Raw genomic sequence first — 57,671 nt, 5'->3', positions numbered from 1 at the left:
CACCCCACTCTTCATTCATTTGCATGACACCGCCAGCAGCTTGTTCACCGTTAGAAAAAACCGTATAGGGCCCCATCGACATGTCTTCCGTTTGTGCAGTCCAGCCGAATAACTCACTGTAAAATTTTTCCGCCGCTGCAGCATCGGTTGTGGCCAGTTCATTCCAGCATAAAGTGCCCGGCTCATTAACTATCTCGGCGCCTGCGTTGTTTAACGGTTGCCATAATGCGAAGTTTGCACCCTGTGGGTCTTGCACAAACGCCATTCGACCAGCCTCACCAACCTCGTGTGGGCCAAGCGATACTGAGCCACCTAATGACGTTAATTTCTTAAGCGATACATCAAGGTCCGTCACAGAAACGTAACAAATCCAGTGCGGTGGTATGCTGCGTTCACGTTGCTCAGCCGTCAACGGATACATTGCTCCAACCGTCTTTTCATCTAACTGCCAAAATGTGTAACTGCCCTGTTCAGTTGGCATATCAATCGCCTGCCATCCCATAAGATCACCATAAAACTTTTTAGCGGCATTGGCATCTGTTGTCGCAAGTTCTGGCCAGCAAAAGGTGCCAGGCTTGTATTCTGTACGTTGTCCCATAATCGTTCCCTCTTTTGGTTGGTGGAGTCATTTAATTATGAAACAAATGGTCGAATAAGCAATTCTAACGACCAACTAGGTAATAACTCCTCAGTCTTAGCTTACATAGAATAATTTAAAAATAACTATATATGCCAAAACTGTCTCAACTTAAAAATACTTAACAAAACTTAAAGACATTACAGAAATATCATCCTTAAATCGTTCATATTCTACTTGAAAAGCTTGACCATACTCGCCGACAGGCCAGCGCCCTCCAATACCCCACATAAAAAAATTGTCGTTTTCTGTGGGGATGAAATTAGAGGTTGCATGCATACCGGCCCAACCTGCCTTTATATTTAATGAACCGTATTGTTTAACGCGTAAGCGATAGCCAACGGCCAGAGATGACATGTCGTATCGAATATTACCGGTATTTTGTAATGATGGGTTTACACTTTCTAACTTGGCATTTCCGAGTCTTGAATAATTCAATTCGCTGAACCAGTCGTGTCCCAGATCGAGACCCAAGGTTAATTTTGACGCAGTAGATGAATCGTCTGTTATTTGCCAGTTAGTATTTTCAGTTAACGGATTGAATTTCGATGCGCCAATTCCCATCCCTATATACCAGCACATATTTTTTGATTCTTTTCCGGAAATACATGCATTGTTTTCGGAGGCATTAAGCTTAAACGAAAATAGACTCGTTGCGATTAACGCCAAAATTAATCGCGCTTTCACTGAATTCCTTAATGTTGCCAACATCATTAACATGAATAGTAGGATGAAACTAGAACTACCACTGCTAGACGTTGGCTCTACTTTAATTTCAGCCTGAATACGATCATCAATGCCATCATTATTAAAGTCGCCGTCTTCATTAGCATCTAAAATACCATCACCGTCGGTGTCGAGATCACGGAACGCTAACACACCGTCGCCATCAATATCGTCGTTGTTAAACACACTGTCATCCATACCATCTCCGTTGGCATCTACACCGCTAGTTTGATCAACATCAATTGCATCATCGAGACCATCGCCATCGGTATCCTGACCCGATAACACCACATTAATTTGTTCACGCAAATCACTGATGCCATCGTTATCACTGTCAGTATCAAGATAATCGGGCTGACCATCGCCGTCGGTATCAACCACGGAAAAAGCATCACTTATACCATCTCCATTGGCATCGTTACCGCCCGCAAAATCAACGTCGTAACGATCGTCTATACCATCACTATCAGCATCTTGACCAAGCGGTGCAGGACGATTCGCCTCGAACTGGTCTGTTAATCCATCACCATCGCTATCACGATCATTTGCGTTGATTAAACCGTCTTGATCATTATCAAGAGTACCTTCGACAACATCGGCAATACCGTCACCGTCATCATCACGATCGGTACTGCTGGCTATACCATCGCCATCGCGATCAGGTGCGTTACCAAATTGATTCTGTTCTTCATCCACTGAATCAACCAAGCCATCGCCGTCGGTGTCGGTCGCATTATCAATTTGACCATCGCCATCGATATCGAGCGATGCGCCACCGCCGGATAAAATATCGAAAGTGCCATCGTCGTCACTGTCACGATCCAGATAGTCAGGGATACCATCGTTATCAGTTGATTGTGGAGTATCGGTGGCTACATCAGCTTCGTCTAATAAGGCGTTTTGATCCGTATCATTAAACCCAGCTTCGGTAACGTCTGACAGGCCATCATTATCTGAATCGAGGTCAAACATATCAGGCGATTGATCGTTGTCGGAATTCTGTAAACTCACGTTGTCGTCAATGCCATCAAGGTTTGCATCAGTACCGCTGGTTATATCAACATCGAAAGCATCGACAATTTGATCACCGTCACTGTCAGTATCACTTACCAACGATTCAGCGCGATCGGTAATACCATCTTGGTCGGAGTCATTATCACGATAATCCTCTACGCCATCACCATCAAAGTCGGATGTCATCTCCATTAACAAACGGGAAAGATCAACATTTTGCCTTAAAGCTAATCCCAACTCGTTTTCTAATGCATCGGGAACCAAGTCATTGTCGGAATCCCGATCATACGCATCGGCAATACCGTCACTGTCAGTATCCACCAGAGCGGCATCATCAATACCATCACCATTTGAATCAGTGCCTCCTGTTTGATCCACATCAAAGGCATCATCTATGCCGTCACCGTCAGTATCCAAACCGCTAGCATTGGATTCGTTAAAATCGGGAATACCATCATTGTCGCTGTCCGTATCAAAGACATCGGCTTCACCATCACCATCAGTATCTATATTGGCATTACCATCCATCACATCGGGTATACCATCGCCGTCTTCATCCGGACTGGAATCCAAGTAATCAGGTATGGCATCACCATCAGAGTCACTAGTCCCTTCTTCACTATCAGGAATACCATCTCCGTCACTGTCTTCATCCAAGTAATCAGGAATACCATCGCCATCAGTATCGCCTGTCCCTTCTACAAGATCAGGAATACCATCTCCATCGGAATCCAGATCAGCTATGCTCTCTGTTGCATCACTGATTAAGGTTTCCTCTGTACCACCACCATCGGTATAACTCACAACCACACGGATGGTCTGGCCAACATCATCGTCACCCAGTAAATAACTTGACCCGGTTGCGCCAGAAATATTCGAACTCGAACGTTGCCACTGATATGAAAAGGCTCCTAAACCATCTTCATCAACAATGGATGATGTTTCAGCGGTTAATGTTTCGTTTCGTACTGGTGTACCGTTAATTATTACTTCACCTGTTGGCAAATCGTTTACTCCATTAACGGTAATGGTGAAACTTTGATCAACATCGACGGTGCCATCGTTTACACGAAGCGTCACATTATGATTGCCCACTTCATCGTTCGTTGGCGTTCCGGTTAATACGCCAGTACCCGCGTTAAAGCTTAACCAGCTCGGTAACGTTGGCGCACTTAACGTTAAGGTATCGCCACTATCGTCATCCGTTGCCGTGAAGGTGTAACTGTAAGCAGCGTCTTCTGTTGCAGCGGTGATTGCCGTGCTCGTCACCACCGGAGCATCATTAATATTACTCACGGTAATGGTGAAGCTTTGATCAACATCGACGGTGCCATCGTTTACACGAAGCGTCACATTATGATTGCCCACTTCATCATTCGTTGGCGTTCCGGTTAATGCGCCAGTGCCCGCGTTAAAGCTTAACCAGCTCGGTAACGTTGGCGCACTTAACGTTAAGGTATCGCCACTATCGTCATCCGTTACCGTGAAGGTGTAACTGTAAGCAGCGTCTTCTGTTGTAGCCGTGATTGCCGTGCTCGTCACCACCGGAGCATCATTAATATTGCTCACGGTAATGGTGAAGCTTTGATCAACATCGACGGTGCCATCGTTTACACGAAGCGTCACATTATGATTACCCACTTCATCATTCGTTGGCGTTCCGGTTAATGCGCCAGTGCCCGCGTTAAAACTTAACCAGCTCGGTAACGTTGGCGCACTAAAAGTGAGCGGATCACTGTCGGCATCGGTTGCTGTTAATGTATAACTGTAGCCAGAGTCTTCCGTTGCAGTCGTAATGGCTGTACTAGTAATGGAAGGCGCAGTATTAACCACACCCGTTATCTGATTGCTGTTGACGGAGGTCAACCCACCGGAACTAGCTTGCAGATTAAAGTTTTCATTGGAGCCACCACTGGCGGTATAAGTAATTTGTAATCCAGTAAAAGTTGAAACACCGGAGCTTGGTGTAATCGAAACGGTTGCGCCATTACCATCGGTATCGCCTGTGCCACTCATGGTTGCGGTTCCGGCACCGTTAACTTCGGCCAACGAAATGTCGGTACTGTACCCGGTATCAACAACACCATTAGCATCTTGTGCAGACACTACTGGTACAGTTGTGAAATTTGTTGCTTCGCCACTATTAACACTTAAAGGCGCGGGTTGCGTTTGGTAAACCAGTGTTGTTGCGACTACATCCGACGTTACGGCATTTGAATCGACCGTTGATAAGTTGGAACCCACACCGTCCTGGTCGTTCGCGGTCAGGGTAAAACTTTGCTGATCCGCAGTCGCGGTGTATATCACATTCGTAAAGGTCGCCACACCCGAAGAGGCAGAAACGCTGCCATTGGATAAAGAGCCCGAGCTGGCTTCGGTTACTGTAATGGTTTCGGTAAAGTCGGTATCGGTATTACCAAACGCATCTTGTGCGGTAACCGCTGGTTGTGTCGTTAATGTATTACCCGATACTGAGCCTGCAGGCTGTGTGATAAAGGCTAAAATAGAAGCTGTGACATCAATGGTAGATCCCGTACCATTAGTCACTGCTGAAGTCACCCCCATCTGTGTTCCGGAGCTGCCAACAGTTAGATCCGAGTCTCCATCAACGGAAAAAACAAACGTCTGATCTTCCGTCAACCCTGTATTGTCATTGTAATAGCCACTGAGTGTATAGATCTCACTGGCAGCATCCGCGATAGAAATCGACAAACCGGTGAAGGTAATAGTGTCGCTTCCAGCGTTATAGGTTCCTGTAACATTACTGACATCCGGCCCGTTTAGCTGCCAGTTGACCTTGTTACGGGTAACGTCTGACGTGGTGCCAGAAACATTTACTACCACCTGCGATACCGTCATAGCCATTCCATCTGCGGTGCCTCCATCCGATAAAGTAAAGTCGAACACATTCACCGCTTCGCCGATAGTATCCACTGTCGTCGCCAGGCCAACCGGCTCTATTACTCCAGCAGCACTTATCAAACTACCATCATTGTCTTGCACCTGTGCGGTCAACTGATTACTGTTGACCGTAGACAGACCACCCGAGCTGGCCTGCAGGTTAAAGTTTTCCGACGATCCACCAGAGGCAGTATAAGTGATCTGCATGTTACTGAATGTGGACACTCCCGAACTGGGCGTAATGGACACCGTCGCACCATTACCATCGGTGTCACCCGTTCCACTCATGGTTGCCGAACCCGCTCCATTCACCTCGACTAACGTAATGTCGGTGCTGTAGCCAGTATCAACTACCCCGATAGCATCTCGTGCAGAAACAACCGGCACCGTTGTAAAGTTAGTTGCAATACCGCTGTTAACAGATAAAGGAGCTGGCTGTGTATCAAACAGCAGTAAGGTAGCCACCACATCGGAAGTAACTGAATTAGCGTCAGTTGTTGATAAATCAGATCCCACACCGTCTTGATCATTTGCGGTTAAGATAAAACTTTGTTGGTCTGCGGTTGCGGTGTAGGTCACATTGGTAAACGTGGCAACTCCCGAAACAGCACTCTGTGTTGCGTTTGTTAGTGTACCGGCGCTGGACTCAGTTAATGCAATCGTTTCAGTAAAGTCAACATCCGTATTACCAAACGCATCTTGTGCCGTCACCACTGGCTGTGTGGTTAATGCACCGCCTGATACCGATCCTGCCGGTTGTGTTGTAAACGCTAATGCAGATGCAGTAACATCGAGTGTTCCGCCACTACCATTAGTTATGGCAGACGTACTTCCCATTTGTGTACCAGCACCACCCACTGTTAAGTCGGTATCGCCATCCACACTTAGAATAAACGTATTGTCTTCAGTAACATTGGTGTTGTCGTTATAATAAGCATTGATGGTATACGTTTCACTGCCACCATCAGCAATGGAAATACTCAATCCAGAAAAGGTAATGGTGTCGGCTCCGGCGTTATAAACTCCCGTCACATTCGACACATCATTTCCATTCAGTCGCCAGGTGATATTGTCGCGTTGCGTGTCGGTTGTTGTTCCACTCACATTAACGACCACCTCACTGACTGTCATGGCCAATCCGTCAGATGTTCCACCATCACTTAACGTAAAATCGAAAATATCAACCGCTTCGCCGACCGTATCGACCGTTGTATCTAAACCTACGGGTTCAGTTACACCACCGGCAGCCGTTAATGAGCCGTCACTGTCGGGCGTATCATCAACCGAAATTGTCCTTGTATCGTTGGCGCTATCGGTATTGGTGTCCGTCGCTGTAAAAGTAACGGTACGATCAGAAGTTCCCGGTGTGCTTGATGTATTGTTGTAATGAATCGCGCGTAAGGTTTGTTGCACCAATGCGTTGGTTGCATCGGAATCAAACGTAATGGTTAACGCCGTACCATTGGTCACGGTTCCTTCACTGGCGCTCAGTGTTCCTATGACGGTTCCACCGTTTAATAAATTCGTTCCTGATGTATTGATCAAACCAACAACATTATCCGGGATTGAAAGTTGATCGGCCGCTTCGTTATTTGCTGTTATTTGCGCAACCAGTGTTCCACCATTCCAGTCGGCATCACCGTCAGCATCGCTTAAAGTTGCAGCACTATCAATTTGAGTTACACCATCGCCTTCGGTAAATGCCAGTGTAGAATTATCGATACTGATGGCAGGAGTGGTGTTGGTATTAAAACTCATATTCAGGTTATCAACACCCCAAAAAGTCGGCGTACTTGGCGTAATGTAGAGTTTTGTGATGCCATCGAATCCGGTTAAATCAACCGTCTCTCCGCTGTAAGTTGCTAAAGATGATGAGGTAACGGAATCCCCAACATCGGATGTAATTGTGAAGTCTGCGCCGTTTACATTGCCATTTTTAATGTAAATGGACGAAGCATCAAAGGTCTCACCACCTGAAAAGTCTAAAGTTAATAAAGATTCAGGACTACTGAAGAATCCGGCATAAACATAATTACTGCCGTTCGTTATATACGTACTAACATCAGCACCATCTGCAACAATGGTATACCCCCCATTGGTATAACTTGCATCAGTGCCCGCGGCTCCATCATAAGCACCTGAAGTGGCGGCGCTAATTTCAAATCGAATTTCCCCAGGAATCGGGAGAATTGACGTGAAATCTTTTAACGCTAAATCGCTGAAAGGTTTATCGGTTTCAATATTCCCTTTAACAATTTCCAAGTCCCAGTCGCCGTTTTTATCGCTAGCTCCTGTTTTGTTATTGGAAGCAGCAACGTCGACATTTGCTTTATTTGCAATCAATTCTAATAAATGATCACCGGATGAGTTTGCCGCTAAATCACAACCATAAATTAAAACATCACCTTTATCTTTTAGCGCGTGGTCAATAGAAGCTAAAGCTTGAACATCTTGCTTCAACTTATCTTCTGTTATAGCTTGCTTTCCTAAATAAATAACGCCTTTTTTTGCATGAGACACCAGGTGCAATGCATCAAGATTTTGATAATTAGCAAGAGCGTTGGATAGTTGATTTAAGCTGTTTTTAGTAAACTTAATTTCAACCACATCCACACCAGGGCGACTCATATTATAAAAAACATGCTTGTCTTCGATTGAGGCATCAATAATCACTAGTTCTCTGGTTGGGTGTAATGTTTTTAGCTCAATTTCCTGATAAGTTAATGACTGACTATTTAAATTAGTACTCTCATTTTTGTTAAGCTTAATTAACTTTACATCGTCGACATGGCTTAAATTCATTCTCTTTTGTGTATCAGAATTAATATTGTCAGGAATATCTAAATTACTTGCAGACAAATCCTTTAAAGCCAACAATTGTTTATTCGTTTTAGCCTTCTTTGATTGACGATTACCCAATGGTTGTACAGGGCGATCAAGAAAAACATCAACATTACCTGATCGATAAAGTGATGCAGAGGATGAGCGACCATAATAAGATCCTGTCGGCGACGAAGATAACCCCATACTCACGCCCAAGCTTAAAGGAAGCATAGCAACGGCAATCTGATGAACGCTTTCTCGATTCATAACTTCATCCTAATTTATAATTAATTCAATAAAAATCTAAGATTCTTTCGGCGAAATAATACTGGCATTAGTCCCTGTACTATCTTTCCAAAATGCCATTTCACTGTATTTGGCAAACAAATCCGGCGGTAAAATGGTTCGGCGTGGTGAAAACTCAACTTTTCGTCTTACCGTATGCAAACCTTTGACTCCCAACTTTTCATCAAAGTCGGCTTCCTGATAGTCAACATTTTCAAAATCGTGATCGACCGGAGATTCATCAATAAACTCATACAACAATCGAAGTGTTTTTTCAGGATGCTGCGTGAGTAAGTCGTAGTCCAGTAACAGTAATCGATGAGAATGCTCGCCGTAATAGGCTTCTTTTAGCGCAGTCCAAGCACTTCCAACAACACCTGCAGCATTGATTAGCGCTTCACATCGCGAATAAACCGTCTGCCGAGATTGCGGACTGTACATGCGACTGTAATCAAAGGGGTTTTTTCGGTAAATACGTTCAAAACTATCCATTATCCAAGCAGGATTCCTAACACAACAAATAATCTTAAAGTTTTCGAATAACTCTGAGAGCTGGTGCAAGCGAGCATTCCAGATTCGATTGGTATCAAAGATTACATCATAATCGGTTTTGTCGTAGTAATAGGATTGAAAAAGCGAGTGACATACATGTTTACGCTTTTTATCGTCAAAAAAGGTGAAAAACTCTCCTCCCGCACCCATTTGTTCAAGACATCCATTCATTAAAGATGCAACCGGGCTGGACATTGCCGCATAAAAACGATTATTTTGCTTTAACAATCCTGAGAGTAATGTCGAACCAGAACGTGGCAGCCCCGAAATAAAGTGAAACTTATTAAGCATAATTTATAAACTATTTTATAGGGTTTCTAGTAAATTAGAACATATAACATCAAGGCTCACAGCAACGAGGTGAGCCAAGTAGTAATTACCATCACTATCATTTCTCAACTAAATTTTTATAAGTTATAGCATTCTCTATAAGTTGAGTGTTTTATAAACAATCATCCAAATGGATAATAATAAAAATTGATACAGTAAATTCCTTCTATCAAGTTAGACTCAAAAAGCATATACCGCAAGAAATTAAATACATATAGTTTTATTTTAACTAAAAAATACACTTTAATTTATATCGGTATTGCTCTCCCTCCTGTTATGACTAGTAACTATTCTCCCCACTAAGTTTGTCGTCAAAAAAGTAAAGATCCTATCACTAGCCCCAGTTGTTCATCAATCACTCATTAAAGAAACCTCCAGACTGGACATCGCTGCATACAATTGAGAGTTTTCCTGTGTATGAGCAATAACCAAAGTTAACCCCAATCAAAATAACCTGAAATGAAGTAATACTGTCTATTCATTCAATGTCGCCCTTACTCACTGAATACTCTTACCTAAAATGAGTCGAAGCCTATGCTTCAGCACTTTTTTCAACTGCGAGAAGGAAACAGTCCTTGAAGCGCAATACAAAAATTAATGCCCATCAAAGGCTGTCGATTTTCATGCGCAAGACTTTGCCCGGCGTTAGCAAGACTTTGTGGCGATAAGTTAGCATTTAATGACATTTGATCCGACGTGTAAGAAATAATTTCTGCTGCCGAATCGACATCTTGCCCCATAAAATGAGCCTCACTTGGTTGGCCTGAATTTCCTCCTTCAGCAACACCATTTAAAATATGATCGTGCTGCGGTAACTGAGCTTCAGTCAGCGTGACTTCTTTTTGGCCACTGCGTTCACCCAATCGCCTTGGTGTTAACCCCGGACCATTGCCTGGGTTCATGGGCACGCGATCCGATAGATTAGGAAGCGCCATGGTTGTTCTTCCATCACCGCCATAAATGGTGCCTATCAACGCAAACAGTGCTGTGTTTTCTGAAATAGGTAATAACTGGCCATTACAAAAGGCCCAGGAACGTGGCGCAAAGTTACATGCCCACATACGAATTTCTGCAATAAACGGTTCTGACATTATTGGCTCCTTATTGTCGTTGCGGGAAAGCACCAACCATACAAATGATAAAGTTAACGCACAAAAACGGCATGATGTTGTTGTGCGACTGACTATCCCCTGAAAAAGCAATGGTTTGGCTGTTTAATTGTTGAAAATTTGCGGGATCCGAGGGACTCCCTGCATAGGGTTGATCGCCATCGGATTGCGACGCCATCACATCATTTGCCGGATTACTGGAGTCTGCATCATCACGACTGGCCACATACGCATGATTATGGCTCGGCATTTGATTTGTGCTCAATGTTTCTCTTTCGAAACCCAGCCGCTGTCCTAAAAAGCGCGGCGTTAAACCATTACCTCGTCCCTGATGAATCGGAATACGTCCACGAAAATCAGGCAAGCCAAAAGATGTACGACCATCGCCACCATAAGTTGTACCTAACAATGCAAACAAGGCATTGTTCTGAGATATTGCTATCATTTGTCCACTGCAATTCGCCCAAGAACGCGGAGTAAAATTACCCGCAAACATGCGTATTTCGCCGATATATGGATCACTCATTGATTCAGTCCTCCTGAGTTAATTGCGAGACGGAAATAAACCCGTTACGGCAATGCAAAAATTCACAACCAACGAAGGTTGCATATTATTGTGAGGCAAATTACCTCCAGCATTCGATACACTTTGCGAATTCAGCGGCACCAGGTTATTAGGCGATCCATAAACATCTTTTGGCCCCCGACGAGCTGGACGTCCTTCAGTCTGATAACCAGCTGCAAGCACTCGTCCCGAAAAATCATTGGCGTTTGCGTCTTCTGTCGAACCTCGTAACGTATGAGTATGGACCGGCATTTCAGCAACATTTAACGTGACGGATTCTGTACCGGCTCTTTCACCCAGTTGAATTTCCCCTTCTTCTGAGTGCATCGGCGATCGACCGCGCAAATCGGGTAAACCAAAGGAGGAGCGACCATCACCACCAAACGTTGTTCCTAGAAGCGAAAATAACGCCTCATTCTGACTGATTTGCATTAACTGACCATCACACTCCTGCCAACCTCGTGGAGGCCAACCGAATCCCCACATTCGTATTTCACTTAAAAAAGGTTCAGCCATAACAGTTTCCTCTTTACAATTTATGTGAGTCACCCCACAATCTATTTTTTTACTTTCCAATCCAATTTCTATGACAATAAAAAACTGGACTCAAAAAGTTTCTTTACGAAAATTTTCAACCGATGATATTCCCTTTATGCGTTCTCTCTATGCATCGACCCGAGAGAGCGAGTTGGCAATGACCAACTTTACATCGGAAGAAAAAAAACAATTTATTACGCAACAGTTCAACGCTCAGCTGTCGCATTACACACAGTATTATTGCAGCGATGCCTTTTATATAATTGAATACCAGGGTAAGTCCGTTGGCCGGCTGTTTGTCGATTACTGGAAAAACGAAATTCGAGTGGTTGATATTGCTTTGATGCCCGACTACCGAAATCTCGAGCTGGGATCCTATTACTTCACGCAATTGTTTGAAGAAGCGCGCCAAAGTAACCGAACTGTGACAATTCATGTGGAACATAACAACCCGGCCAAGCAACTTTACGAACGACTTGGATTTAAGTTGAAAACCCAAACAAATGATATTTATTTGCTGATGGAGTGGTGTCCGTAATATTGTCATAATCGGCTCTATAGTATCGACGCTGAGGCTTGTTTTTTTACGCTCTCGTGCGATAACCGTTTCGTATTCTGTTTCAGAGTTGGGTGACAAAAAAAGCTCGCGCTCACCGAATTCTGAGTGTTTAAGAATGTAGGTTCCCTGAGGAATAAAGAATTCTTTCCCCCCCCTGATAAATAACAGAAAAAGCTTCCCATTCCTCGCCATCTATTTTCCCTTTATTGACGTCTGAGAGCTTTAAAGAAACGGCATTGCCCTGACTATCTTCGACAACAACCTCTTGACCAATAATTTCACATAAAGCTTCATAATTATAGTTATCCATCGTTTGAACTTCTCCAAAATCAACTCAGATTAGACTGACCTACTACGGCTTAATTTTTCACTAACCATATTCCAGAAAATACTGATGTAACAAACTCCTTTTTACAAGCTAGACTCAAAACTCACATCCCGCAAGAAATTAAAACGACATAATCCGAACGATTACAAATAAAACTCAATCACCAATAAAATCGCAATAATTTTAAAACGATGAATGCATCTCAGTATTCTAATAATGGAAATGGAACAGAGAAAGTCATTACAGTTAGGTACAATGACTCTTTTAATGACGACCTGTATTTATGCGAGCAATAATTGTAGAGAAAGATCGTTTTTTGTTCATCATCGCAATTGCTTGGCTTACAACAATTTTATTTGGTATTGGTCCTGGGTGTTCTTGATAAAGACCCATATTTCTCTGCACTGTCGTTCTTCATCATCATGACTGCAGCAATGTTCGTCACAATAGAACGCTTAATTTCGATGAGCGTAATTCATGGGCATAGCTGTATTACCGCTCTACTAGAAGCTTATGATGATAATTATCAGTAGAGTGGTCAATACATACCGGAATAATATGATCAATTAAAAATAGCCAAGATGATCATTTTCACCAGTTCCCGTACCTGTAGGCACTGCATCAAAATGATTGGTGTGCCGGCATAAATTGATCACTTCAACCGGTTTACCCTGATCGGCTTACTGGGAAAAATGGTCAAAGTGAAGATCTCTGATCTTCACTTTGATCCCATTATTGAAAAGATAAACGCCGCCTGTAAGCTGTTACTTCCCAATCTAAGGTCGTAAAAAAGCATTTTTTTAGCGGTTACAAACAAAAAAACGCAACCAAACGGCTGCGCTTTGGGTCACTGCTTCTCTACTATAAATTAAGGCCAAACAATTTAAACTATAAACAATTGACTCGACCCCTTTGGCCAACTCGGACACCATCCGTTTCAATGAACTCCGGCGACTGATGCCGGGTGTTACACAGAGAATGCTAACCAAGCAACTCCGGGAATTAGAGGCTGATCAGTTGATAGTAAGGAAGGTATACCCAGAAGTGCCGCCACGAATGGAATATTCAATGGCTGATTACGGCTTGACGCTAGCTCCAATTATTACGGCTCTGCAAAAGTGGGGAACCGAGCATTTGAGAAAGGTGAAGCAAGAGGTGTAACGCCAGCCATAAGTGGCCGAAAAAGTTTATGACTGTCCTTATTTGTTTAGCGCTTGTTATAAGTTGCGATGTTTGTAAATAGCACATTACTAGATACCCACCTTAAACACACTAAATTATTATTTGTTAAAAATATTTGATAATGCCCTGAGGGCGAAACCATATAAGCCCAAACATTGACTTCAGTGCCTTGCTGAATGGTTCGGCAATGTGAAGGAGTAATGCCAGATAAAAAATTAGCGCTATCACTTGCAGTAAAAACCTTAACCTCATTTGGTTTGCCAAGCTTTGATATAATCGCCGTTTTACTCCCGCCGTTTTCCCCAAGTAACTTTATGTTCTGGTGCCACCCCTGGTCTCTCTCGTTGTTCGCGTAAGAAATACTTGAAAAAAACATCATTGAGCAGAAAATCATTCTATTCATGTCGACTCATAACTCCACCATAACCAGTGCGAGCTACGAACGTTCGGCGCCGAAGACGCGAAGTCATTGACCTTGTTACATGTTTGTCTTGGCACGCTCACCGACCCAATTGAATAAATGTTGATTGGTTGTTACTACACCATGCAGTTTACCTTGGACTAATTTTGCATGATGGATTGGCTCCCATGCAAGTTCGCTTTTTGTGCCTAAGCCACCGCAAAACTCAAAAACAATTTCATTACTATTATTGACACTCATTGCCGATCCAGAACATGTGTAATTGTGCTGGTCTGTAAATTGAAACTTATAAGTTCCGTTTATTATAGAAACTTCCAACTTTGTAGGATATTTAACGTGCTGCCACCAAGGAAATTGATCTTTCCCGCTAGAGGCAACTTTTATTTCCCAGACGCCTTCTAGCGTTTCAGAAAACACTGATACAGGAAGCAATAAACTGATAATAACTAGAAGTTTATTCATATTTAGTACATGTAACGCCGCGCACAGGGGCGGCTTACTTTATGCACGTTTTGCGCGAAAATGGGAGCGCAGCGACCAGCGCAAGACGTGCGTAAAGTAAGCCGTCCCTTTGCTGCGCTTTGTTAGTGCTTTGTGTGCATAAAGAACTCAAGTTGGTCCTCACCAAAAACCGAAAACCCAAGTTTTTTGTATAGATTAAGCGCTCTATTTTCTTTTAAAACTGTCAACTCGAGGTACTTTGGCTTGGAATACTCTAAAACCTGCTCAAGAACTTTTCCCCCCAATCCTTTGGATTGATAATCGGGGTGAATTTGAAGCTGCATAATCTCAATCTTTTCGTCAAATTCTCGATATTTTAATGTTCCGATAACTTCATCATGGTGGACAATTAAATACGAACATTCGTAATTTTCATCCAATCTTCTCTCGTGTTCTAGCTCGGAAAGAAATTGTCCCGATTTTTCAAGATGCTCAACCATTGTCAGCTTTCTAAGCTCTAGCAAGTAATTTCTATCTTCAATTGTCGCTTTCTGGAACTTGAATTGCATATGGGCCTTATAGTGCACTAACAGTATATTATATTCACGAAAGCTTAAATAAACCGCTTTCAACTTTAATTAATAAGCCTACAGACCTTTAACAGTAAGCGCTAGAGCAAAAGTTACTTTTTCCAACTGTGCTGTATAGATCGCTCTATAGCGTATAAGTCCATTATACGCGCCAGTGTATTGTCAATAAATTCAATATATTTGCGACTTACCTACAAACATATATCCGCAAAATAGTTACTAACCCGCATAAGCGCTTATTAATAAAGCTATCCCCATCAAACCAACAAGCGTAAATAATTTCCCATAGCTTCCTTTTGTTTCTCATTTGCCACGTTCATGCCCCAGCGAATTATTTTTGCGGCTTCTTGGCGTTTATTGAGCTTTTCCGTGAGCATTTTTGCAAAGGTAAAGCAGGCATCGGCCAGGCCATCGTAGTCAATATGGTGCTTTTTAAGATGATTGAGTAATTGCAATGCCGGCTTTGCGTCTTCTTTACGATTAAGAGCTTTAATCAATTGATGCGCTACTTTAGGATCTTTTGGGCAATAGTCGACTTGGTGCTGCAGTGTATTCAAATAATGAATGCGCATTAAATTGCTTGATCGGGATTCAGACAGTTTCTTCAAGTGTTTTTCGCACAACTTAACCATGTAACTAATATTGCCTTGAAGGGCAAAAAGCTTATACAAAAGTTCGTACACCTGGTTATCGCTGTCGTCCTGTTTTAGCGCATCAATTAGCGATGCTTCAGCTTCTTCGTAGCGACCTTCCTGAATAAAAATTTCAGCTTCCGTCAGCCCACTGCTTTTAACGGCTTTTGCAGTGTCATCCATAACCTCACTGGTGTGTTTACCGTGGGCTCGAATATTTTTGTATAAGTTTTGACGGTGGACAGAAAAGTCCAATTCAAAATGATATTGGTAAATGACATAGCCAAACATATGGTACATGGCAAACGACAAGTACAAAGAGAAAAATTGCGACAAAGGTACAGCAACAGACTGGTCGATATAACCGGCTAAAAACGACATACCAAACGACATTGAAAGGCCGAACATTATGATTAAACCAAACAAGATCCAGTAGCCGCCACCTATGGCCGACATCACATATAAAATTCGCGCGGGATTAAGTGCACTCCACATGCTTTTGTCCATGCACAAAATTATATTCATAGCCGGATAAGCCAAAAAGAAAAATACTGCCACGCCAACTGATAAAATCATGGACACACTGGCTAACTTGTAGATAACTATAACCAATACAATCATCATGGCGAGCAGTTTTAGAAACATCCAGCCGTTATCGGTGGACATCATTTTCTTCCAGTTGGGGGAATCCAGATTTCCGTAAGCGGTGTACTCCATAATGGAAAAAAATACTTTGGTAATAAATCCAGTGGCAATCAACCAGAATGGAATAGCCATAAGTGAAATATTATCTGGATTAAAAAAGTAAGCAAACAGCAAAGAAAAAGCGGTGGCCACAATCAATAATGGCGGTGCAAAAGGGTAAGCAAAAAAATGGCCGAGCTTAAACCAGAAAGGTGTAATGCTTTCGCTGATCCCCATGGGGGTTAAATATCGTCGACACAGCGAACATTTTGGTGTGCTGCTGCGGGCATCTTCCGGTACACAATCAATACAGAAGGCAACATCGCAGCCATTGCAGTGCCAGGAGGCTTTTGTGTCGGGGTGGTATTTACAATCCATTACCAAGTTCCTAAATCATTCTTTTTAGCTACAATAAGCCTTAACTACAATTTGTCGACGGCCTATCGCAACGAGTATCCAATGGAGGTATTAGCCGATGGTTTTAACCTTTCGATTTAACCCTTTACTTTAACCAATAGATTTCGCCGCAAGTGCAGTTAGCGCATCACCTTCCACTCTCTGCACTGTCCATCCATCCATACCAATGGCACCCATCGCCCGATAAAAATCAATGGCGGGAGTATTCCAGTCAAGTACTGACCATTCAAAACGACCACAGTTTTCTTCGAGGGCGGTTTTTGCCAGATGAACCAATAACGCCTTACCAATTTTTTTATTGCGATATTCTGGCAGCACAAACAGATCTTCTAAATAGATACCCGGCTTTGCGAGAAACGTTGAGTAATTATAGAAGTACAATGAAAATCCAGCGGGCTTGCCGTCATACTCGGCAATAAATACGTGCGCCACCGGACGCTCACCAAATAAAGTATCGCGCAGTGACTGTTCGGTAGCGACCACTTCATGTGCCAGCTTTTCATAATCGGCTAGAGCTTTAATAAAGATTAATATGGTTGAGCAATCCTTCTCTGTTGCCTTACGAATTGAAATAGACATATGATCCTCCTTTATTATTAATGGGCATTGCGATTATGCATAATGATCAGTCGGCAAAATAGCTCGCCAAAAACGCTTCAAAACTTAATGAGTCTTGCTGCTCAATAGCTTGCTTTTTCTCGTGTGACTGTTCAGCCTCCTGACGAAAGAGATGATGAACCTCGTCATTTAAAGGGCGCTTTGAAAAGGTGTTAAGGTATTGTTCCGACAGCTCATACGCATAGGGGAAAAAACCATCCTGACGTTTTTCAATAGCAGCAACAATTTGTCCTGACAATGTTTGCTCGGGATGATCGATTAAAGATCTTTGCTGCTCAACCGTGGTTGAAAAGTCACTGGTTTGATAAGCCTGATCGAGTAATGTTGCAGCAACCGAAAAGCCACTGAATAAATCTTGCGCCATGGCCTTAAGCGATATTAATTTATTTTCTTTTAAAAGATGAAGTTGTGGATCACGCCCTTCTTTAACAACCCGGGTAAAGTTTTCTTTGGTTTCGGCTTCTTCCCGCTCTGTAATGCAGGGAGAGTCCTGCATTAAACTGTGCAGCATAAACGCATCAAGAAAATTCAGCTGCGCTTGTGTCACGCCAATAGAGCTGAGAGGGTTTAAATCCAGTGCGCGTACTTCTATGTATTCCACGCCTCGTTGACGTAATGCTTTGGTGGGCCGTTCGCCCGATTGTGAGGTACGCTTCGGTCGAACATTGCTGTAAAACTCATTTTCTATTTGCAACACATTGGCATTCAGTTGCTTGTAATTACCATCGACCTTTACCCCCACCGATTTATAATAGGGATCTTCTGTGCGGATCGCGCTTTCCAGATCTTTTATGTATTGATCGAGCGAGTTGGTTGACACTTTAAGTCGCGACTGAACATTATTTTGGTAACCTAAATCACTCATTCGTAATGACGTTGCGTATTGACCATAGCGGGTACCCGGCACCAAGGTTTTTAATTGTGTTGGCCGTCCATTTAAAAAGCTTTCACACAATGCCGGCGATGCACCAAATAAATAAGGAATGATCCAGCTGTTGCGTTGAAAATTACGCAGCATTCCCATGTAGCGTTCGGATTTAAAATCTTGAAGCGACTGGTCACTGTTTTCAAATTGTTTAAGCGCTTGCCATAAAGAATCAGGCAACGAGAAATTATAATGCACACCGGCAATGGTCTGCATAAAGCGACCGTATCGATGACCCAGACCTTCCCGATAAATGGTTTTCATTCGGCCAGAGTTTGAATTGCCGAAATAAGCCAATGGGATATCCAGTTCATTGCCCATCACACAGGGCATACTGGTAGCCCACAACAGCTCATTGTCCAGATTTTGATAGACAAAATGATGAATGTCGGTTAACCACTCCAGAGGCTTATGCAACTGATCCGTAGGCGGTGTAATAAATTCAAGCAACGCCTCGGAATAATCGGTGGTGATGTATTGATTGGTCAGCGTAGCACCCAAAGAGTTTGGATGAGGTGTTTGCGCTATGTGGCCATCGGGCGAAATTCGTAAACTTTCTTTTTCCAGTCCACGCAGTATGCCGTTTAAATATTGAGCCGCATTCTCGTTCCAAAACTGTTGCTCTTTCTCGGACGAATAGGTAATGGTCATTAAACAAACTGTATTAAATTAGGGTGCGCTCACTATGCCATAGTCACTCTATTGTTGCCAGTAGAGCAATGTTATAACAGCCGTGTCAGGCAAGGCGATGCAGGGCTTTAGACGACCAGTTTACATGGTGTAACACTTTAAACCACTGCAGCATTCTGCTAATAACCATTAGTCGCCATGAGATGTTTAATAAACCAAAAAAGCAGAAGACAATGCTTCTGCTTTTTTGGTCGCTAGCTTAAAATCGATATGGTTTGTAACCCGAAACGTTTTAATCGTTAAGTCTTTAACTGATAACTCTGTAATCGATAACTCTTTTAAACGACAAATCTGTTACGGCATTTTTTAAACCAACGGATTATGAATTAACTAACCTACCCACACTCGCGCATTACGGAACATACGAACCCAGGGGCCATCTTCATTCCAGTCATCCGGACACCAGCTGTTTTGTACGCTGCGTTGCACCCGCTCAGGATGTGGCATCATAATCGTGACACGACCATCCGTATTGGTGAGCGCAGTAATACCATTTGGCGAACCATTTGGGTTGGCCGGGTATTCTGTGGTTTCTTGTCCGTAGTTATCAATAAAGCGAGCCGCCACCAGCCCCGATTGATTCGCTTCGGTAGCATGCTGTTCCGATTTAAACTCGGCACGCCCTTCGCCATGAGACACCGCTATCGGCAAATGAGAACCTTCCATACCTTTTAAGAAAATAGACGGCGTTTTTTCAACTTTAACCAATGAGAAGCGCGCCTCAAACTGTTCCGATTGATTGCGCACAAAATGAGGCCAGTGCTCCGTACCGGGTATCAACTCTTTTAAATTCGACAGCATCTGGCAACCATTACAGATCCCAAGAGTGAATGAATCGTCCCGTTTAAAGAAGGCTTCAAATTGCTGACGGGCAACCGGATTAAATAAAATTGATTTGGCCCAACCTTCACCAGCGCCCAATACATCACCGTAAGAAAAACCACCGCAGGCAACCAACCCTTTAAAACCATCAAGGGTGACGCGACCCGACAATATGTCGCTCATATGAACATCAATGGCGTTAAAGCCGGCTTTTAAAAACGCGGCGGCCATTTCCAGATGGCTGTTAACGCCCTGCTCACGCAGAATGGCAACCTTGGGCGCTTCATTGCCAGCAAGGTTTTTGGTGATATCGTCATTAATATCAAAGGTTAACTTGGGCGTTAATCCCGGATTATTGACGTCTTGCTTTGCCGCAAACTCCTGCTCGGCGCATTCAGGATTATCCCGGCGCTTTTGCATTTGATAAGTGGTGCTTGACCAGATTTTTCGTAACTCGACCAACGGGCGCGACAACCATGTGGATTCGCCGTGCTTAATGTCGACGTGTTTCGATGAGTTAAGCGTACCCAGTCGATGCACGCAATCGGTTAAATTAAACTGCTCAAACACAGCATCCACTTGAGATAAAGCATCAACCGACACCTGGATCACTGCACCTAATTCTTCATTGAATAATACCGGTAACGCATCTTCCGCCAGTGATGACACATCAAGGCTTAAACCGGTATTACCAGCAAACGCCATTTCTACCAGCGTGGTTAATAATCCACCGTCGCTGCGATCGTGATAGGCATGGATCAATTGCGACTGATTTAATTGTTGAATCGCGTCAAAAAAGTTCTTCAGTTGTGAAGCCGAATCCACATCGGCGGTTTCGTCACCAAGCTGATTGAATACCTGCGCCAGTGCACTGGCTCCTAACCGGTTTTTGCCTTTGCCCAGATCAATCAAAATCAGTTGGGTGTCGCCTTTATCGGTTCTTAATTGCGGCGTCAGGCTTTGTCGAATATCGGTGACCGGTGCAAAGCCGGTGATCACCAGTGACATTGGCGCCGTCACTGACTTTTGTTCACCATCCTGCTGCCACACGGTTCGCATCGACATGGAGTCTTTGCCCACCGGAATGGTAATGCCCAGCTCCGGACAAAGTTCCATGCCCACAGCTTTAACGGCTTCATACAGTCCGGCGTCTTCGCCTTCGAATCCTGCCGCACACATCCAGTTTGCGGATAGACGAATATCGGAAATTTTATTGATTTTTGCAGACGCCATATTGGTAATGGTTTCGCCCACGGCCAGTCGCGCCGATGCGGCATAATTTAACAAAGCAGCCGGAGTGCGCTCCCCCATGGCCATGGCTTCACCAGTAGTTGCCTGTAAGGTAGAAGCTGTCACCGCGCAATCCGCAACGGGCACCTGCCAGGGACCAACCATTTGATCACGGTTAACCAGTCCGCCAACGGTTCGATCGCCAATGGTGATTAAAAATGTTTTGTCAGCCACCGCCGGTAACGACAACACGCGATCCACCGCTTCATTGATGCTGTCCGTAATATCGACTGGCTTTTTGACCGTATCGGCAGAGGTAACATCGCGGTGCATTTTTGGCGCTTTACCAAACAATACATCCATGGGTAAATCAATTGGCTGATTATCAAACTCTTCATCGTTTAAAGTTAAGTGCAGCTGCTCTGTGGCTTCACCAACAATGGCGAACGGGCAACGTTCGCGCTCACAAATAGCGGTAAAGCTATCGACACTTTCTGGTGCAATGGCTAACACATAACGTTCCTGCGCTTCGTTACACCAGATTTCCACCGGGCTCATACCGGGTTCATCGTTGGGAACCCGTCGAAGTTCGAATTGTCCGCCCATTTCACCGTCGTGCACTAACTCTGGAATGGCGTTGGATAAGCCCCCGGCGCCAACATCGTGAATGAATTCAATCGGGTTTTTATCCATCGACCAGCAGGTATCGATCACTTCCTGACAGCGTCGTTCAATTTCCGGGTTATCGCGCTGAACCGATGCAAAATCGAGATCTTCCTGACTGGTACCCGAAGCCATGGAGGATGCTGCGCCACCGCCCAGACCGATCAGCATGGCCGGGCCACCTAATACGACTACTTTGTAGCCGTCTTTAATTTCATTTTTCTCAACGTGATGGACACGAATATTCCCCATACCGCCGGCAATCATTATCGGCTTATGGTAACCCCGTACTTCTTCTCCAAAGCTGAACTGATGGGCCTGCTCGTAAGTTCTAAAATATCCACAAATATTCGGTCGACCAAATTCATTATTAAATGCCGCGCCACCCAGAGGCCCCTCGGTCATGATGTCCAGTGCCGACACAATACGACCAGGCTTGCCATAATCGACTTCCCAGGGCTGCTCGAACCCTGGGATTCTCAGATTTGAAACCGTAAAACCCGTTAAACCGGCTTTTGGTTTGCCACCAATACCGGTAGCGCCTTCATCTCGAATTTCACCGCCCGATCCTGTGGCTGCTCCCGGATAAGGTGAGATGGCGGTTGGATGATTGTGCGTTTCAACTTTCATCAGAATATGCACAGGCTCATGGTGATATTGATATTCATGACTGACCGCGTCTGGCCAAAGCCGGGGTTGTTCAAACCCTTCAATAACTGCCGCATTGTCTCGATAAGCAGACAGTACGCCTTCGTGACCCACTTCGTAGGTGTTCTTGATCATTTTAAATAACGACCGATCCTGATCTTCGCCATCGATGGTCCAGGAAGCATTAAAGATTTTGTGACGACAGTGTTCCGAGTTGGCCTGTGCGAACATCATCAGCTCGACATCGGTTGGATTGCGTTTTAATTCGGTAAAACGATCCACCAGATAATCAATTTCGTCGTCAGCCAACGCCAAACCCAAATCAGAATTCGCGCTAACCAATGCGTCACGGCCGCCCTGTAAAATATCAACCCGTGATAAGGGTTTGGGAGATTCGTGTTTGAATAAAATATCGGCGGCATCAAAATCGTTCAGCACCGCTTCAATCATCCGATCATGAATGAGCGCCTGTGCTTTGGCTTGCTGTTGTTCTGCAAGCGCATTGCCCGATGCATCGGTCAGATAGAATGCAATGCCGCGTTCAATACGAGAGATACTGTTTAAGCCACAATTGTGGGCGATGTCGGTTGCCTTGGAAGACCAGGGAGAAATAGTCCCCGGCCGTGGCACCACCACCATTAAACTACCCGCAGGTTCGTGCGCGGCAATGGTAGGCCCATAAGTCAGCAATCGCTTCAAAGTGTTCAGGTTTTCATCATTAAGTTCATCGTTAAGATCGACGAAGTGCACGAATTCGGCGTATACACTGCCAACATCGAGGCCCTGATTACGGCAGTTAGACAAAATTTTAGCGATACGAAACTCAGAAAAAGCGGGGGCTCCACGCAAAACCAACATGCGATCTACTCTCTTGTGAACTTTAGTCGTTAGCCGCCCTGAAAATGGGGGCCAAAAAGGAGCGCCAATTCTACTCGAAAACCCTTGATTTGATAAGTTTTTCAATGCAAAAGCAGCAGAAAATTATCCCCTGTTCAGGCACCGTTCATCGGGATTTGACTATTTTTCACACATTAAAAACTTGCGCTATGACTGCTTAACACCGATAATTTACCCAATGGACGCAACAATATCTCACACAAGGATATTTGTGGAATGAGCAGAAATATTGAGCATTTAACGAATTTTGGTGGACGTTTGAAGAAATTAACCTCACATTTAGCACTTTTAGTCTTGGTATTACCCTCGCTCTTATGGCTGTCCGGGTGCCAGGAACCTCAGCTTTCCAAGCTCGAGCAAATCAAACGGTCCGGTATTTTACGCATCGCCACCCGAAATAGCCCAACCACCTATTATGTGCGCAAGGATGGTCCGGCGGGTATTGAGTATGAATTAGCCACCGCTTTTGCCGATCATCTGGGCGTGACTCCGGTATTTGTCGCTCAAGATAATATTGGTCAGATCTTTAATGCCATAGACGCAGGATCAGCCGATATTGCTGCCGCCGGTTTAAGTGCTACCCATGTTCGAAAACAGAACTACTTATTTGGCCCGCCCTATCAGGAAGTGTCCGCGAAACTCATCTTTAAACAGGGCAACGACTGGCCACGTCATTTTGGTCAGCTGGACGGCGACTTAAAAGTCATCGCGAATTCCAGCCATTCCAGAATGCTACTGGATGTAAAGCAGGACTTCCCCCAGCTTAGCTGGAGCGAAACCGACGAACATTCACCCGAAGAATTATTGGATATGGTGCTGGATGGCACCATTGATTACACCATTGTTGATTCCGTAGAGCTTAACCTTAACCGCCGATTTAAAACCGAGCTGGCCATTGCATTTACGGTTGGAGAGCCTCAACAACTGGCCTGGGCGCTGCCCAAAGATGGCGATTACTCGGTGTTGTCTGAAGTGGTGAGCTTTTTTGGTGGGCTGCAACAGTCGGGAAAAATTGCCCAGCTGGTCGATCAATACTACGGTCACGTGGACGATTTCGATTACGTGGGCGCTCGTACGTTTATGAAAGCGGCGCAAACGGATCTGGAGCAATATCGTGAGCTGTTTCAGGCCTCTGCCCCCGAAGGCATCGATTGGCGCTTACTAGCTGCCATGGGTTATCAGGAATCACACTGGGACCCAAAAGCAAAGTCACACACAGGTGTACGCGGCCTTATGATGTTAACGCTGGATACCGCACGTCAACTGGGAATTAAAAGCCGTCTCGATCCCGAGCAAAGTATTGCCGGAGGTGCTGAATATTTTCAGGTCATGCATCAACGCATTCCCGAGCGCATTGCTGAACCCGATCGCACCTGGATGGCGCTTGCCGCTTACAATGTGGGCTGGGGTCATCTGGAAGATGCCCGTATCATCACCGAGCGACTGGGCGGTGATCCCGATAAGTGGGTCGACGTTAAAGAGCATTTACCGCTGCTCAAACAAAAGAAGTATTATAAACAAACCAAGTATGGCTACGCCCGTGGCGATGAGCCAGTAGACTACGTCACCAATATCCGTCGTTATTACGATGTTCTAGTATGGCTCGACGAAGATAAACCCGAATATATTGATCTGCTCGACGCAGGTGAAATGGTGGCCGATAATCAGACTAGCCGGAAACAGAAACATGATGACGACAGCAACAACATTATAGAGTCTGAATCATCAGCAACCGTTGATTAACAAAGGTGATAAAGATAAATCAAAGAGAGCTTCGGCTCTCTTTTTTTATGCCTGTGAATAGCGATACAATGCAACACATCAAACCATTCACTTTCAAGGCATAGCTATATGGGTAACCGACTTTCAAAACTGGTGACAAAAACGGGCGACGATGGCACCACAGGCATCGGCCAAAACCGCCGGGTAGAAAAAGATTCCGCTCGAATTGAAGCCATAGGTACGGTTGATGAACTTAACTCATCGATTGGTATGATCATCGCCCACCCTGTCGATAAATCACTGGCTGAAAAACTCGAAGCCATTCAACATATATTATTTAATCTGGGCGGAGAACTCGCCATGCCAGAATACCAACTGGTAAAAGACGACGATTTATCACAAATTGAACAGTGGCTCGAACAGTTGAACGACACTCTGCCACCACTGAAAGAGTTTATTCTGCCAAAAGGCGATATGCCAACCGCCTGTTGCCATATGGCACGCACCATTTGTCGTCGTGCAGAGCGACGCATTGTGACCTTGGCACGAAATGAAGAAATCAATAAGTTAGGACAAACCTACCTTAATCGATTATCGGACTTTTTATTTGTGTGTTGCCGTATTTTGGGTCGAAATGCACAAGTAGAAGAAAAAATGTGGCAATCGGAACGCAATCAATAATAGTTGTGTTAAGAAAGCATTAGAGCGTGTTTATCTTTCGTTCTTTGATAAACACGCTCTAGTTAAAGCCAAAAGCTCCGGCCTGCCAAAATATTACGGTGCTGTTTGGCTTTAAATGTTGATCCATGCCCATTTAATTGCCCCCTAATCGAATAACTTTCGTTCAATAATCTTTAATTATTTTAGATTTACTATTGACGCACATGCGACACTTGTCGCATAGTTACGACATCACATAAATTATAAGTCATGTCATGAAAAATCGGACCAAACCTTCTGCCAGTGAACTGGTGATCTTAAAAGCATTGTGGAAACTCGCACCACAAAGTGCCCGTGAAATTCATAACGCCGTGGAAGAAAAACTAGAATGGTCGTATTCATCCACACGCAAAACTCTTGAACGAATGAACGAGAAACATTTGTTATCGGTGAGTGAAGTACATGGGATACGCGTATTTCACCCAGCAGTGAATAAAGTAAAAACTTTGGCAAGATACATTAAAGATTTTACTCAGAGTGTGCTTGAAGTTGATGGCCAGATCCCCGTGAGTATGTTTGCCGATAGCAAATTGCTAAACGAAGATGAGTTAGCACAGCTCGAAAAAACATTACAGCAGAAGGATGAATCCTGATGGCTCTCTTTAATGCGCAACCTTTACCCGAGCAACTGCTGCTTGCCGAACAACTGTTACTTGGCTGTATTTATTGCGTCCTTGTAAGCGGGCTGTTGTATTGCGGAGTCACTCTGTTAAGTCGGTTTTCCGAGCGTTTGGCCCGCTGGCGTGGTCTCTGGCTTATGCTGCTAACTTGCGGATTGTTACCAGTAGTGTATGGGTTTATCCCCCTGTCATTGTCGAACCTGTCTCCAGTGGTAATTCTGGATAACTTGGGGCACATCACATTGATCCCGCCCAGTGAAGGTTTGAAGATAACCGAAACACAACACCATTCCCTTCTCACATACGCACAAATAGTGGTTGGATGCGGCCTACTGCTATTGCTTATCAGTATGCTAATGCTCGTTAAAAATATTCTGCAATGGCTAGCAGTTAAACGTTTAATTCTACAGGCGATCCCTGTCGATTATTATTTAAATCAGGCAACGCATACCACAGAGCATCACCGCCGTTGCCTTGGTAAGTTGCAAAGGTTATTGACAATTAATAAACATCAATCGAAAAACAACAGAACGAAAAAATTATTGCCACTCATCATTAAAGTGAGCTATAAAGCACCCTCACCCTTTGTCACCGGTTTATTCAAACCCACTTTAATATTAACGCCAGAATCATTTAGTGCGTTAAGCGCAACGCAATTTAACCTGATGTTACGCCATGAGTTAACGCACCTGAAACGTCACGATCCTACCGTTTTAATGCTGGCGCAATGCCTGAAGAGTATCTTCTGGTTTAATCCATTTATTAAACATTTCGTCCTTCAACTTAACTGGGCTATCGAGCTCAGTTGCGATGCCCTCGTTTTACAACGACGGTCAAATTTGCGGAGGATCTACGCACTCGCAATGCTAACGATCCTCCGCAGATCGGCAACCCAACCCTTCGACAAGTCGGTTGCCGCCTTCTCATCAACACCACAAAGGAGTTTTACCATGAGAATTAAATTAATAATGAATCCAAATGACAATGGAATCAAGCGTTCCATTAAAAACCTGGGACTAATTGGCGCATCGATGGGGATTATCAGCAGCAGTTTTGCTTTTCAACCCACCTTGTCGCCCAGCACAGATGATGGTGCAATTAAATCAACTATTATGCTCAACCCTGTCGTCACCGCACGAGTATCGTCAAATTTTGGCGCCAACAATAAAGTTCATAAATTTCATAAAGGAATCGATCTGGCTGATAAAAGAGGCGCACCAGTAGTTGCCAGCGCTTCTGGTACAGTGGTGATTTCTACAGATCTACTTCAAGGTAAAAAGAATTACGGGAAAATTATTGTCGTTGATCATGGCAATGGCCTGCAAAGTTTATATTCACATCTTGATCAACGGAGCGTTGCTGAAGGAGAGCACGTTAAAGCAGGCCAACAAATTGGTCAGGTAGGCGCCACCGGAAAAACCACTGGTCCCCACCTTCACTTTGAATTACGAAAAGATAATCAACCGATTAACCCGAATGATTATATAGCCTTTCCGTAAACGTAATTCATTTATAATGTCTGAGGATTCGTTTATCCAATTTAAATTTCATTAAATCGGACCTGGGTGTGACTGTAGTTTTTAAACTTAAATGCATTCCCACTCAGGTTACTTCTCAATAAAGTGGTGTCACACATTAAGAGCACTATCAGTTAGCTTATAGTGTCGATTGATTTATAGAGTCATTAAGCGAAATACCATCTGGCTAAAAGCGCATTAAAAATCAGCTTTTAACAAAACACTTACCTGTTCAGACTGATAATCCTGAGACTCAAGGTTGGATTGATTACCCAGAAGCTCAAGCTTTGTCATCAAGGAAACCTTTTTCATTAAACCAAGTTCAACTTCAATCTCAGCTACATTTCGCCTGTCCTGTCGAGGCTCATCGATAATGGAAGAATCGTTGCGGTAATCTTTAACAGTGCGTCTGACACCTACTTTCCACTGTCCTTTCTGACTGAACAGCTGAAATTTCTTTGAGTACTTTAATGCCAGTTGATAGCTGTCATAATCAAACTCATCTGCACTGGCATTTTCAAACTTATCGGCATACCCAAGATGAATAAATTGCTGCGCGTTATCAAAAAACAAAAAGAAACCAGCATTAAACTCATTCACCTCTGCGTTACGATCGATCTGTTGCTCAAATCGTTTATCTGCATTGTTTTTTGCCAGCCGAATAAAATATCGATTACTAATTAGTTTAGAAACATATAAACCTTGTTGCGTCAGAGTCAAAAAAGGCTCATCGGATAAGTCGGCGTTAACATCAATGGCATTTATTCCTAGCGTTAACCAGTCAAACTGATAACTGCCGTCCAGATTTAATATACCCAGCGTTTGATCAAACTCATCAAAGTCCTGATATGCTTTACTCGAATACTGATAGTCAGCGGTTAACAAAAGTTTTTCGACTGGCTTAAGCTCTCCTTTAAGAGCGCCCTGATAATATAACGCCGAGTCACCTTTATCGGTATTCCTATCAATTTCTTCGATGCTTAGGTGACTGTCATAAATGGTGCCGACTTCAAGATCAAACGATATGTCATAGTCAAGTGAGTGCGCTTGCTTCACTGCATTATTCTCTGCATTACCTTCTGCAATATCTTCTGCATTGCCCTCTGCAACAGAAGTCGCGGAAATTATTGCCGTTAATACCAATAAGCTTAATGTTTTAATGGGATGACTGCGAAACATAATGATGACTCCTTGCTGAAAAAGCAGCCGGAGTTACCGACTGCTTTTTTGGACTTAGGTGCATAACGATTATGAGAGTAACTTTTATGAAAATAACTTTTATTAGAGTAACGTTAATGCACCGTGATGACTCCATACGTTTAACAACAACGTACGATTAACAACGGACTGGTTAGATATCCAGATCCAGACTTTCTTTAACCGCATTGTTGACAGAGTTTTGTACTTCAGACTCAACAGCAGCTTTCACTTCATCATTAATCGCTGCCGTTACTTCTTTAGTCACCTGACCATTTACCTGTGAAGTAATGGCAGACGTTTGAGCGGCCTGAATGGAACTGATGACATTGTTCGCAACTTCAGTATTAATCGCCTCTGCACTCACTGCTTCATTATCTACACCTGTCTGTAATTCACTGGTTAACTTTGTGGCGGTATTCACTGTTCCAGATACATTTCCAGTGATATTAGATGCCAGGTCTGACGTTTCTTGCTCTGGCGCTTCGTCTTCTGGCATTTCGGGCAGTTCTTCACCGGCCGATTCACCTTCAGCACTCACACTTAGTTGCGAAACCGTTTGTGCAGTAGCATCGGCCATAGCATTTATGTCAGCCGAAGCAGAGTCGCTTAACTCTTCAGCAGAAGCACTAATGTCAGACTCCGTATCAACTACGGCTTGCTCAGCATCATTCATCAACGAATCTGTTGACGTTTTCGCATCACTGGCAGCAGATACTGTTGTGTCCGTTGCAACCTCAGCCATTGCATTGGCCGTTGCCGAGACTGAGTCACCAGCTTCTACGCCAGACTCTGTCACAGCGTCTAATTGACTGCTCAACTGACCCGTCGCAGAGGCTGCAACCTGCTGCACATTATCTTCGGATGGTTGTTGCGGTGAGGGCTCTTGTGGCATGGGATCTTGTGGATCGTCGCCTTCATCATCACCAGAGCTCGGTGACTGAAGCCCTATTGAAAGACCAGCGTTCGATTCAGATTGGGTAGACGATTCCGCTTGAGCTGATTGCTCATCAGAACCAGCCGAACCTTCAGCATTTTGATTAGATTCAGTGGACTGTTCAGCATTGAACTCCGCTTCGGCGTGCTCGGTTTTTACCGATTTTTTAGCGGTCACTTCTGCAGATGCCGACGTTTTTGCACTGGCTTTTGCATCAAAATTTCCGGCAATGGCCACACTTGAAGCCACAGTTGTTAATGTTGCGATCAATACATTTTTTGATAGGTTATTCATGATTCATACCTCACTTTGGTTTGTTTAGCGTTCATTGAGGTGACGCATGAGGTTATTGATTTATTCGTGAATAATTTTACTTCGGTAAGAAAGTTTGAACCTACTCACACTTTGGTAAGTCATTCTATTCAAACCCTGCGTTAACTATTACGAAAACAAGACATATTGTCACTGTTTAACCAGCTGACTTAAACTATTCGACAATGGAAACTATCAGCCTATCCGACTGAATTTAAACAACTTATTTGCGTTTTATTGTTTTAGGTATACTATATAGAGAGTATAATCACGTAGATGGAAAGATACTTGCGAAGCTTTACACCTTTAATAAGCGCACTGTTTGGTTTATTTGCTTTAACGCTACAAGCACATGCACAAGAAACGGTGGGGATAGTTTATGCCAAAGTAAGAGAACCTTATTTATCCGTATTTCGGCAAATAGTTAAGGGAGCAGAGACACAGCAAGAATACAAAGTTGTTTCTATTGAGCTAAATAAAAACTATGATGTCAATCAAGTTGTAACTGAACTCAAAACGAATAATATTAAAAAAGTTGTAACACTCGGACGAACCGGCTATAAAATTGCTAAAACTCTACCTAGAGACTTCATCACAGTTGCAGGTGCCATTCCAATTTCACCTAATGGTTTATCAGGCATCAGTCTAGAATCAGATCCTGAGCAATTATTTGACTATCTGAAAATTACTGCACCAAAAGTGTCCAACATTTATGTCGCTTATAGTGCTACGAACCAATGGCTGATTGACATAGCAGAAGAAAAAGCCACTGAAAAAGGCTTTGTTTTTCAATCTAAGAAAGTTGATAGCATTGCTGAAGCCATTGCATATTATAAAAACTTATTTGAACAGTTTAACGGTAACCAGCATGCCATCTGGCTGCCTCTTGACAAAGTAACATCAAGCGACAAAATAATTTTACCTTTTGTACTTGAAGGCTCTTGGGCAAAACAAATGGTTATCTTTTCAAGTAAGCCTTCTCATGCCAGCCGAGGTGTATTGTTCTCCACTTATCCAGACAATGTTGAACTAGGTAAAAAATTACTCACTATGGTCTCGCGTTTGGACAATACTAAGCAATCTTATGTCAAGCCTTCTAACGCAATTAGTCTTGCTGTAAATTTAAGAACGGCGGCTCATCTTGGAATCAAATACAGTTCCGATCAAGAAAAATCGTTCGAGCTTACCTTTCCTGAATAGCGATAAACTTATGCGAAACTTTATAGTCTTTAGTAAAGCTTCTTTTCGCACACAGCTGCTCAGTTTTTTTAGCTTTAGTGTTTTGCTACTTGCGATAACCACTTCGCTTATTACATCATGGAATACATCTGAATTAACCAGGGAATCAAGCATCGAAAGAGGCAAGCAACTGGCTGAAAACTTTGCTGAGCAAAGTGTTCTCTCTTTACTTACAAGAAGTGAAGAAAATGCACTTTCTGCAGTTGATATTGTCACTAACTTTAAAGATGTAATTGCAGCAACCATCCTAACACTGGATGGCGAGCAACTAATTCATCGTGGCAGTAGTCAATTTGATGAATACAATCATCCTCTAGAAAATTCAAAAGAATCCATTTTATTTAGTGAAACTTCTGACCGATGGATTTTTTCAGCCCCAGTATATTATCAAGTAGAAGACGAGTTTGATGCCCTTGGTGAAGTTACTGAAAAGCCTGCAAAAGAATATCTCGGTCAAGTTTTTATTGAGTTAAATAAAGCAGAAATGATAAGTGTTCAGCGGTCTATTTTCACCAATAACATTGCAATTGCGTTGGCTTTATCAGCAATTTTATCATTACTAATGTACTGGGGGGTGGGCCAATTAACTCGCCCATTAACAGAACTGTCTGAAAGTATGCGCTCAGTAAAGGATGGTGAGCAATACCAAAAATCCCCAATAAAAGGAGCAAAAGAATTTCGCCAGATGGCAACCGTTTATAACCAGATGATGGTGATTCTAGAAAAGCAACGCAAAGAAATTGAGTCTCACCGCGATGTGCTTGAGGCAGAAGTAGAGATAAGAACTAAAGATTTAGTTGTAGCGAGAGACAGTGCACTAACTGCCAGTCGGCATAAATCTGAGTTTTTAGCGAATATCAGTCACGAGCTAAGAACGCCTCTTCAAGCAATTATTGGCTATACAGATTTAATTAAGGAAGAGCTCGAACTTGATGGCTTTGATCAGCTTACATCTGATGCCAACCGTATTCTTATCAGTGCCCAAGGATTGCTTACTTTGATAAACGGATTACTAGACTTAGCTAAGGTTGAAGCAGGAAAAATGGAGTTACACCGCACTCCCACAGATATATCAAGCTTGCTGGATGAGGCCTGCGAAACATTAAAACCTTTAATTGAAAAGAATAATAACCACCTTGATGTGATTAAGAAAAATCTTGAACGACATGTATTATTAGATCGACAAAAAGTGCTACAGATTTTATACAACTTATTGGGAAATGCTTGTAAGTTCACTAAAGATGGGAAAATCAAAGTATCTGCCAAGCTAACTGAAACAAATATTCAGTTTTCAGTATCCGATACTGGTGTAGGTATAGAGAAAAATAAACTCAACTCAATTTTTGAGCCCTTTAGTCAAGTTGACGCTGGTGAGTCACGAAAACATCAAGGAACAGGGCTTGGTCTTGCCATTTCAAAAAAATTCTGTGATCTGATGAATGGAAGCATTAAAGTTGAAAGCCAGCCGGGTAAAGGCTCATTATTTACCGTTACTATTACATTAAATGAATAAGTTAGAATAGGTTGTGATTTATAAGCAATGACCTATTATTAATAAAAATATACGACTATAGCTAGTTACTTGGGAAACCAAACATGACGTTACTTCGAACTTTGCCCTTTGTTGGCCTGGGATTAGTATTAATAGTGTTAGCACATGCTGATGAAGATAATTTTGGCGAAGATGAGTTTGGTGGATTTTTTGACGATGAGGAATTCGTGAGTATCGCAACTGGCTCCAAAAAATTAATATCAAAAGCTCCTGCAGTAGCTACCCTTATCAGGGCTGATGAAATTAAGGCTATGGGCTATCGAACGCTTTCAGAGGCTCTTGAATCAGTTCCTGGTTTGCACGTTTCTCACTCATCACAATTATATTCGCCCAAAATTATAATTAGAGGAATATCCTCAACCTTTAATCCTCAAACACTTGTGCTAGTTGATGGAGTTCCCATTACCAGCATCGTAAGAGGTGACCGGCACGCTGTTTGGGGAGACTTTCCGGTCAATTCCATTCAACGCATTGAAGTGATTCGAGGGCCTGGCTCAGCCCTTTATGGTGCAGATGCATTTTCAGGCATTATTAATATTATTACCAAAACTGCGGACGATATCGACAATAATCAAGTTGGTGTTAGTATCGGAAGTTACAATACAAGAGAAGCCTGGTATTTATCGAAATACATTGATGGAGACTTTAAGCTATCACTGACAGGTGAATTTATTACTACAGATGGCTTTGATGCATTAATCGATACAGATATACAGTCATCAATAGATGCATTAGAGTTAGCCCCACCAGCTTCTTATGCTCCGGGTAACGCCAGCTTGGGTTATAAAGGTATCGACTTACGATTTGATGTTTCTTATTTGGATTTTGATTTAAAAGTTGGTTTTCAGGATCGTGATAATGTTGGGCATGGTCAGGGATCAGCAGGAGCACTGGATCCTGTAGGTCGTTTTAACAGTGAAAAATTTCTTGCCAACTTAACTTATAATTTAACAAAAACAAATAACTGGGTTAGTGATATTAATCTGTCTTATTATCGCTCCAATCAAAAAGTTGAAAAAGACTTACTACTTTTTCCTCCAGGTGCTTTCTTTGGAGCCTTCCCTGAAGGTCTAATTGGCAATCCTGAATGGTTTGAGAGAACTTCAGTTTTTAAAAGTGAGTCTGCATATACTGGATTTAACAAGAATAAAATAGCATTAGGCTTTGGCTATAAAGTCGAAGACTTATATAAAGTTAAAGAGCAGAAAAACTTTGATGCTTTTTTAAATCCACTGGGAGAGTTAGTCGATGTGACAGACTCCAATGAAGTATTCATACCTGAGTCTGATCGCAGTAGCTTTTTTATATACGTTCAAGATGAAATACAAATTGCGCCTGACTGGGAGCTAACTGCCGGAATAAGATATGACGATTACTCAGACTTTGGCTCTACCACAAATCCTAGACTTGCACTGGTTTGGTCTACTTCACTTAAGCTAAATACCAAGTTTCTGTACGGTCGAGCATTCAGAGCGCCTGCATTTGCAGAAACGCTGGTGGTCAACAATCCTATCGCACTTGGCAATCCAAACTTATCTCCAGAAACCATTGATACATTTGAGGTTGCCTTTGATTATGCACAGTCAAATGCCCTTAAATACCACTTAAATATTTATCAGTTTAAAGTTGAAGACTTTATTAACTTTGTTCCTGATGATGGAGCACCAACAGCTACCGCTCAGAATATTGGTCAATTAAAAGGTCATGGTTTTGAATCTGAAATTAACTATCGCGCCAACGATGACTTTCGATTCAGCTTAAATCTATCCAAACAAACAACAACAGATGAACTGGTGAAACATGATTTAGGTGGAGCTCCTGATTATCAGGTATATTTGAGCAGCATGTGGAACTTTTACCCAGACTCATCCTTAAACCTCTATTCAAACTATGTCGGAAAAAGGGCGCGTTCAAGCTTAGACAATCGAGATGACCTAGACTCTTATATTAATACAGGGATCACTTATCACTTAAAAAATTTAGGACCATTTAATCTGAGTTTTAGTATTAAAAACTTATTTGACTCAGATATTCGAGAGCCCAGTGAAGGCCCAAATAATACAAGTCCGCAGGTTGCATTTCCAAATGATCTACCACAATATGGACGCAGCTATTATTTAAGCATATATGGAGAAATTTAAACCATAAATAACGATCTTATTTATTATTGTTACCAGCGTCTTTTATTCGGTCCCTGATAAATAATACTGCTGCATCGAATGGGTAGAAAGCTACCCGGAGGCTTCTCTTCTTGCTCGATAAAACAGGGAGGCATACCACCAAAAACCAGCAGTGTGCAAAAACGATGAAATTCATTTGCATCAAACCCCATATCTGCAGCAAGTCCAGCATAAACAGCGGCAATATTCATACCTACATTTTTTAGCGAGATTAAACACTGTTCAATTTCAAGTGCTAACTTAAGATGCTCACCCTTGCCGAACCCACGCTCATTAGCGTATTTGATCACATGTGGAATTCGCTCGTCTTCTCTGACCAATGGTCTTCCATAACCATAGATCATACCTCTACTAGACAATTCATTATCGACAAGCCTATCGATCGATATTCCTTTTTTAACTTGCTTGTTTGCTCGAATAAGAAAATCTATGGCGCATTTTGTTGGCTTTACACCGTAAAGCTCTGCTTCTGTTACGGCCATTGAAGCACTTAGACCTAAAGTAATAGTAGTGCGTGCGCTGCCTGCTAATGCAGCAATCCGATTACACCATATTCTTGCGTCTGGATAGCTCGTACTCAACCAAATAAATCCGAGCACTTCCAACTCTTGTCGAGTAAATTCTTTTCCCGTGATCCCAAACAAGAAAAATTTAAACCAATCATAATCCTTTAATTCGAAGTGCAAGTCTTTTCCTCGAAACACAACTCTTTCAGAGAGAAAACTTAGTCCTACTTTAGTTTGAACATTATTTTCATAGCTCGATAAAGGCTTAAACCGCATGTTTATAAATCCTTATAATCCATTAACTCGCCCTGCTTACCAGGATCATCAATAAGCGTAAAAGCATCATTGTAAAAAGGAAATTTTTTCCATCCCATTTGCTGTTGCTCCATAGCATGTGCAGCAGCACCGGGAAGTCGTAATATAAGAAATAATAACTCTGAGTTTTGTGCATTAAAATTTAAGTCGTAAAATGCAGCTGCCACCACACTATTGAGTGTCATACCAGCTTTGCAAGATTCCTCAAGTGACTGATAGTTAGCTAGCAACCATATTAAGGCATTGCCAGGTGTCACTGAAACTAGTTTTTTAAGTGCCGACATAACAAAACTGGAGTGTTTTGTCGCATAAGGATCGAAACCAGGAGGGTGTTCATATTTCTGCCATAGATCGATGTTATCCTGATGCTGATTTGGGTTTAATAGAAATGCTTGCCATTGCTTGAGATTAGTGCCAAATTTCTCCCATTGAGTAACCAAAGTATGGATCTCACGTGCACCACCAAACTGTCCTGAACCTACAGCAATTGCCGACATAAGACTTGATGCAGAAGTCGAGCCACCAACACCAGCATTCATCGCAGCTCGTACGCTAGCGTCTCGAATTCCTGGGTTAGCGAGAACAATCGCCAACTTATCTAATAATAAAGCCTGTTCAGCACTTGGTTTTTCTCCACCAAATAACAAATAAAGATACTCAACCCAGCTTGCTTTCTCCAAAACTTCTTCAGCTATATCGTAACCATAACAATACTGTCGTTTAGAAAGAAATGGATTATCTTCCTCGGGCTCTTCCAGCCAAATTTTCGAATAATAATTTGCAGGTGTTTTGTTAGCCATAATCTTATCCTCCTGGCGTAGCAGACTCGTTGGCTAATCCTTTTACACGCTCTCCCATAGGAGGAACTTGCTCGCCATCAATTCTTAAATCAATTAAAGTTGGTGAGTTTTTTGAACCAAGTGCCTTCCAATCAATAGAGATCAATTCCTCAAAGGTTTTAATAACAATACCTTCTATTCCCATAGCATTTGCCATCTGAGCATAATTGATATCAGGTAATTCGAAGCCAATTTGTTCTGCGTCTCCTAGACGCTGTCCATGCTTTACCATACCTAGTGCCGAATCATTAAAGATGACATAAATGACCGTCAGTTGATGTTGGAGTGCAACAGTGATCTCTTGGCCGCTCATTAAATAACTTCCATCACCTGTTATGCAGACACTTGGCTGTTGACTTCCCAAAGTGTTACCGATAGCAGCACCAATTGCCCAACCCATAGAACCAAAGCCCATAGAGATATGATAGTGACCTTTTGAACTTGGCCTATGGAAGTAATGAGTAAACCACCCCCAAACGTTACCTGCATCCAGATGAATACGAAAATTTTCTGGTATACGATGAGCAAACTCCGTAACCACACACTGAGGTTTCAATGGAGAAGAAGTATCCTCGCACGCATCTGCATGCTCCATCCTAATTTGATAACCATGATTTTTTGTAGAAGGTGTTTTATTTAAATAATTCTCTTTTATGGGATCGAATGAGTCCCAGGTTCTCCCCCACTTTTTTCCTTCTTCTAAGCAACTATTAACTTGCTCAAATATTGCCTTAATATCACCACAAACATGGAGCTTCGCCATTGGAGAACGAGTAAAATGTTCAACAGTAGAATCAACATGAACCAAGCGTTCACTGAGTAGTTGATTTTTCCAACCACCAGTTCCGAGTTCAGTAAGCGGGGTTCCTACTGCGATTAACAAATCGATTGAGTCATCTGCCATTGTTTGTATGGCACTTGGATGGCCAGCAAAACCGAAAACCCCACGATATGAAGGATGATAACTATTCATCCAACGTTTTCCTGCAGGTCCTACCATAATTGGAGAATGCGTCATTTCAGCAAATCTCATAATTTCTTCAATAGCATCCCCACAACCTTTTCCAATAAATACAGCGATCCGCCAAGATCGGGTTAACAGATCAATGAATTTTTGCACAGCTTGATTATCAGTTAGGATAAAATTTTGCCGAATATGCTCAGTCCTAACAACAGTGTTGCTGGTAATTTTTTCCCTTAAGATATCCGATGGAATACTAATATGCGCAGGTCCTACAGGAGATCGGTTTGCTGCCATTAAAGCACTGATCAACTTAGCATTCATCTGCTCAGAATGTGAAATTAAAGTATTATATCGTGTACAGTGGCGAAAAATTCCAACCGTATCGATGGCGGTACAAGATGACTCCTGTAATGCATTACGCCCAAATTTAGGTAAAGGAGTTTGAGCAGTAATAACCAGCATTGGCACATAATCCACCATTGCTGAGGCAACACCAGTAATTAAATTTGTTGCACCAGGCCCGGTAGTAGCACAACACACACCTATACGACCTGTTTCACGAGCGTATCCATCAGCCATAAATGCAGCACCAGCCTCATGACGCGCTACAATAAGTTTCGGCCCTCCTCTTGACTGCGCTCGAAATATAGCATTAAAAAAAGGCTCTATGGCTCCACCAGGCACTCCAAATACATAGTCTATCCCCAACCGAATCAAATATTCGATAATTAGATCTGCATTATCAAAATCAGAACCTAGAGTGCTTATTTTTCTTGTGTATTTTTTATCCCACTCTTGAGATGAAGACTTCATCTTCTCTACCCATTTTATTGTATTTGTTATTGATGTTTATTGAGTGTAGACGGGTAGTACACTTCTTGCTAGGACAAATAATATACGAGCGTATTTAATATTAAGAACCTTCTTAATTGCTATTCACAACAAAAAAGGTTAATAAAACAACTCATCGGCAGGTGCTGGTTTACCAAGATAATACCCTTGGGCATATGTAATGCCAATTTGACTCAACATATTAAGGGTTTCTTTATTTTCAACAAACTCGGCAATAGTTTCTTTATTGAGAGTTTTGGCAACATCGTAAATAGCTTTTACCAAAGCTTGATCAACTTTACTGTTAATCAGCTCAACAATAAAAGATCCATCAATCTTAACTGACTCAGCAGGTAATTGTTTAAGATAGTTAAATGTACTAAATCCTGTACCAAAGTCATCAATAGAAAAACCACAGCCCAAACTTCTTAATTTTAAGATTATATCTTGTGTTTCTGTCAAGTTTGACAAGCTTGCACTTTCGGTTAATTCAAAAACTATACGGCTAGCCGAAACAGATGTTTTCTCGAGTAAACTTTGTATATATGGCACCATTCGTTTATCACTAAAGCCTTGAGCAGATAAATTAATTGAAATTTTATTAAGCTGTTTAAAGTTATTTAAGTATTCGAAAGCTTTTCTTATCACCTGTTTATCAAGCAGATCCATATCACCAGCACGTTCCAGTGCTGGAATAAATTCTGCGGGTGAAATAATTTTATTATCAAGCTTTAATCTCACTAACGCCTCATAATACGCAATCTCTCCAGTATCAATTTTAACGATAGGTTGAAAAAACAAAGTTAAATTATCATTAGCAACGGCTTGATGCAGCCGACGAGTCCATTCAAGACTTGCTTTTAACTCAGTGCTAACAGAGTCTGAATCTTGATAAATATGCGAGTGATTTCGCCCCTCTTGTTTGGCAGCATATAGTGCGATATCAGCTTCCTTCATATACTCATCAAATGATTCTGCATTACCATTAATTTCAGAGATACCAATAGAGCAGCTGACTTGAAATACATGATCACCAATTTTACTTTGAAACTCACTAAGAGCCGTACATATAGATTCCGCAAATATTTGTGCCTGAAAGCGATTTGTATTGCTAAGTAATATTGCAAACTCATCGCCACCAACACGGCATAAAATATCCGACTGTCGAATTCTTTCCATTAACATCGCTGCAATATTTTTTAACAAAAGATCACCCTGATGATGCCCCAATGTATCGTTAATCACTTTAAAATGATCAAGATCAATATACAGCAATGAATGGTAATCATTTTCAAGTTTTGCCATTGCAGCAAACCTTTCAAGTTCAGCTTCAAAAAAGTGTCGATTAAATAAACCTGTTAAACTATCATGGAGCGCAAGATACTCTAATTCTTTCTGTGCCAGTTTGCGTGCAGAAATATCATCAATAGTTCCAAACAATACATAATTTTCAGAATCATCTTTTCGGTTAATGTCAAAGCGTGCTTCGACCCACAGAGGCTCCTTATTGAGTCGGTCTAATAGAAACTCAGTGGTAAAGTGGTTTGAAACTCCTTTATGTAGAGCCTCGATAGATTCCTTGAGCATATAACGATGCTCATCTTTAGTATTAACAAAATCAAATAATGTCTGGCCAGTAGCTGAATTAATCATTGTTCCGGTAATTCGTTCCCAGGCTTTATTGAGAAAGCGAATAGTATTATCTGCATCGAGTTCAATCACGATACTGCCAAGTTGATTCAGCAAATTTTGATGAGCATTCATTATTTTTTTATAATTTGTTCGACTTTCCTCTAGAGACTCAACCTTCTTTGCAAACTGATTATTGCTGATCATAAAGTCTTCTCGTCTCGAAGCTGTCTCGCAAACTTTTCTTAGTTGCTCTGAACGAAAAGGCTTAGCGACAAAGTCAGCAGCACCAGCAAACATAAGTTTCTCAGCGAGCTCCATACTGCTGTGCGCGGTCATAACAACAACTGTTTGAGAGGGGTCTATCTCTAATATTTTCTCCAGCACTTCACTCCCTGACATATTTGGGAGCATAATATCAAGCAAAACTAACGGATGACGTTTTTGTTGCCATAACGTCAGGCCAGAATCACCATCCTCAGCAAGCTCAACATTAAACTTGTGCTTTAAAATCCGCGAGACAAGATCACGAGTTTCAGGGTTATCTTCAATAGCCAATAAAGGTAATTTATCTTGCTCTTCAGAATATAGATGTGGAAACTCATTAATAAGAGGAATTAACTTCTCTCGTTCATGAAAGGCAAGTAACTTGTTAATTCCAAACTCTCGTGCAGTGACTTCTGCAATATGTTCACACCATGTATTTGCAACTATAAAAAAAGGACAGTCTGGAGAACACTTAAATACACCGGAGCGAACCATTCGAGCAAGGCGCCACCCGTCAATATCACTCAATTGTATATTACTAACTACCAGGTGAACGCTTCTATTTTTAAGGATTTCGACCGCTTGAGCACCACTTTCTGCTTGCAGAATAGTGTACTCAGTATTGCTCTTTAATAGCTTGTATAGCTGTTCTCTGCGGATGGAGCTTGAATTGACGAGGAGAAGTTGATAGTTTTTCACTGTATAATTCTATTTATTTGATTATAGATTAAAGTATAGACTACTGATATTGAGACTATATCAGTAAGCAGCTTTGAGCAAGTTCTGCTGAACCATATAAATCCATAAACCAGTTTAAATCCATTTCTGAATTGAACCTGACTCTCTTTGCCAAAGTAGACAAATCGAAGCTTATAAAATTGTCCGAAAGAAGCTTTTAAGACATCTACAACTAACTTGGTTTCGGATAATAAGTGCAATTTCCAAGAGGAAGTGGCCAGCTGATATAGTTCGTCATTTTTCTCGCCAAAGGAAAATGCCAAATGAACTACAGTCAGCTGACCGAGAATGAACGATACCAGATATACATATTAAATAAAGCGAAATACAGCCAAAAAGAAATAGCCGAATTTTTAAATCGAGCGCCTTCAACAATAAGTCGAGAACTTCGTCGTAATATAGGAAAGAGAGGCTATCGGCCATTGCAGGCTCAGCGAAAGTGTGATGAAAGACGAGCAACAGCACGCAAAGCTTATAAGCTCACATCACAGGTCAGGATGTGGATATCCCTGCTGCTAAAGCAGGAGTTAAGTCCTCAGCAGGTGGTTGATTATCTGTCGAAAAACAAAAAGGTTTACCTTCATCACGAAACGATTTATCAATTGATATACGACGATAAAGCTCAAGGCGGCGACTTGTTTACTCACCTACGAGTGGCTTCAAAGGCCTATCGAAAACGGTATGGCCATTATGACAGACGAGGTGTCATCAAGAATCGAACCAGTATAGATAAGCGACCTGAGGTTGTTAACAGGCGAAATCGAGTCGGTGACTGGGAAGGTGATACGATTGTGGGAAAAGGTCGTAAAAGCGCACTACTCACGCTCGTTGAGAGAAAAACACTCTATACCATTATTGTTGGTTTGAAAGGTAAGAATGCCGATAGCTTGGCCGAAGCCACCATTCATACAATGAGTCATCTGAAAGAAAAAGTTAAAACCATTACCTTTGATAATGGGTTGGAGTTTGCTGCTCACGAAAAAATCGCACGAGGACTTGATACAAAAGTCTACTTTGCTCATCCGTATGCATCATGGGAGAGAGGTATCAATGAAAATACTAACGGTCTGATCCGACAGTATTTTCCAAAAGATACAGATTTTAATCAGGTCACTAAAGGAGAAATTGAGTTTGTTATGGATCGACTCAATAATCGACCGAGAGCACACGTAACGGACGGTCGCCAAATGAAATGTTTATGGGGCTGCAAGTTGATTTACTCGCAGCGTAATTTAAATTGCACTTAATACTTGAAACCAAGTAATAATTACCCACCATGTTCTCAATAAATGGCTCATAAATATATAACATGCTTACAAAAATTGCCTAAAACTGAAATTAGACCATCGTTTATCCTTCCCTACTCACCATATTAAGTATTAACTCAATTGATTTAAATTGCTTAAGAGCAATGCTCCTCAGCATTGATATCACTGTTGAGCATTGCAATAGTATATTACTGTACTATTAAAACGTATATCGCAAATTTATACCGGTCTGTTGATTATCAGCAACATCCTCATAACTTGCACCTATACTTAAGTCAGAGTGTAATCGATAACGCAGTGCAACTTCGTATCCAGTATCATCAATGTCCAGATCATCAACCGTTTTTCTTACCCCCAGTACATCCCACTCAAATTTATCCAACAACAAACCACGCAGACCAATGCGCGTTGTATCGCCACTATCATTAAAACGAGACGTTACCAGGCCACTTCCAGTGTTGGTTGATTGAGTGAACTTATAATCTTGCTTGGTGTAATCAGCAACAAAATCAAGACTTTCAGTAATATGGCTGCGATATCCAAAACCAAAACTTTTGCTTTTCTCCCGACTAACCATTGAATTACCAATGACAGGCTGATTGTCGGTCGATACATTGTCAAATGCCAGTTTAAGAAAAAAGTGACTGCCAATGCTGTAACTAAAGTCTAAATTATAGCCATCAAGATCCGGGCTCGAAGAATCACTTTGTTGCTCAACCGCAGCCACATCCAGATAATCGTAATCAAGACCATGGGCCTGTAATGTCGAACAGCTAGCCGCTAAAAGTAATCCACTTAAACCAATTAAAGAATGACGCATGATGTACTCCTGTACAAATTTTTTATTAAGAGCGCTTACTTTAATTCGGTAAAAATGAACGGAATCTGAATCGATAGAAATTGAAATACACGGTTACAATCATTAAACAAAGGTTGTTTCAAAATGGCAATCCTTGCCAGTGTTTAAAAGATAATCAATTTTTCTTAAATCAATCATTAAATTGATATAAGTCTACAGGTAAGCCTTCATTCGCAACCAGTGATCACAAATCACCAATGCGGCCATCGCCTCAACAATGGGTACCGCTCTTGGTAACACACAAGGATCATGACGCCCTTTCGCTTTAAAAGTAGTAGGATTACCTTCCACATCAACGGTGCTTTGATCCTGAATAATGGTTGCCGTAGGTTTAAAGGCCACTCGAAAAATTATAGGCATACCATTGCTGATACCGCCTTGAACGCCACCGGAAAAATTACTCGCGGTTTTTACTTCACCGCTCTGGTTCACAAAAGGATCATTGTGTTGTGAACCCAACAACTGTGTTCCCTCAAATCCACTGCCAATTTCAAAGCCTTTACTGGCATTTATGCTGAGCATGGCTTTGGCCAAATCGGCTTCTAACTTATCGAATATTGGCTCACCAAAACCAATCGGTACCTGATGAATAACACATTCGACAATACCACCGGTCGAATCGCCCTGCTTGCGCACTTGCTCAATCCGCTTGATCATCTTTTCAGCGACATCGGCATCGGGGCAACGAACCGGATTCGCTTCAACATCCTTTAGCGACACAGTTAAAGGATCAATATTAGTGCTGATATCACCGACCGACTTTACAAAACCTACAATGTTTATTCCAAAAGCCTGCAATAATAGTTTTTGAGCAATCGCCCCTGCCGCGACTGTTGGCGCTGTGACTCGTGCAGAGCTGCGACCGCCACCTGCCACATCACGTATGCCGTATTTTTGTTGATAGGTAAAATCAGCATGGCTGGGTCGGTAGAGTTTAGCCATTTCGGAATAATCTTTTGATCGCTGATCCTTATTGTGAATAATTAAACTGATTGGCGTGCCTGTGGTTTTTCCATCCACAGTGCCAGAAAGAATTTCTACCTGATCCGCTTCTTTACGCTGCGTGACTATTTTACTTTGACCGGGGCGACGTCGATCCAAAGCCGGTTGAAGATCCGACTCAGAAAGTTCCAGTCCTGCCGGGCATCCTTCAACAACACCACCAATCGCTTTACCATGAGACTCTCCCCAGTTGGTAAAACGAAAAACTTGCCCTAATGTATCACCAGCCATATTTCAATCCTGTTACGATCATATTTTTCTGACATCGATTGACTCACAGATATTATTTTACCTGATGCAGTTTCAACCAATAGTTTTTATTCGATAGTTTTACCCGAACTTATTACTGTTAATAAGATCAAACTAAACACTTTCTGAACAGATACCCATGTCCGCCAGTTTATCAAAATAATTGGGGAAGGACTTGCTCACCACTTGTGCGTTATTAATGACAACATCTGGAATACGGCTACCGATTAAAGCCAAACTCATAGCCATGCGATGATCGTCGTAGGTTTCAACGGTTGTTCCTGCTAGTTTACAGCCACCTGTTACCGCCAGATAATCACTGCCATATTCAACGGTTGCACCCAGTCGCTTTAGCTCATTCGCAGTATCCACTATTCGATTGGATTCTTTATAGGCAAGGTGAGCGATATTTCGCATCACAGTTGTGCCCTCAGCAAAGCAGGCAACGACCGCCATGGTTTGCACAACATCGGGCATTTCGCCCATATCCCGCTCCACGGCAACCAGGGGTTTATTGCGTTCAATCAATAAACCACTGCCCTTTCGTTGAATATCACATCCCATGGCTTGCAATACCTTGTAAAACTGAGCTTCGCCCTGCAGTGAATCAAAATCAAACGATTGCAGCGCAACTTTTCCAGCATTGATCGCTGCTGCGGCCATAAAATAGGAACTGCTAACAGGATCGGGCGGAATCACCATTGATTTACTTTGATATGCCGGTTGCGCAGCAACTTTATAACATCGCCCATGCTTTTCCACTTTAATACCAAACTGGCGCATTAAGTCGACTGTCATATCAATATATTGAGTTGAAACTTCTTCACCGATTAACTCCAGCATAAAATCATGATTCAACCGAGGCGATGACAATAATAAAGCGCTGATATATTGACTGCTTTTGCTGCCATCAACTTTACAATGAAACTGATTAACGGGTCCGGTAATAATGGCCGGTAACTGACCACCAGAGGATGACACTGACACTCCCAGTTGTTCTAATGCATCGAATAATTCGGCCATTGGCCGACTGTTCATTTTTTCGGAACCTTTTATGGTCACAGGCTGATTGTCTAAAGCCGCAACCGCAGTAATAAACCGTGAAAAAGTACCACTATGAGCCGTATATATATTTGCCGGTTCAGTAAGCCCTTCCTGTCTGGGTGAAGAAACAATAGCGTTACTTCCTTCCGAGCTTGTTTTCTCCAGACAGTACCCAAGATCATTCAAACCTTTGATGGCAGTATTAATATCGTCATTGCTCACCACATTGTCTAACCGCACCTCACCTTCCGCCAGTGCAGCAATAATCACCAACCGGTTTGCCAGATATTTACTACCAGGCAGGGAAACCGCAGCATTAAGGTTAGAAACTGGCAACATCTTTCGCATCATTTTGTATATACAACCATAGTATTTTTTTAACCGCAATTATACATTATTTCCACAAAGACCTTTGTTTTTCTATATCACCAATAAACTTATTGACACTTAAAGTCATTCGATGGCACTATACAACCCATGAAAACAATGATCTTGCTAAACACTCATCTTCACCACCATCACCCTGACAGGTGACGGTGCTTTTGTTTATGTAAAGACTTTATAAGTTAACAGCAAAGCCCCGTTTACAACAGTACTCGGGGCTTTTTCTTTATGCGAATTACGAATACATACTGACAAATTTTAAACATTATTAAGGATACAACCATGACTTTAAAACTGGTACTGCCAAAAGGCCGCATCAACACCAAGGTTCTACAACTTCTTAGCGACGTTGGAATAACTCTGGTTGGTGACGATCGAAACTACCGCCCAAAAGCCTATGGCTTCGATCTCGAAGTGAAATTACTAAAAAGCCAGAATATTCCATCACTTGTAGAAATGGGCCAACACGATATTGGTTTTGCCGGACTTGACTGGATGTACGAACGTCGCAGCGAAGTAGAAGTGATTAAAAATCTGGGGTTTGATCCGGTCAAAATTGTCGCCTGCATTCCCGAAGAATGGGACTGGGAAGAAGTTAAGCAACGTAAAGTGATTGTTGCGTCCGAGTACAAACGCATTGCCACCGATTATCTGGATAAAAACGGATTCAATTATCAGTTGCTGCGCAGCTATGGGGCAACAGAAGTCTTTCCACCAGAAGATGCCGATATGATCATTGATAACACCAGCACCGGCACTACCATTCGCGCTAACCGATTAAAGATTGTCGATACCGTGATGGAAAGCTCAACGCAATTTATTGCCAATAAGGACGCATTAAAAGATCCGGGTAAACGACAGGATATCGACAACCTGCTGACATTAATGCAAGCGGTACTTAATGGTCGTGAACGAGTGTTAATTGAAATGAATTGCAGCAATGATACGGTAGAATCCATTGTCAATTTATTGCCAGCCATGCGCTCGCCAACGGTCAGCCGACTATACAACGAAGAAGGCTTTGCCGTAAAAGCGGCGGTGCCTAAAAAAGACATTCAAAGTTTGATCCCTGCCCTGCTGCAAGCAGGCGCGACGGACATTCTTGAAACCCCCATCCGTAAATCGCTTTAAGCACTGACGTATTAATAGGTAATAACCGCCATGTTAAAACTCGATTTCAATGAACGCAGCGACTATCCGGGCGAATGGCTTAAAACCATCAAGCTGGACACTGACAGCTTATGGTTATACCCAAAGCGCGAGGTACTGGAAAGTAAACTGGCTGATTATTTTTCCTTGTCAGCGGAGAATGTGTTTTGCAGCAACGGCGGTGATGAGTCCATCTATATTTTAATGCGTTTAATCAAAGAAGGTTGCGCCATGGCGGCCGACGTGATGGCAAGTGGCAAACTGATTTTGCCGTTGCCCGCTTTCAGTCAATACACCTGGGGTGTAAAAAGTTGGAATATAGAAACCGTTGAAATTGCACCACAGGAAAATCTGTCCATCGATATTGATGCACTTAAGTCTGCCATTAATAGTAATCCTCGATCTGCAGTGGCTCTAACCAGTCCCAATAATCCAACCGGAGAAAGCATTGCCACTGAAACACTTCAGCAATTGTTGCAGTTAGCCGCAGATAACCAAAGTTGGGTATTTCTTGATGAAGCCTATATTGAGTTCAGTACTCAAGCTAGCGCGGTGAATTTATTGCAACGCTACAACAATCTGATCATTTTACGCACATTCTCGAAAGCCTATGGTCTGGCCGGAATACGCCTCGGCTATCTTTTAGGTAACGAGCAGTTGTTGAACTCATTTCGCGAACGTGCCATGCCATTCAATGTACCAACACCTACTTTGACCATTGCCGAACAGGCGCTGCAACCACAAGCTCAACAAGACATGCAACGTTATACACAGGCCATCAAAAATAATCGGGAACAGCTATGTGACTGGTTTCGCTCTGTGGGTATTACTCCTATCCCGGCCCAAGGTAATTTTATATTTTTAAAACTCACCGTTGAACTCGCCAGTTTATTAACCGTTTATTTAAAACGAAATGACATTCTGGTTCGCGTGTTTACTGAAAGTTACCTGAAAGGCTGTGTACGAATTACCATTCCCTATAATTTACAACCACTTATGGATGCGCTTGCGGCAATTTTTGATCCCGAACTGATCTGCTTCGATATGGACGGGGTATTAATTGATACCTCCAGCAGTTACGACAACGCCATTAAAGCAACGGTTAAGGAGTTCATCGGTGTTGAAATAACCGATGCTGAAATTAATACTCTACGCTCGCAAGGTGGATTTAATAACGACTGGGTGCTGTCACAACAACTGGTACGCTTAAACGGTAAAGAAATTGATCTGAATACCATCACACAATGTTTTCAGAGCTTTTATTTAGGCCAAAATAATGATGGTTATATAAACAACGAATCCATTATGGTGAAACAGCCTTTGATGAACCGACTGCAAAGTCGACAACAGTCGATCGCCATAGTAACCGGGCGTCCCGGAAACGAAGCCAGACTAGGAACAGACAACCTTGGTAGTGCATTCGATTATTGGCGTACGGCGACTATTGTCAGTGATAATGACGTACAAAACAGTAAACCGGATCCTGAAGGCATTTTAGGTCTAAAATCAAAGTTAAACTGTAAAACAAGCTGGATGATTGGTGATACTCCCGATGACATGCAAGCAGCCATTCGAAGTGGTTCAATTGCCATTGGCATCGGTCTTGAGAATAAGCAATCGCTGTTACAAGCTGGTGCGGACTTGGTTATCGATACAGTTAATCAACTCACCGATCTTTTAACCCTAAAACAATAAGTGACTCCGCTATGTCTGTATCCAAAAGTGCAATGATAAGTATTGAACGTAAAACCAAAGAAACGGACATCAAGCTGCAACTGCGGGTGGACGGTTCTCAATCGCTGAATATAGACACTGGGATCGGATTTCTTGATCACATGTTAACAGCGCTATCGAGTCACGCCCGTTGGGATCTTGATTTAACGGTTAAAGGAGATTTGGAAGTTGACGATCACCACACTGTTGAAGATGTTGCCATTGTACTGGGCCAAGCCCTGCAACAAGCCTGGCGTGAACGTGGCACTATTCAGCGCTACGGTCAGCGACTATTGCCAATGGATGAAGCCTTGATTCTTTGCGCCGTTGATTTATCCGGCCGTCCTTATTACATCGGCGAGCTTGAGTTTACCCGTGAAGTTATTGGCGGCATTAGCACTGAAATGTTTGAGCACTTTTTCTATACACTGGCCATGCAGGCACAAATTACTCTGCATCTTAAACCCATGACATTTCGCAATAACCATCACTTAATTGAAGGTTGTTTTAAAGCATTGGCCTACGCCTTAAAAGAAGCCTTAGTCACGACCGATGGCAGCAACTCCACCAAAGGTATGCTCTAAGCGAATTGCGAGTTGCGAGTTGCGAGTTGCGAGTTAAATGATTTTAAGATGAGAAAAGTATGAGCAAAGCAGTCACTATTATTGATACAAAAGCAGGCAACTTATTTAGTTTAAAAGCCTGCCTTGAACGAATTGGAAAAACCGTCACCATTGCCGCGACACCCGACGATTTAGTCGGTGAACAACTGGTGCTTCCGGGTCAGGGGCATTTTGGTAGCGTCATGAAAAGTCTTGAACAATCTGGCTGGATCGACTGCCTTAATTTATGGCGCTCGCAAAATAAACCCATTTTAGGCATTTGCGTCGGGATGCAAATCTTTTTCGAATCAAGTCAGGAAGCATCTGCCATAAATGGATTGGGCTGGTTTAAAGGCCGCGCCGAAAAATTAAATTTTCCTAAACAACCTATGGTGGGTTGGGCAAAAATTCAGTCCAGCACGTTAACGGAAGGTACACCTTATTTTGTAAACAGCTATGCCATAAGAGAGTCAGAACAATGTATCGCTACAACCAGCTACGGAGAAACGTTTTGCGCCGCCGTCAAGGACAACAAAGTAGTTGGTTTTCAGTTTCATCCCGAAAAATCCAGTCTGTACGGCCAGCAATTGATGGCTACAGTGCTGAACAATGGTTAACGAAACTGAACATACGATTAAATGAATTAGAGAATAATTATGACTGACGTAATCAATCAATTAACCGCCCGTATAATTCCATGTCTGGATGTCGATAACGGCCGCGTTGTGAAAGGCACTAACTTTGTCAATTTAAGAGACATGGGCGATCCGGTTGAGCTTGCAATTCGTTATGAACAGCAAGGCGCCGATGAAATAGTCTTCCTGGATATTTCTGCCAGTTCAGACAATCGTCCAACGGCTTTAAAAAATGTAACCGCAATCGCCAAAAACTTAAGCATCCCTTTTACAGTTGGTGGCGGTTTAAAAACCATTAACGATGTCAAAGCGTTTCTCGATGCCGGCGCTGACAAAGTTGCGTTAAATACTACTGCTGTGACTAATCCTGAAATAATTGATCAAGTCGCGCTCGACTACGGCAGCCAATGTGTTGTGGTCGCCGTCGATGTGAATCAGGAAAATGATGAACGAGTAATTTATATTCACGGTGGCCGAACTCGGGTTAATAAAAACTTTAATCAATGGGTCAATGAAGTAGAACAACGCGGTGCCGGAGAAATATTACTCACCTGCATGCATAAAGATGGCACTGGCAGTGGCTTTGATAATCAATTGACCGGAGCAGTCGCCAACAACAGCAAAATACAGGTTATTGCTTCGGGGGGTGCTAAAAATGAACAGCATTTTCTCGAAGCCTTTAAGGCCGGTGCCGACGCCTGCCTCGCCGCAGGAATGTTCCATAGCGGAGAATACACCATTGGTCAGGTAAAACAGTTTTTAAACGACAACGGTGTTCAGGTAAGACTTTAATCGTTATCTATCATTATTATCCAAGTCTGAGTAAAAATAATCAGACAACACCCGAATTAAAACAAAGGTATTAATCATGTTGATTCCCTCAATCGATTTAATGGATGGCAAAGCGGTTCAGCTCAAGCAGGGCAAAGAAAAAGTACTCGAACGCGATGACGTATTTGAATTGTTAGAGCAGTTTTCATTGTATGGTGAAGTTGCCATTATCGATCTTGATGCAGCTTTAGGAAAAGGCAGTAACGAAAGTTTAATCATGGAATTACTGAAGATTCGGCCTTGCCGTGTTGGCGGAGGTATTCGTGATCTCGAAACCGCACAAAAATACATTAAAGCGGGCGCCAGTAAAATTATTATTGGAACCAAATGCCGGGAAGACTGGGTAAAAAAATTACCTCGTGAAAGTTTAATTTTTGCCATCGATGCCAAAGGCGATTATTGGTCTACGTCTGGCTGGCAGTCCACCGAATCAATTAAAGTACTCGACTTAATCCCCGAGCTTTCTGAAAATTGCGCTGAATTTTTGTACACGCAAGTTGAAAAGGAAGGCTTACTACAAGGACTCGACAGAGAACGAATTGAAGGCGTATTAAAGGCTTCCAAAGTACCCGTTACCATAGCAGGTGGTATTTCTACTCTCGACGATATTCAATGGTTTACCCAATTTGGCGCCAATGGTCAGATTGGTATGTCTATTTATACTGGCGCACTCAGTTTAAATGACTGCTTTCTGTCGCAACTGGATTTTAACAAAGCACCGTTAATACCCACTATTGTGCAAGATGTTGCAACCAACAAAGTATTAATGCTTGCCTACTCCAGTAGGGATTCCCTAACTCAGGCATTAGAAAAACGCAAGGGCATTTACTGGAGCCGAAGCCGTGAAAGCCTATGGGAAAAAGGATTAACCTCAGGTCACACTCAGCAGTTGATACAAATCGATTTCGATTGCGACGGTGATACACTATTATTTAAAGTTAAACAGGTTGGCAGTGCCTGTCACTTTGATCGCTACAGTTGCTTTGCAACCGAAAAAAATGATTTTAACTTTTCCCGACTGGAAAAGCTGCTGGCACAACGCAAGCAAACCCTGCCAGAAAACTCATTTTCGACAAAACTATTTCAGTCTTCTAAATTAAGAGCAGAAAAAATACGCGAAGAGGCAGATGAATTAATTGAAGCAGAAACATTTGACGAAGTACGTTGGGAGGCAGCTGATTTAATTTTCTTTGCTTTAACCGATGCCCTGGCTAAAGGCGTATCTTTTAAAGATATAGAAAGTGAACTTCGCAGTCGTTTTAACGACAGAGATCTTAGTTCCTAGAGCATAATGATATTTTCTTGACACATTAAAACAATGAACTGGATAACACCATGATAGTAAAAGCCAGCGATTGGATTCGCCCTGAGTTAAACAGCGACAGCGCTATGGAAACAAATGTCCGTGCAATGCTGCTCGATTGTCAACAACGAAGTGCACTTGCCATTAATGAATACTCAGAAAAGTTTGATGGGTTTAAGCCGCGCAACATTGAGTTAAAACCATTCGATGAATACGAACTGGACGCTGAACTTAAAGTTGCGATCCGGCAAGCTGCTAAACGTATCAAACGATTTGCCCGATTTCAAAACGAAACACTGATCAGCCAACAGTTTAGTGATAGCCTAGGCGAATATTCTCAGGTTATTACGCCCATTGAACGTGCAGGCTGTTACATTCCGGGGGGCAGATTCCCCTTAATTTCAACGGCTCTTATGACGTTAATTCCCGCAAAAGTGGCCGGATGTCACTCTCGAGTTGCCGTCTCTCCTTCTGATCATCCAGCACTTCTTGCAGCTGCATCACTGGCCGGTGCAACTCAATTTGTACAAATAGGCGGCGTTCAGGCAATCGCTGCCCTGGCTTACGGTTACGAATCGATTGAGCCGGTGGATATTGTTGTTGGCCCAGGCAACGCTTACGTTAACGAAGCCAAGGCACAATTGCAGCGTAAGGTTAAAATTGATGGGCTGGCGGGCCCAAGCGAAATGCTAGCCTTATGTGACAGTCAACAACCCATCGAATGGTTAGCACTTGATGCACTGGCTCAATCTGAACACGATCCTATGGCTTTATCCGTACTGGTCAGTGACAATGAAAGCTGGCTAACAAAGGTAGCAACATTTTTGCAACATGATAAAAAATACGAGGCGATGGTTAACAACAAGCAAATTGCATTGGTTCTTGCCAAAGACGTTAACGACATGATTGCAATAAGCGAAAACTTTGCACCTGAGCACCTTATGCTCTGCGACAAACGAATAAGTGCCAAGCAACTGTCTCACTTTGGTTCGCTATTTGTAGGTGCCAATAGTGCTGTTGCTATGGGTGATTATTGTTCCGGCCCTAATCACACTTTGCCGACCATTGGTTACGCACGCCAATCGGGTGGTTTAAATGTGCAGACTTTTCAACGGATACAAACTGTTCAGGCCATCAATGACAATGGCCGAATCGAACTGGCCAATCTTGCAATGCCCATTGCTAAAGAAGAAGGATTAAAATTTCACTATCAGAGTTTAAAAGTGAGACTATAAGTCTCACTTCATCTTTACTATATAAGCATAGGTTAAACAACAAAGTACAGCCTCAAGCAAAACCTAATACAACAGCGCTTTTATCCCTTACGCTTAAAGCTATGCTTATTTTCGAATCAGCCGTTTCTACAGCAAGTCCCCTATACTTGTTAAAAAGTTAAACCCCAATCAAGTTTTTGTATCGTTAATCCTACCTAAGTAGCACTAAAAATATTTTTAAATAAAGGAATTATATGCAAGCATACAGATTGAAGTATACTCGATGCTTAACTATCAGCATGCTTTTAGCTCTGCTTTCATTAACACCAAAGAGTGTTACACCTAAAACTTTACAGCCAACAATTCATTTCCACACATCAGGCTATATTAAAGTTGCTATTATTGACCATTTACTGGGCAAATTTAATAACAAATCAAACATTGAGTTAAACAGAAACGAAGTGTTAATAATTCCATTAAAAACAAAAAATTCTACGAAAAACAAACAGTCTAATGCCCCAAAGAAAGTTTACTATTCACTAACTTATAGACCACTATCAATCCATAGATACTCTGCCAACTTCAGGTTGACCGCTGAATATGAACTCAATAGCAATCAGAAAAAGACAAAGAAAGTAGTATTGCATGAGGGTACTATCCTTGGACATTTTGGCGTAATAAGTAATTACGCATATGTACTGAAAAAAACATCTTCAATTGACCATGAGTCAAGCCTTGAGATAGATATAAAACTCATTAAGCAATATAACAGACTAAATTCCATTTAACTGAGTGACTATTTATAACTTATTAATCCATAGTTTATTCTGACTGAGACTTGTTCAGCTCGCCTAAAGTCGTTCATCATCTATCGTTAAATATTTGTCAGTTTGTTGCTATCTATAAAATCTATCTAAGTATTCGTAAAATCATACTTTTCACTGACCATCCGCAGGTCTATAGTCATAGTTACACATTTTTGATCACTGACTAATTTCATAGTGAGTGCACTATAAGGAGTGTCGTAATGGGTAACAATAATACAAAATCATCTGCCAAATGCCCCGTCATGCACGGCGGAAATACACGTCTGGATGGACGCGGCACGAAAAACCTGGACTGGTGGCCGAATCAGTTAAACTTGCGAATTTTGCATCAAAATGATCGCAAATCGAATCCATTAGGCGAAGATTTCGACTATCCAGCCGCTTTTAACAAACTCGACTTAACAGAAGTTAAAAAAGATATTGAAAATGTTTTAACCGACTCGAAAGATTGGTGGCCTGCTGACTATGGCCATTATGGCCCTTTTATGATCCGAATGTCGTGGCATGCAGCAGGAACCTACCGAACGGGGGACGGCCGTGGCGGGGCCTCTACCGGTAATCAACGATTCGCACCGCTCAATAGCTGGCCAGATAATGCAAACCTCGATAAGGCACGACGTCTACTGTGGCCGGTAAAACAGAAGTATGGCAACAGCCTCTCGTGGGCTGATTTGTTTGTGCTAACCGGTAATGTCGCACTGGAATCCATGGGGCTTAAAACCTTTGGCTTTGGTGGAGGCCGTGAAGATATTTGGGAACCTGAAGAAGACATTTATTGGGGCGCCGAACAAGAATGGCTGGGTAACAAACGTTACAGTGGAAAACGAGAACTTGAAGATCCATTGGCCGCAGTACAAATGGGGTTAATCTACGTTAATCCGGAAGGTCCTGACGGCAATCCTGATCCTGTTGCTTCAGGTAAAGATATTCGTGAAACCTTTGCCCGTATGGCCATGAATGATTATGAAACCGTGGCACTAACTGCTGGCGGCCATACTTTTGGAAAATGCCATGGCGCTGCACCCGAGTCACACAAAGGTCCTGAACCAGAAGCAGCCCCATTAGAACAAATGGGTCTCGGCTGGAAAAGCAATTATAAAAGCGGTAAAGGACGTGACACAATAACCAGCGGCATTGAAGGCGCCTGGACACCAACCCCAACCCAATGGGATATGAGTTATTTTGATGTGTTATTTGGAAACGAATGGGAATTGACGAAAAGTCCTGCCGGAGCGCATCAATGGGTTCCTAAAGATTTACAGGATAAACATAAAGCGCCCGATGCTGAAGACAGCTCAAAACGTGTCGGGATTATGATGACAACTGCAGATATGGCAATGCGTGAAGATCCGGAATACCGAAAAATATCTGAGCATTTCCATAAAAATCCTGAAGAGTTTGCCGATGCTTTTGCTCGAGCCTGGTTTAAACTCACCCATCGAGATATGGGGCCAAAATCAAATTACTTAGGACCAGAAGTGCCTGATGAAGATCTACTTTGGCAAGATCCTGTTCCAGCGGTTACGCATAAACTGGTTAATGATGCTGATATCAAATCTTTGAAACAAACCATACTTAACACAGGATTATCGGTTTCTGAATTAATTTATACCGCCTGGTCTTCTGCGTCTACTTTTCGAGGGTCGGATAACCGGGGAGGCGCTAATGGTGCAAGACTACGCCTTGAGCCCCATAAAAACTGGGAAGTAAACCATCCAGAAAATTTACAAAATATTCTCAGTCAATATGAAAAAATCAAAAGTAATTTTGACTCGGCACAAACTGACGGCAAGATAATTTCTCTCGCTGACTTAATTATTTTAGGTGGTGCAGCAGCCATTGAAAAAGCAGCAAAAGACAGCGGAGTAAATGTAGAGGTGCCCTTTAAACCAGGCCGTAGTGATGCAAGTCAGGAGCAAACAGACATCGAGTCATTTGACGTATTAGAGCCCATTGCTGATGGATTTCGTAATTACCTGAAAAGTTCCTACTCGGTTTCGACTGAAGAGCTACTGTTGGATAAAGCGCAACTTCTAAAACTCACTGCACCAGAAATGACTGTGTTAGTGGGTGGTATGCGCGCTCTTAATGCCAATTATGAAGGCTCTCAACATGGTGTGCTCACCGAACAGCCAGAAATTTTAACCAACGATTTTTTTGTCAACCTGACAAATACTGAAATTGAATGGCAGCCTGTTTCATCAGATAACGAAATATTTGAAGGAAAAGATCGAAGCACTGGCAAGGTAAAGTGGACAGCTACACGAGCAGATCTCGTTTTTGGTTCAAACTCTCAGCTTAGAGCTATTTCTGAAGTTTACGCTTCCACTGATGCTAAAGAAAAATTTATACATGATTTTATTAAAGCCTGGAACAAAGTAATGAACGCTGATCGATTTGATCTTAATTAATTTCATCCATTATCAAATAAGTCTGATAAATAATTTGTAAACTCCCCGATAATACAACCGGTCAAGAAATTTGGCCGGTTGCAACTCTCTTGTTACTATTCTCTTGTTACTATGTATTCATTCTTACTTCTGAACTGTATTAACAACAATTTACTCCACTGAGTAAGTGCATAATGGCTATGGTTCAAGGTAGAATAAACTATGATTAAATTATCAAACAATGTTTCTCTATCCGACAACGAAGTCGAGCTCATCGCTATACGCGCTCAGGGATCTGGTGGGCAGAATGTTAATAAAGTTTCATCCGCCATCCACTTAAGGTTTGATATCAAGCAGTCTTCACTTCCTGAGTTCTATAAAGAGCGACTGTTAAATTTAAACGATAACAGGATCAATCAGGATGGTGTACTGGTCATCAAAGCGCAAAAGTTTCGTACACAAGAAAAAAATAAAGAAGACGCAATTAATCGTATGGTTGGATTAATAAAAGAGTCCGTTAAAGTAGAGAAAAAGCGAAAGAAAACCAAACCTTCAAAATCATCCCAACGAAAGCGTATAGAGTCAAAGAAAAAACATGGCCAAAATAAACGCCTTCGAGGGAAAGTTGATATTTAAGAAATATTCTATATATACACTTCTGACCAATTCAAAAAAACGGTTACTTAATTAACCATCACAACAAATAATCAGTACAAAAGCTCTAGGCATTGAATAAAAAGAAAGGACTAAATTAACACGCATAAAAAAACCCGCAACACGAGTGCTGCGGGTTTAGAATTTAAATGCCTGGCGATGACCTACTCTCACATGGGGAGACCCCACACTACCATCGGCGCTGAACGTTTTCACTTCTGAGTTCGAGAAGGGAT

At 42.3% G+C, this 57,671-nt stretch carries 41 protein-coding genes, 1 rRNA gene and 2 pseudogenes (1 of these 44 running past the window's edge); 20 read left to right on the top strand and 24 right to left on the bottom strand.

The genetic code is table 11. The features are described from left to right. The 6 genes from C8D97_RS08875 to C8D97_RS08850 form a co-directional block, all read right to left on the bottom strand. Positions 1–598, bottom strand: partial view of a VOC family protein gene (locus C8D97_RS08875; RefSeq protein ID WP_109763424.1) — the 5' portion only. Its footprint begins 191 nt before the window's first position; the window shows 598 of its 789 coding nt (coding positions 1–598); it begins with the start codon at positions 596–598; its stop codon lies off the left edge, out of view. Between the two features lie 150 nt (positions 599–748). Beyond that, entirely contained in the window at positions 749–8,368 is a 7,620-nt protein-coding gene (locus C8D97_RS08870; protein ID WP_109763423.1) for a putative Ig domain-containing protein, read from the bottom strand. A 36-nt stretch (positions 8,369–8,404) separates the two neighbouring features. Then, the gene (locus tag C8D97_RS08865) at positions 8,405–9,229 is read right to left on the bottom strand and encodes a sulfotransferase (RefSeq protein ID WP_109763422.1); all 825 of its coding nucleotides are present in this window, start codon (positions 9,227–9,229) and stop codon (positions 8,405–8,407) included. Positions 9,230–9,819: 590 nt separating this feature from the next. Beyond that, positions 9,820–10,359, bottom strand: coding sequence for a phage tail protein (locus C8D97_RS08860; protein WP_109763421.1), 540 nt, complete (start codon positions 10,357–10,359; stop codon positions 9,820–9,822). A gap of 10 nt (positions 10,360–10,369) precedes the next feature. Further along, positions 10,370–10,903, bottom strand: a complete 534-nt coding sequence (locus C8D97_RS08855; RefSeq protein WP_109763420.1) for a phage tail protein — start codon at positions 10,901–10,903, stop codon at positions 10,370–10,372. An 18-nt stretch (positions 10,904–10,921) separates the two neighbouring features. Continuing rightward, positions 10,922–11,458 carry a phage tail protein gene (locus C8D97_RS08850; RefSeq protein ID WP_109763419.1) on the bottom strand — a complete coding sequence of 179 codons (537 nt, stop codon included), beginning with the start codon at positions 11,456–11,458 and terminating at the stop codon, positions 10,922–10,924. Positions 11,459–11,528: 70 nt separating this feature from the next. Between C8D97_RS08850 and C8D97_RS08845 the strand changes: the two genes are divergently transcribed. Next, the gene (locus C8D97_RS08845) at positions 11,529–12,017 is read left to right on the top strand and encodes a GNAT family N-acetyltransferase (RefSeq protein WP_109763418.1); all 489 of its coding nucleotides are present in this window, start codon (positions 11,529–11,531) and stop codon (positions 12,015–12,017) included. Positions 12,018–12,140: 123 nt separating this feature from the next. Here C8D97_RS08845 and C8D97_RS18595 read toward each other — a convergent pair. Next, a pseudogene (locus tag C8D97_RS18595) lies at positions 12,141–12,230 on the bottom strand (hypothetical protein); the annotation flags it as partial. A 1,048-nt stretch (positions 12,231–13,278) separates the two neighbouring features. On the opposite strand from C8D97_RS18595, the gene C8D97_RS08835 reads away from it, so the two are divergent. After that, positions 13,279–13,527: a winged helix-turn-helix transcriptional regulator gene (locus C8D97_RS08835; protein ID WP_280951669.1), complete on the top strand. Its 249-nt coding sequence runs from the start codon at positions 13,279–13,281 to the stop codon at positions 13,525–13,527. Positions 13,528–13,573: 46 nt separating this feature from the next. Here C8D97_RS08835 and C8D97_RS08830 read toward each other — a convergent pair whose 3' ends face one another. The 7 genes from C8D97_RS08830 to purL form a co-directional block, all read right to left on the bottom strand. Further along, positions 13,574–13,951 (bottom strand): hypothetical protein, encoded by a 378-nt coding sequence (locus C8D97_RS08830; RefSeq protein WP_109763415.1) that lies wholly within the window; start codon positions 13,949–13,951, stop codon positions 13,574–13,576. 75 nt (positions 13,952–14,026) lie between these two features. Beyond that, entirely contained in the window at positions 14,027–14,431 is a 405-nt protein-coding gene (locus C8D97_RS08825) for a hypothetical protein (RefSeq protein WP_109763414.1), read from the bottom strand. A gap of 122 nt (positions 14,432–14,553) precedes the next feature. Next, the gene (locus tag C8D97_RS08820) at positions 14,554–14,979 is read right to left on the bottom strand and encodes a GNAT family N-acetyltransferase (protein ID WP_109763413.1); all 426 of its coding nucleotides are present in this window, start codon (positions 14,977–14,979) and stop codon (positions 14,554–14,556) included. A gap of 278 nt (positions 14,980–15,257) precedes the next feature. Then, the gene (locus C8D97_RS08815) at positions 15,258–16,694 is read right to left on the bottom strand and encodes a B-box zinc finger protein (RefSeq protein ID WP_109763412.1); all 1,437 of its coding nucleotides are present in this window, start codon (positions 16,692–16,694) and stop codon (positions 15,258–15,260) included. Between the two features lie 129 nt (positions 16,695–16,823). Beyond that, complete coding sequence (locus C8D97_RS08810) at positions 16,824–17,312, bottom strand: GNAT family N-acetyltransferase (protein ID WP_109763411.1); 489 nt, start codon at positions 17,310–17,312, stop codon at positions 16,824–16,826. 46 nt (positions 17,313–17,358) lie between these two features. Then, entirely contained in the window at positions 17,359–18,927 is a 1,569-nt protein-coding gene (gene gshA / locus C8D97_RS08805) for a glutamate--cysteine ligase (RefSeq protein ID WP_109763410.1), read from the bottom strand. A gap of 369 nt (positions 18,928–19,296) precedes the next feature. Further along, positions 19,297–23,187, bottom strand: coding sequence for a phosphoribosylformylglycinamidine synthase (gene purL / locus C8D97_RS08800; protein WP_109763409.1), 3,891 nt, complete (start codon positions 23,185–23,187; stop codon positions 19,297–19,299). Between the two features lie 255 nt (positions 23,188–23,442). Between purL and mltF the strand changes: the two genes are divergently transcribed. From mltF to C8D97_RS08780, 4 genes are all read left to right on the top strand, one after another. After that, on the top strand, positions 23,443–24,969 hold the full coding sequence (gene mltF, locus C8D97_RS08795; RefSeq protein ID WP_109763408.1) for a membrane-bound lytic murein transglycosylase MltF: 1,527 nt from the start codon (positions 23,443–23,445) through the stop codon (positions 24,967–24,969). Between the two features lie 108 nt (positions 24,970–25,077). Further along, entirely contained in the window at positions 25,078–25,629 is a 552-nt protein-coding gene (locus C8D97_RS08790) for a cob(I)yrinic acid a,c-diamide adenosyltransferase (RefSeq protein ID WP_109763407.1), read from the top strand. A 254-nt stretch (positions 25,630–25,883) separates the two neighbouring features. Then, a complete protein-coding gene (locus C8D97_RS08785; RefSeq protein WP_109763406.1) occupies positions 25,884–26,261 on the top strand; it encodes a BlaI/MecI/CopY family transcriptional regulator in 378 nt (125 codons plus the stop codon). Further along, entirely contained in the window at positions 26,261–27,787 is a 1,527-nt protein-coding gene (locus tag C8D97_RS08780; protein WP_109763405.1) for a M23/M56 family metallopeptidase, read from the top strand. The genes C8D97_RS08785 and C8D97_RS08780 overlap by 1 nt, the downstream gene beginning before the upstream one ends. A gap of 216 nt (positions 27,788–28,003) precedes the next feature. On the opposite strand, the gene C8D97_RS08775 is transcribed toward C8D97_RS08780, so the two are convergent. After that, positions 28,004–28,984, bottom strand: coding sequence for a surface lipoprotein assembly modifier (locus C8D97_RS08775; RefSeq protein WP_109763404.1), 981 nt, complete (start codon positions 28,982–28,984; stop codon positions 28,004–28,006). A 172-nt stretch (positions 28,985–29,156) separates the two neighbouring features. Then, the gene (locus C8D97_RS08770; protein WP_109763403.1) at positions 29,157–30,233 is read right to left on the bottom strand and encodes a prolipoprotein diacylglyceryl transferase; all 1,077 of its coding nucleotides are present in this window, start codon (positions 30,231–30,233) and stop codon (positions 29,157–29,159) included. A gap of 306 nt (positions 30,234–30,539) precedes the next feature. Between C8D97_RS08770 and C8D97_RS08765 the strand changes: the two genes are divergently transcribed. From C8D97_RS08765 to C8D97_RS08755, 3 genes are all read left to right on the top strand, one after another. Then, positions 30,540–31,451 (top strand): type 1 periplasmic-binding domain-containing protein, encoded by a 912-nt coding sequence (locus C8D97_RS08765; RefSeq protein WP_170115198.1) that lies wholly within the window; start codon positions 30,540–30,542, stop codon positions 31,449–31,451. Beyond that, complete coding sequence (locus C8D97_RS08760; RefSeq protein WP_170115197.1) at positions 31,393–33,003, top strand: sensor histidine kinase; 1,611 nt, start codon at positions 31,393–31,395, stop codon at positions 33,001–33,003. The genes C8D97_RS08765 and C8D97_RS08760 overlap by 59 nt, the downstream gene beginning before the upstream one ends. An 83-nt stretch (positions 33,004–33,086) precedes the next feature. Further along, entirely contained in the window at positions 33,087–35,183 is a 2,097-nt protein-coding gene (locus C8D97_RS08755) for a TonB-dependent receptor plug domain-containing protein (protein WP_109763400.1), read from the top strand. Positions 35,184–35,212: 29 nt separating this feature from the next. Here C8D97_RS08755 and C8D97_RS08750 read toward each other — a convergent pair whose 3' ends face one another. The 4 genes from C8D97_RS08750 to C8D97_RS08735 form a co-directional block, all read right to left on the bottom strand. Beyond that, positions 35,213–36,004, bottom strand: coding sequence for a citrate synthase family protein (locus tag C8D97_RS08750; protein ID WP_109763399.1), 792 nt, complete (start codon positions 36,002–36,004; stop codon positions 35,213–35,215). 2 nt (positions 36,005–36,006) lie between these two features. Then, entirely contained in the window at positions 36,007–36,843 is an 837-nt protein-coding gene (locus C8D97_RS08745) for a citrate/2-methylcitrate synthase (RefSeq protein ID WP_109763398.1), read from the bottom strand. A gap of 4 nt (positions 36,844–36,847) precedes the next feature. Then, a complete protein-coding gene (locus C8D97_RS08740; protein WP_109763397.1) occupies positions 36,848–38,659 on the bottom strand; it encodes a thiamine pyrophosphate-binding protein in 1,812 nt (603 codons plus the stop codon). A 138-nt stretch (positions 38,660–38,797) separates the two neighbouring features. Beyond that, positions 38,798–41,272, bottom strand: a complete 2,475-nt coding sequence (locus C8D97_RS08735; RefSeq protein ID WP_109763396.1) for an EAL domain-containing protein — start codon at positions 41,270–41,272, stop codon at positions 38,798–38,800. Positions 41,273–41,574: 302 nt separating this feature from the next. Here C8D97_RS08735 and C8D97_RS08725 point away from each other — a divergent pair. After that, positions 41,575–42,542, top strand: a pseudogene (locus C8D97_RS08725) (IS30 family transposase). Positions 42,543–42,778: 236 nt separating this feature from the next. Here C8D97_RS08725 and C8D97_RS08720 read toward each other — a convergent pair. The 3 genes from C8D97_RS08720 to aroA all read right to left on the bottom strand — a co-directional run bounded on the left by C8D97_RS08720 (position 42,779) and on the right by aroA (position 46,084). Next, on the bottom strand, positions 42,779–43,399 hold the full coding sequence (locus C8D97_RS08720) for a hypothetical protein (RefSeq protein WP_109763394.1): 621 nt from the start codon (positions 43,397–43,399) through the stop codon (positions 42,779–42,781). 192 nt (positions 43,400–43,591) lie between these two features. Continuing rightward, on the bottom strand, positions 43,592–44,671 hold the full coding sequence (gene aroC, locus C8D97_RS08715; RefSeq protein WP_109763393.1) for a chorismate synthase: 1,080 nt from the start codon (positions 44,669–44,671) through the stop codon (positions 43,592–43,594). A 132-nt stretch (positions 44,672–44,803) separates the two neighbouring features. Continuing rightward, complete coding sequence (aroA, locus tag C8D97_RS08710) at positions 44,804–46,084, bottom strand: 3-phosphoshikimate 1-carboxyvinyltransferase (protein WP_109763392.1); 1,281 nt, start codon at positions 46,082–46,084, stop codon at positions 44,804–44,806. Positions 46,085–46,399: 315 nt separating this feature from the next. Between aroA and hisG the strand changes: the two genes are divergently transcribed. The 10 genes from hisG to arfB all read left to right on the top strand — a co-directional run bounded on the left by hisG (position 46,400) and on the right by arfB (position 57,417). Further along, positions 46,400–47,248 (top strand): ATP phosphoribosyltransferase, encoded by an 849-nt coding sequence (hisG, locus tag C8D97_RS08705; protein WP_109763391.1) that lies wholly within the window; start codon positions 46,400–46,402, stop codon positions 47,246–47,248. Positions 47,249–47,278: 30 nt separating this feature from the next. After that, the gene (locus C8D97_RS08700) at positions 47,279–48,961 is read left to right on the top strand and encodes an aminotransferase class I/II-fold pyridoxal phosphate-dependent enzyme (protein WP_109763390.1); all 1,683 of its coding nucleotides are present in this window, start codon (positions 47,279–47,281) and stop codon (positions 48,959–48,961) included. Positions 48,962–48,972: 11 nt separating this feature from the next. Next, positions 48,973–49,563 carry an imidazoleglycerol-phosphate dehydratase HisB gene (hisB, locus tag C8D97_RS08695; RefSeq protein ID WP_109763389.1) on the top strand — a complete coding sequence of 197 codons (591 nt, stop codon included), beginning with the start codon at positions 48,973–48,975 and terminating at the stop codon, positions 49,561–49,563. A gap of 59 nt (positions 49,564–49,622) precedes the next feature. Further along, positions 49,623–50,198: an imidazole glycerol phosphate synthase subunit HisH gene (gene hisH / locus C8D97_RS08690; RefSeq protein WP_109763388.1), complete on the top strand. Its 576-nt coding sequence runs from the start codon at positions 49,623–49,625 to the stop codon at positions 50,196–50,198. A gap of 39 nt (positions 50,199–50,237) precedes the next feature. Then, entirely contained in the window at positions 50,238–51,008 is a 771-nt protein-coding gene (gene hisF / locus C8D97_RS08685) for an imidazole glycerol phosphate synthase subunit HisF (protein WP_109763387.1), read from the top strand. Between the two features lie 76 nt (positions 51,009–51,084). After that, complete coding sequence (gene hisI, locus C8D97_RS08680; protein WP_109763386.1) at positions 51,085–52,332, top strand: phosphoribosyl-AMP cyclohydrolase; 1,248 nt, start codon at positions 51,085–51,087, stop codon at positions 52,330–52,332. A gap of 50 nt (positions 52,333–52,382) precedes the next feature. Continuing rightward, a complete protein-coding gene (gene hisD / locus C8D97_RS08675) occupies positions 52,383–53,585 on the top strand; it encodes a histidinol dehydrogenase (RefSeq protein WP_109763385.1) in 1,203 nt (400 codons plus the stop codon). Between the two features lie 233 nt (positions 53,586–53,818). Further along, entirely contained in the window at positions 53,819–54,352 is a 534-nt protein-coding gene (locus C8D97_RS08670) for a hypothetical protein (protein ID WP_109763384.1), read from the top strand. 239 nt (positions 54,353–54,591) lie between these two features. Continuing rightward, complete coding sequence (gene katG, locus C8D97_RS08665; protein WP_109763383.1) at positions 54,592–56,802, top strand: catalase/peroxidase HPI; 2,211 nt, start codon at positions 54,592–54,594, stop codon at positions 56,800–56,802. 201 nt (positions 56,803–57,003) lie between these two features. Continuing rightward, complete coding sequence (arfB, locus tag C8D97_RS08660; protein WP_109763382.1) at positions 57,004–57,417, top strand: alternative ribosome rescue aminoacyl-tRNA hydrolase ArfB; 414 nt, start codon at positions 57,004–57,006, stop codon at positions 57,415–57,417. A 169-nt stretch (positions 57,418–57,586) separates the two neighbouring features. Here arfB and rrf read toward each other — a convergent pair. Further along, positions 57,587–57,671: ribosomal RNA gene (gene rrf, locus C8D97_RS08655) — 5S ribosomal RNA — on the bottom strand; the annotation flags it as partial.

The organism is Pleionea mediterranea (assembly GCF_003148745.1).
GTDB classification, from domain to species: domain Bacteria; phylum Pseudomonadota; class Gammaproteobacteria; order Enterobacterales; family Kangiellaceae; genus Pleionea; species Pleionea mediterranea.
This window is presented reverse-complemented; position numbering and strand designations above follow the sequence as displayed.

What these genes read in the sequence shown, in the direction of transcription:
- C8D97_RS08845 (WP_109763418.1), top strand. Translation starts at nt 11,529, where the DNA reads ATGACAATAAAAAACTGGACTCAAAAAGTTTCTTTACGAAAATTTTCA.
- C8D97_RS08860 (WP_109763421.1), bottom strand. Translation starts at nt 10,359, where the DNA reads ATGTCAGAACCGTTTATTGCAGAAATTCGTATGTGGGCATGTAACTTT.
- gshA (WP_109763410.1), bottom strand. Translation starts at nt 18,927, where the DNA reads ATGACCATTACCTATTCGTCCGAGAAAGAGCAACAGTTTTGGAACGAG.
- C8D97_RS08870 (WP_109763423.1), bottom strand. Translation starts at nt 8,368, where the DNA reads ATGAATCGAGAAAGCGTTCATCAGATTGCCGTTGCTATGCTTCCTTTA.
- katG (WP_109763383.1), top strand. Translation starts at nt 54,592, where the DNA reads ATGGGTAACAATAATACAAAATCATCTGCCAAATGCCCCGTCATGCAC.
- hisI (WP_109763386.1), top strand. Translation starts at nt 51,085, where the DNA reads ATGTTGATTCCCTCAATCGATTTAATGGATGGCAAAGCGGTTCAGCTC.
- C8D97_RS08770 (WP_109763403.1), bottom strand. Translation starts at nt 30,233, where the DNA reads ATGAATAACCTATCAAAAAATGTATTGATCGCAACATTAACAACTGTG.
- C8D97_RS08785 (WP_109763406.1), top strand. Translation starts at nt 25,884, where the DNA reads ATGAAAAATCGGACCAAACCTTCTGCCAGTGAACTGGTGATCTTAAAA.
- arfB (WP_109763382.1), top strand. Translation starts at nt 57,004, where the DNA reads ATGATTAAATTATCAAACAATGTTTCTCTATCCGACAACGAAGTCGAG.
- aroC (WP_109763393.1), bottom strand. Translation starts at nt 44,671, where the DNA reads ATGGCTGGTGATACATTAGGGCAAGTTTTTCGTTTTACCAACTGGGGA.
- C8D97_RS08755 (WP_109763400.1), top strand. Translation starts at nt 33,087, where the DNA reads ATGACGTTACTTCGAACTTTGCCCTTTGTTGGCCTGGGATTAGTATTA.
- C8D97_RS08810 (WP_109763411.1), bottom strand. Translation starts at nt 17,312, where the DNA reads ATGTCTATTTCAATTCGTAAGGCAACAGAGAAGGATTGCTCAACCATA.
- C8D97_RS08825 (WP_109763414.1), bottom strand. Translation starts at nt 14,431, where the DNA reads ATGAATAAACTTCTAGTTATTATCAGTTTATTGCTTCCTGTATCAGTG.
- hisB (WP_109763389.1), top strand. Translation starts at nt 48,973, where the DNA reads ATGTCTGTATCCAAAAGTGCAATGATAAGTATTGAACGTAAAACCAAA.
- C8D97_RS08750 (WP_109763399.1), bottom strand. Translation starts at nt 36,004, where the DNA reads ATGCGGTTTAAGCCTTTATCGAGCTATGAAAATAATGTTCAAACTAAA.
- hisG (WP_109763391.1), top strand. Translation starts at nt 46,400, where the DNA reads ATGACTTTAAAACTGGTACTGCCAAAAGGCCGCATCAACACCAAGGTT.
- purL (WP_109763409.1), bottom strand. Translation starts at nt 23,187, where the DNA reads ATGTTGGTTTTGCGTGGAGCCCCCGCTTTTTCTGAGTTTCGTATCGCT.
- C8D97_RS08820 (WP_109763413.1), bottom strand. Translation starts at nt 14,979, where the DNA reads ATGCAATTCAAGTTCCAGAAAGCGACAATTGAAGATAGAAATTACTTG.
- mltF (WP_109763408.1), top strand. Translation starts at nt 23,443, where the DNA reads ATGAGCAGAAATATTGAGCATTTAACGAATTTTGGTGGACGTTTGAAG.
- C8D97_RS08865 (WP_109763422.1), bottom strand. Translation starts at nt 9,229, where the DNA reads ATGCTTAATAAGTTTCACTTTATTTCGGGGCTGCCACGTTCTGGTTCG.
- C8D97_RS08850 (WP_109763419.1), bottom strand. Translation starts at nt 11,458, where the DNA reads ATGGCTGAACCTTTTTTAAGTGAAATACGAATGTGGGGATTCGGTTGG.
- C8D97_RS08745 (WP_109763398.1), bottom strand. Translation starts at nt 36,843, where the DNA reads ATGGCTAACAAAACACCTGCAAATTATTATTCGAAAATTTGGCTGGAA.
- C8D97_RS08790 (WP_109763407.1), top strand. Translation starts at nt 25,078, where the DNA reads ATGGGTAACCGACTTTCAAAACTGGTGACAAAAACGGGCGACGATGGC.
- hisD (WP_109763385.1), top strand. Translation starts at nt 52,383, where the DNA reads ATGATAGTAAAAGCCAGCGATTGGATTCGCCCTGAGTTAAACAGCGAC.
- C8D97_RS08775 (WP_109763404.1), bottom strand. Translation starts at nt 28,984, where the DNA reads ATGTTTCGCAGTCATCCCATTAAAACATTAAGCTTATTGGTATTAACG.
- C8D97_RS08740 (WP_109763397.1), bottom strand. Translation starts at nt 38,659, where the DNA reads ATGAAGTCTTCATCTCAAGAGTGGGATAAAAAATACACAAGAAAAATA.
- C8D97_RS08855 (WP_109763420.1), bottom strand. Translation starts at nt 10,903, where the DNA reads ATGAGTGATCCATATATCGGCGAAATACGCATGTTTGCGGGTAATTTT.
- C8D97_RS08700 (WP_109763390.1), top strand. Translation starts at nt 47,279, where the DNA reads ATGTTAAAACTCGATTTCAATGAACGCAGCGACTATCCGGGCGAATGG.
- aroA (WP_109763392.1), bottom strand. Translation starts at nt 46,084, where the DNA reads ATGATGCGAAAGATGTTGCCAGTTTCTAACCTTAATGCTGCGGTTTCC.
- hisH (WP_109763388.1), top strand. Translation starts at nt 49,623, where the DNA reads ATGAGCAAAGCAGTCACTATTATTGATACAAAAGCAGGCAACTTATTT.
- C8D97_RS08830 (WP_109763415.1), bottom strand. Translation starts at nt 13,951, where the DNA reads ATGAATAGAATGATTTTCTGCTCAATGATGTTTTTTTCAAGTATTTCT.
- C8D97_RS08815 (WP_109763412.1), bottom strand. Translation starts at nt 16,694, where the DNA reads ATGGATTGTAAATACCACCCCGACACAAAAGCCTCCTGGCACTGCAAT.
- C8D97_RS08780 (WP_109763405.1), top strand. Translation starts at nt 26,261, where the DNA reads ATGGCTCTCTTTAATGCGCAACCTTTACCCGAGCAACTGCTGCTTGCC.
- hisF (WP_109763387.1), top strand. Translation starts at nt 50,238, where the DNA reads ATGACTGACGTAATCAATCAATTAACCGCCCGTATAATTCCATGTCTG.
- C8D97_RS08670 (WP_109763384.1), top strand. Translation starts at nt 53,819, where the DNA reads ATGCAAGCATACAGATTGAAGTATACTCGATGCTTAACTATCAGCATG.
- C8D97_RS08720 (WP_109763394.1), bottom strand. Translation starts at nt 43,399, where the DNA reads ATGCGTCATTCTTTAATTGGTTTAAGTGGATTACTTTTAGCGGCTAGC.